At 74.0% G+C, this 57671-nt stretch carries 42 protein-coding genes and 1 pseudogene (1 of these 43 running past the window's edge); 18 read left to right on the top strand and 25 right to left on the bottom strand.

The window, feature by feature from the left end; genetic code table 11:
• Positions 1 to 789, bottom strand: partial view of an RICIN domain-containing protein gene (locus ABD223_RS37515; protein ID WP_344041951.1) — the 5' portion only. Its footprint begins 684 nt before the window's first position; 789 of the gene's 1473 nt are visible here — the first part of the coding sequence; the start codon lies at positions 787 to 789; its stop codon lies off the left edge, out of view.
• 213 nt (positions 790 to 1002) lie between these two features.
• Between ABD223_RS37515 and ABD223_RS37510 the strand changes: the two genes are divergently transcribed.
• Positions 1003 to 1389: a peptidase inhibitor family I36 protein gene (locus ABD223_RS37510; RefSeq protein WP_344041949.1), complete on the top strand. Its 387-nt coding sequence runs from the start codon at positions 1003 to 1005 to the stop codon at positions 1387 to 1389.
• Positions 1390 to 1450: 61 nt separating this feature from the next.
• Here ABD223_RS37510 and ABD223_RS37505 read toward each other — a convergent pair whose 3' ends face one another.
• The 13 genes from ABD223_RS37505 to ABD223_RS37445 all read right to left on the bottom strand — a co-directional run bounded on the left by ABD223_RS37505 (position 1451) and on the right by ABD223_RS37445 (position 23569).
• Positions 1451 to 2479, bottom strand: coding sequence for a 3-deoxy-7-phosphoheptulonate synthase (locus ABD223_RS37505; RefSeq protein ID WP_344041947.1), 1029 nt, complete (start codon positions 2477 to 2479; stop codon positions 1451 to 1453).
• Entirely contained in the window at positions 2472 to 3917 is a 1446-nt protein-coding gene (locus ABD223_RS37500; protein WP_344041945.1) for a DHA2 family efflux MFS transporter permease subunit, read from the bottom strand. Before ABD223_RS37500 ends, ABD223_RS37505 begins: the two co-directional genes overlap by 8 nt.
• A complete protein-coding gene (locus tag ABD223_RS37495) occupies positions 3914 to 14071 on the bottom strand; it encodes an amino acid adenylation domain-containing protein (RefSeq protein ID WP_344041943.1) in 10158 nt (3385 codons plus the stop codon). Before ABD223_RS37495 ends, ABD223_RS37500 begins: the two co-directional genes overlap by 4 nt.
• Before the next feature lie 18 nt (positions 14072 to 14089).
• A complete protein-coding gene (locus ABD223_RS37490; RefSeq protein WP_344041940.1) occupies positions 14090 to 14866 on the bottom strand; it encodes an ABC transporter ATP-binding protein in 777 nt (258 codons plus the stop codon).
• Positions 14863 to 15885, bottom strand: a complete 1023-nt coding sequence (locus ABD223_RS37485; RefSeq protein ID WP_344041938.1) for a FecCD family ABC transporter permease — start codon at positions 15883 to 15885, stop codon at positions 14863 to 14865. Before ABD223_RS37485 ends, ABD223_RS37490 begins: the two co-directional genes overlap by 4 nt.
• Positions 15882 to 16880, bottom strand: coding sequence for a FecCD family ABC transporter permease (locus ABD223_RS37480; protein WP_344041936.1), 999 nt, complete (start codon positions 16878 to 16880; stop codon positions 15882 to 15884). The genes ABD223_RS37485 and ABD223_RS37480 overlap by 4 nt, the downstream gene beginning before the upstream one ends.
• On the bottom strand, positions 16877 to 17881 hold the full coding sequence (locus tag ABD223_RS37475) for an ABC transporter substrate-binding protein (RefSeq protein ID WP_344041934.1): 1005 nt from the start codon (positions 17879 to 17881) through the stop codon (positions 16877 to 16879). The genes ABD223_RS37480 and ABD223_RS37475 overlap by 4 nt, the downstream gene beginning before the upstream one ends.
• 35 nt (positions 17882 to 17916) lie before the next feature.
• Positions 17917 to 18786 carry a siderophore-interacting protein gene (locus tag ABD223_RS37470; RefSeq protein ID WP_344041932.1) on the bottom strand — a complete coding sequence of 290 codons (870 nt, stop codon included), beginning with the start codon at positions 18784 to 18786 and terminating at the stop codon, positions 17917 to 17919.
• A complete protein-coding gene (locus tag ABD223_RS37465) occupies positions 18783 to 19025 on the bottom strand; it encodes a phosphopantetheine-binding protein (RefSeq protein ID WP_344041930.1) in 243 nt (80 codons plus the stop codon). The genes ABD223_RS37470 and ABD223_RS37465 overlap by 4 nt, the downstream gene beginning before the upstream one ends.
• A complete protein-coding gene (locus ABD223_RS37460; RefSeq protein ID WP_344041928.1) occupies positions 19022 to 19696 on the bottom strand; it encodes an isochorismatase family protein in 675 nt (224 codons plus the stop codon). The genes ABD223_RS37465 and ABD223_RS37460 overlap by 4 nt, the downstream gene beginning before the upstream one ends.
• 2 nt (positions 19697 to 19698) lie before the next feature.
• Positions 19699 to 21351 carry a (2,3-dihydroxybenzoyl)adenylate synthase gene (locus tag ABD223_RS37455; protein ID WP_344041926.1) on the bottom strand — a complete coding sequence of 551 codons (1653 nt, stop codon included), beginning with the start codon at positions 21349 to 21351 and terminating at the stop codon, positions 19699 to 19701.
• Entirely contained in the window at positions 21348 to 22544 is a 1197-nt protein-coding gene (locus tag ABD223_RS37450) for an isochorismate synthase (protein ID WP_344041924.1), read from the bottom strand. The genes ABD223_RS37455 and ABD223_RS37450 overlap by 4 nt, the downstream gene beginning before the upstream one ends.
• 227 nt (positions 22545 to 22771) lie before the next feature.
• Positions 22772 to 23569 carry a 2,3-dihydro-2,3-dihydroxybenzoate dehydrogenase gene (locus ABD223_RS37445; RefSeq protein ID WP_380648920.1) on the bottom strand — a complete coding sequence of 266 codons (798 nt, stop codon included), beginning with the start codon at positions 23567 to 23569 and terminating at the stop codon, positions 22772 to 22774.
• 319 nt (positions 23570 to 23888) lie between these two features.
• Here ABD223_RS37445 and ABD223_RS37440 point away from each other — a divergent pair, with 319 nt between their 5' ends.
• The 3 genes from ABD223_RS37440 to ABD223_RS37430 all read left to right on the top strand — a co-directional run bounded on the left by ABD223_RS37440 (position 23889) and on the right by ABD223_RS37430 (position 29918).
• Entirely contained in the window at positions 23889 to 25559 is a 1671-nt protein-coding gene (locus ABD223_RS37440; protein WP_344041920.1) for an RNA ligase family protein, read from the top strand.
• Positions 25559 to 28192: an RNA repair domain-containing protein gene (locus tag ABD223_RS37435; protein WP_344041918.1), complete on the top strand. Its 2634-nt coding sequence runs from the start codon at positions 25559 to 25561 to the stop codon at positions 28190 to 28192. The genes ABD223_RS37440 and ABD223_RS37435 overlap by 1 nt, the downstream gene beginning before the upstream one ends.
• A 70-nt stretch (positions 28193 to 28262) precedes the next feature.
• The gene (locus tag ABD223_RS37430; RefSeq protein ID WP_344041916.1) at positions 28263 to 29918 is read left to right on the top strand and encodes a serine/threonine-protein kinase; all 1656 of its coding nucleotides are present in this window, start codon (positions 28263 to 28265) and stop codon (positions 29916 to 29918) included.
• A 118-nt stretch (positions 29919 to 30036) separates the two neighbouring features.
• Here ABD223_RS37430 and ABD223_RS37425 read toward each other — a convergent pair whose 3' ends face one another.
• Positions 30037 to 30681 (bottom strand): TetR/AcrR family transcriptional regulator, encoded by a 645-nt coding sequence (locus tag ABD223_RS37425; RefSeq protein ID WP_344041914.1) that lies wholly within the window; start codon positions 30679 to 30681, stop codon positions 30037 to 30039.
• A 144-nt stretch (positions 30682 to 30825) separates the two neighbouring features.
• On the opposite strand from ABD223_RS37425, the gene ABD223_RS37420 reads away from it, so the two are divergent.
• Positions 30826 to 31605, top strand: coding sequence for a glucose 1-dehydrogenase (locus ABD223_RS37420; protein WP_344041912.1), 780 nt, complete (start codon positions 30826 to 30828; stop codon positions 31603 to 31605).
• Positions 31606 to 32091: 486 nt separating this feature from the next.
• Positions 32092 to 32577 (top strand): hypothetical protein, encoded by a 486-nt coding sequence (locus ABD223_RS43750; protein WP_380649063.1) that lies wholly within the window; start codon positions 32092 to 32094, stop codon positions 32575 to 32577.
• Here the strand turns inward: ABD223_RS43750 and ABD223_RS37410 are convergent.
• From ABD223_RS37410 to ABD223_RS37390, 5 genes and pseudogenes are all read right to left on the bottom strand, one after another.
• Positions 32547 to 32762: pseudogene (locus ABD223_RS37410) on the bottom strand (IS701 family transposase); the annotation flags it as partial. The gene ABD223_RS43750 and the pseudogene ABD223_RS37410 overlap by 31 nt on opposite strands.
• Positions 32763 to 32865: 103 nt before the next feature.
• Positions 32866 to 34650: an alpha/beta fold hydrolase gene (locus ABD223_RS37405; RefSeq protein ID WP_344041910.1), complete on the bottom strand. Its 1785-nt coding sequence runs from the start codon at positions 34648 to 34650 to the stop codon at positions 32866 to 32868.
• A 116-nt stretch (positions 34651 to 34766) separates the two neighbouring features.
• The gene (locus tag ABD223_RS37400; RefSeq protein ID WP_344041908.1) at positions 34767 to 35735 is read right to left on the bottom strand and encodes a helix-turn-helix transcriptional regulator; all 969 of its coding nucleotides are present in this window, start codon (positions 35733 to 35735) and stop codon (positions 34767 to 34769) included.
• Positions 35736 to 35889: 154 nt separating this feature from the next.
• Positions 35890 to 37224: an amidohydrolase family protein gene (locus ABD223_RS37395; RefSeq protein WP_344041906.1), complete on the bottom strand. Its 1335-nt coding sequence runs from the start codon at positions 37222 to 37224 to the stop codon at positions 35890 to 35892.
• Positions 37225 to 37387: 163 nt separating this feature from the next.
• Positions 37388 to 37855 (bottom strand): MarR family winged helix-turn-helix transcriptional regulator, encoded by a 468-nt coding sequence (locus tag ABD223_RS37390; RefSeq protein ID WP_344042048.1) that lies wholly within the window; start codon positions 37853 to 37855, stop codon positions 37388 to 37390.
• A 403-nt stretch (positions 37856 to 38258) separates the two neighbouring features.
• Here ABD223_RS37390 and ABD223_RS37385 point away from each other — a divergent pair, with 403 nt between their 5' ends.
• Positions 38259 to 39356 (top strand): hypothetical protein, encoded by a 1098-nt coding sequence (locus tag ABD223_RS37385; RefSeq protein ID WP_344041904.1) that lies wholly within the window; start codon positions 38259 to 38261, stop codon positions 39354 to 39356.
• On the opposite strand, the gene ABD223_RS37380 is transcribed toward ABD223_RS37385, so the two are convergent.
• Positions 39318 to 40556 (bottom strand): glycosyltransferase family 2 protein, encoded by a 1239-nt coding sequence (locus ABD223_RS37380; RefSeq protein WP_344041902.1) that lies wholly within the window; start codon positions 40554 to 40556, stop codon positions 39318 to 39320. The two genes, ABD223_RS37385 and ABD223_RS37380, sit on opposite strands and share 39 nt — an antisense overlap.
• Before the next feature lie 476 nt (positions 40557 to 41032).
• On the opposite strand from ABD223_RS37380, the gene ABD223_RS37375 reads away from it, so the two are divergent.
• From ABD223_RS37375 to ABD223_RS37365, 3 genes are all read left to right on the top strand, one after another.
• Positions 41033 to 42568 carry an RICIN domain-containing protein gene (locus tag ABD223_RS37375; RefSeq protein WP_344041900.1) on the top strand — a complete coding sequence of 512 codons (1536 nt, stop codon included), beginning with the start codon at positions 41033 to 41035 and terminating at the stop codon, positions 42566 to 42568.
• A 116-nt stretch (positions 42569 to 42684) separates the two neighbouring features.
• Positions 42685 to 44211, top strand: a complete 1527-nt coding sequence (locus ABD223_RS37370) for an RICIN domain-containing protein (protein ID WP_344041898.1) — start codon at positions 42685 to 42687, stop codon at positions 44209 to 44211.
• A 1-nt stretch (position 44212) separates the two neighbouring features.
• On the top strand, positions 44213 to 45409 hold the full coding sequence (locus ABD223_RS37365; RefSeq protein ID WP_344041896.1) for an RICIN domain-containing protein: 1197 nt from the start codon (positions 44213 to 44215) through the stop codon (positions 45407 to 45409).
• A 170-nt stretch (positions 45410 to 45579) separates the two neighbouring features.
• Here ABD223_RS37365 and ABD223_RS37360 read toward each other — a convergent pair whose 3' ends face one another.
• Positions 45580 to 46554: a serine hydrolase domain-containing protein gene (locus ABD223_RS37360; protein ID WP_344041894.1), complete on the bottom strand. Its 975-nt coding sequence runs from the start codon at positions 46552 to 46554 to the stop codon at positions 45580 to 45582.
• Positions 46555 to 47043: 489 nt separating this feature from the next.
• On the opposite strand from ABD223_RS37360, the gene ABD223_RS37355 reads away from it, so the two are divergent.
• The 5 genes from ABD223_RS37355 to ABD223_RS37335 all read left to right on the top strand — a co-directional run bounded on the left by ABD223_RS37355 (position 47044) and on the right by ABD223_RS37335 (position 52696).
• Complete coding sequence (locus ABD223_RS37355; RefSeq protein WP_344041892.1) at positions 47044 to 48348, top strand: ATP-grasp domain-containing protein; 1305 nt, start codon at positions 47044 to 47046, stop codon at positions 48346 to 48348.
• Positions 48345 to 49772, top strand: a complete 1428-nt coding sequence (locus tag ABD223_RS37350) for a pyridoxal phosphate-dependent decarboxylase family protein (protein WP_344041890.1) — start codon at positions 48345 to 48347, stop codon at positions 49770 to 49772. The genes ABD223_RS37355 and ABD223_RS37350 overlap by 4 nt, the downstream gene beginning before the upstream one ends.
• Before the next feature lie 207 nt (positions 49773 to 49979).
• Complete coding sequence (locus tag ABD223_RS37345) at positions 49980 to 50375, top strand: hypothetical protein (RefSeq protein WP_344041885.1); 396 nt, start codon at positions 49980 to 49982, stop codon at positions 50373 to 50375.
• Positions 50376 to 50472: 97 nt separating this feature from the next.
• Positions 50473 to 51465: a hypothetical protein gene (locus ABD223_RS37340; RefSeq protein WP_344041883.1), complete on the top strand. Its 993-nt coding sequence runs from the start codon at positions 50473 to 50475 to the stop codon at positions 51463 to 51465.
• Between the two features lie 715 nt (positions 51466 to 52180).
• Entirely contained in the window at positions 52181 to 52696 is a 516-nt protein-coding gene (locus tag ABD223_RS37335; RefSeq protein WP_344041881.1) for a hypothetical protein, read from the top strand.
• On the opposite strand, the gene ABD223_RS37330 is transcribed toward ABD223_RS37335, so the two are convergent.
• Together ABD223_RS37330 and ABD223_RS37325 are read right to left on the bottom strand one after the other, a co-directional pair.
• On the bottom strand, positions 52684 to 52842 hold the full coding sequence (locus ABD223_RS37330; RefSeq protein WP_344041879.1) for a hypothetical protein: 159 nt from the start codon (positions 52840 to 52842) through the stop codon (positions 52684 to 52686). The genes ABD223_RS37335 and ABD223_RS37330 overlap by 13 nt on opposite strands.
• A gap of 55 nt (positions 52843 to 52897) precedes the next feature.
• Entirely contained in the window at positions 52898 to 53491 is a 594-nt protein-coding gene (locus ABD223_RS37325; protein WP_344041877.1) for a TetR/AcrR family transcriptional regulator, read from the bottom strand.
• A 99-nt stretch (positions 53492 to 53590) separates the two neighbouring features.
• On the opposite strand from ABD223_RS37325, the gene ABD223_RS37320 reads away from it, so the two are divergent.
• Positions 53591 to 54340 carry an SDR family NAD(P)-dependent oxidoreductase gene (locus ABD223_RS37320; protein WP_344041875.1) on the top strand — a complete coding sequence of 250 codons (750 nt, stop codon included), beginning with the start codon at positions 53591 to 53593 and terminating at the stop codon, positions 54338 to 54340.
• 58 nt (positions 54341 to 54398) lie between these two features.
• The gene (locus tag ABD223_RS37315) at positions 54399 to 54560 is read left to right on the top strand and encodes a hypothetical protein (protein WP_344041873.1); all 162 of its coding nucleotides are present in this window, start codon (positions 54399 to 54401) and stop codon (positions 54558 to 54560) included.
• A gap of 282 nt (positions 54561 to 54842) precedes the next feature.
• Here the strand turns inward: ABD223_RS37315 and ABD223_RS37310 are convergent, their stop codons facing one another.
• Positions 54843 to 55295 (bottom strand): hypothetical protein, encoded by a 453-nt coding sequence (locus ABD223_RS37310; protein ID WP_344041871.1) that lies wholly within the window; start codon positions 55293 to 55295, stop codon positions 54843 to 54845.
• A gap of 380 nt (positions 55296 to 55675) precedes the next feature.
• Between ABD223_RS37310 and ABD223_RS37305 the strand changes: the two genes are divergently transcribed.
• Positions 55676 to 57577: an eCIS core domain-containing protein gene (locus ABD223_RS37305; RefSeq protein WP_344041869.1), complete on the top strand. Its 1902-nt coding sequence runs from the start codon at positions 55676 to 55678 to the stop codon at positions 57575 to 57577.
• The last annotated feature ends 94 nt before the right edge of the window (positions 57578 to 57671 follow it).

Below are 57671 nucleotides of genomic sequence, written 5' to 3'. Positions count from 1 at the left end.
CCACGAGGCGCCGTCGGGTTGGGGTCGCGGTTCCCAGTACTGGTGCCGTTCCCCGTTGCAGCCGTACTGCTGGACCAGGGCCCCGTCGTCGACGCTGCCGCCCAGCACCTCCAGGCACGCCAGCAGGCGGCCGGCGGGCCGCAGCTGCCAGTACCCGGGGTTGGTGGGGTTCCGGGCGACCACCTCCCAGGGCGTGGCGTCGGCGTCGGCGGACAGCACCGCGTAGGCCACGGACTGGTCGGGGGTCCGGTCGACGGTCAGGCGCAGGTCCCCGTCCGCGGCGAGGACGACCGCCAGCCGGGTCGGGCCGGTCACGGGCGCGGCCGGCGGGTCGCCCGGCCCCGCGGTGGACCACGCCACCACGCCCGCGGCCACGAGCAGCACCGCCACCGCGGCGACCAGCGCCCGCCGCCTTCCGCGCCCGCCACCCGGCGCGGTGACCGGCGGGGCCTCGCGGTCGGGTTCCCGCACGGGGCGCAGCAGGCGGTCCAGCGCCTCCAGCCACGGCGCCGGGTCGGCGCCCAGGGCGCCGACGAACTCCCGGACGAACAGCTCCGGGTCCCGCACCCTGGTCAGGTCCTGCCGGCACTCCAGCACCCGGTGCATGGTCGACCCGCTGAGCCGGGGCACGCCGTGCCCGTCCCGCGTCGCCCGCTCCAGGGTCTTCTTGTAGCCGGGGTTGCCCGCCTGCCGCCGCAGCCGCCGCAGCAGCTCGACGAACTCGGCGACGTCGGCCGCGGCGCGCGGGTCGGGCGGATCGGCGATCGGGGGCGGGGCGTCACCGGACATCGGCGCTCCTCGGGCACGCGGTCGGCCGGTCATCCTGTCCCATGTGCGCCGGCTGAGCTGTGTCCCACGATGTCCCATTGTCCCTACCAGCCGCAACACCTGATGGTGGGACACACCAACGACTTAGAACAGGGTCGTCCACCACGCCGGAGCCCGGTCGGAACCCCGATCGGGACACGGAACTCCGGCGGACGAACCCGAAAGGTGAACGCCATGAACCCGATCGCCCCCGCGACGAAGTCGTTGGTCGCCGCCGCCCTCCTGGCCGCCGCCGCGGCCGTGACCGCCCCGACCGCCGCCGCGTCGCCCGACACCGCGCCCCGCGCCTACAACTGTCCGAACGGGAGCTTCTGCATCTACAGCGGCTGGGACGGCGGCGGCACCCGCTGCCAGTGGTCGGACTCGTCGGTGAGCAACACCAACGACCACTGCTCGTTCATCCGGTCGGGGCACAACGTCCGTTCGGTGTGGAACAACACCAACCACCGCGTGCAGTACTTCACCGGGACGAACCACAACGACCGGGTGGGTTCGACGAACTCCCTGGCGGGCGGCAACCTCACGGGTAACTACAAGATCATGTCCTTCAAGCCCCAGTGACGCGCGCCCGCGCCTGACCGCAGGTGCCGGGCAGCGCCGCCCGGCACCCGCCGGCGCGCCGTCAACGCCGCCGCAGCGCCGCCCTGGCCAGGGTTTCCAGCAGCGGGGCGGTGCGGTCCCAGCCCAGGCACGAGTCGGTCACGCTCAGGTCCGGGCGCAGCGGTCCCGCCGTCAGGTCCTGCCTGCCGTCGGACAGGTAGGACTCGACCATCACGCCCACCAGGGCGCGGTTGCCACCCGCCACCTGCGCCGCCAGGTCCGCCACCACCGCGGGCTGGCGGTCGTGGTCCTTGCCGCTGTTGCCGTGCGAGGCGTCGACCACCACGCGCGGCGGCAGGCCGGCCGCGGACAGCGCCGCCAGGGCCGCGGCCACGTTGGCGGCGTCGTAGTTGGGCGTCGGGCCGCCGCGCAGGACCAGGTGCGCGTCGGGGTTGCCGGTGCTGCGCAGGGTGGTCAGGCGGCCGTCCGCCGAGACGCCGGGGAACGCGTGGGACAGGCCGGCCGCGCGGACCGCGTCCACCGCGGTGCCGACGTGGCCGGACACGTCGTTCTTCATGCCCACCGGCATCGGCAGCCACGACGCCAGGTGCCGGTGCGGCTGGGACGCCACCGTGCGCGCGCCGATCGCGCCCCACGAGACCAGGTCCGCCACGTAGTGGGCCACCACCGGGTCGACGAACTCGTAGGCCAGGGGCAGCCCGGTGGCCGCCGCCTCGGCCAGGAACGCGCGGCCGCGGCGGATGCCCGTCGCGATGTCGCCCTTGCCGTCCAGGGTGGGGTCCGGCAGCAGGCCGGTCCAGCCCGACACCGTGCGCGGCTTCTCCAGGTAGGCGCGCAGCACCACGACCAGGTCGTCGGAGAACCGCTCGGCCGCGCCCGCGAGGAGGCCGGCGTAGTCGAGCGCGGCCTCCGGGTCGTGGACCGAGCAGGGTCCGACGACCACGAGCAGCCGGGGGTCCCGGCGGGACAGGACTTCGGCCACCGCGTCGCGGTGCCCGGCCACGGCGTCGGCCACGCCGTGCGCGGCGATGGCACCGGCCACGCCGTGCGCGGCGGCTTCGGCCGGCGTGGGCAGGGTGTCCTCAGGCATCTGCGGGGTCCTTCTCGCTCGGTTTCCGGGACGCGCTCGCGGTGGTGGGCTCGTTCGGGAGTGCCGGGGGGCGGGGCAGCCTGGTCGCGCCCAGGACGGCGACCACGGCCAGCGCCAGCACCCACCAGAAGGTGTCGGCGAACGCCGCGGGGGCGTCGGGGCCGTGGGCCGCCAGGCGGGCCTGGAGGACGACGGCGAGGGCCGCGGTGCCCAGGGACCCGCCCAGGGTGTTGAGGAGGTTCAACGCGCTCGCGGCCCGCGGCAGGTCGGCCCGGTCGATGCGGCTGTAGACGATGTTCATCACCGGCGCGCCGATCATGGCCGCTCCCGCGCCGCGCAGGAGCAGGGACAGCGCGATGACGGCGTCCGGCAGGTCGTGGTGCAGCCGGGTGAACGGCGCGGTGCCGAGGGCGACCAGCGCGATGCCGGTCAGCACGAGGGTGCGGGGCGCCGCGGTGACGACGGCCCGGTTGATCGCGATCGCCGCGACCGCCGCGCCCACGCCCTGCGGCGCCAGCAGCAGGCCGGTCTCCCAGGCGGTCAGACCCGCCGCGCTCTGGAGGTACAGCGGCAGCAGGAACATGGTGCCGAACACCGACGCGCCCAGCAGGACCAGGGCCAGGGCCGCCACGCCGAACGGCGGGCGGGCGAACAGGCGCGGGTCGACCAGCGGGGTGCGGGTGGTGCGCAGGCCGTGGACGACGAAGCCCGCCAGCATGGCCGCGCCGACCGCGATCGCGGCGACCGGCGCCGCGACCGGTCCGCCGCCCTCCAGGCCGGTGAGGCCGTAGACCAGCACGGCCAGGCCCGGTGACAGCAGCAGCGCGCCGCGCGCGTCGAACGGGGCGCGCGCCTCGGCGGGCGGCGCGGCGGGCACCGCGCGGCGGGCCAGCAGCACCGCCACCAGGCCGATCGGCACGTTCACCGCGAACAGCCACGGCCAGTCCGCCACGCCCAGGATCGAGCCGCCGACCAGCGGCCCCAGCACGGGCGACAGCAGCGGCACCACCGAGACCACGGCCAGCACGCGGCCGATCCGCTCGCGGCCCGCCGCCCGCGCCAGCAGCGCCTGGCCGGTCGCCGGCAGCAGCCCGCCGGCCAGGCCCTGGAGCACGCGGAACGCGACCAGGCTCGGCAGCGACCAGGCCAGCGCGCACAGCACCGACGCCAGCACGAACACCACCACGGCGGTGAGCCAGGTCCGGCGACCGCCGAACCGGTCCGCCAGCCAGCCCGAGGCGGGCACGGCGGCGACCACCGCGAGCAGGTAGGCCGTGCTGACCCACTGGATGTCGGTGACCGGCGCGTCGAACCGGTCGGCCAGCACCTCGACGCCGACGGAGACGATCGTGCTGTCCAGCGTCGCCATGAAGGTGCCGAGCACCAGGACGAACGCGGTCCGCCACAGCGCCGCGTCCACGCGCGGCGCGGCGCTCACAGCCCACCGACCAGGGAAGCGGCGTCCTCGTCGAAGCGGCCCGGCAGCGCGCGCAGCACGCGGAGCAGGTCGTCGGCCAGCGCCCGCGCCTCGCCGGGCCGGAACAGCCCGGCCTGGTGGCCCAGGACGCCGGTCCAGCGGCCGTCGACCTCGGGCACGACGGTGAGCGTCACGGGGTGGTGCGTCCGCTCCCGGAAGCGCGTGCCGGTGACGGTCAGGCCGGGCGCGGGCTCGCGCAGCCGCGCCGGGTCGACCGGGTAGTTCTCGAACACCACGAGGCTGTCGAACAGCCGCCGGCGGCCGGTCAGCGCCTCCAGCTCGGCCAGGCCGACGTGGTGGTGCTCCACCATCGCCTGCTGCCGCGCCTGGAGGTCGGCCAGCGCCTGCGCCACCGTGCCGGTGAAGCGGGCGCGGACCGGCACCGCGTTGGCCAGCAGCCCGATGATCTCCTCGACGCCGTCCACCTCGGCGGTGCGGCCGGAGACCATGACGCCGAAGCAGGCGTCACGCCGGCCGGACCGCGCCGCGAGCACCGCCGCCCACGCGCCCTGCACCAGCGTGTTCGGCGTCAGCCCGCGCGTCGCGGCGGCCCTGGTCAGCTCGGCGACCACCGGCGCGGCGACCTCGAACAGCACGGGGTCGGTCGCGCCGACGGCCACCGCGCCCGCGGGGACGAGGTGGTCGCCCTCGGGCAGGTCCGCCAGCTCGGCGCGCCAGGCGCGCAGGTCGGCGGTGTGGTCGCGGGCGGCCAGCCAGCGCGGGTAGCGGGAGAACGGCACGGGCTCGGGCAGCGGCGCGTGCCCGCCGACCCGGTTGGCGTAGAGGGCGAACAGGCCGGTCAGGATGCGCGGCGCGGACCACCCGTCGGACAGCACGTGGTGGCTGGTCAGCACGAACTCGTGGCGGTCGGGGCCGCGCCGGAGCGCGGTCAGCCGCACCAGCGGCCCGGTCGCGAGGTCGAACGGCTCGGCCAGGTCCGCGGCCAGGGCGCGGTCCACGTCGGCGTCGTCGGGCGCGTCGAGCACCCGGAACGCGGGCTCCGGGTCGACGGGCACCACCTGCGCCTCGTGGGCCGGCGGGAACACCGCGCCCAGGTTCGGGTGCCGCCGCAGCAGGTCCGCGCCCGCCGCGCGCAGCGCCGCCACGTCCAGGGAGCCGGACAGCGAGAACGCGGCCTGCACGGTGTAGGGGTCCGCCGCGCCGTGCCGGCGCGACTGCGCGAGCACCAGCTCCTGCAACGGGGTCAGCGGCAGCACCTCGCCACCGGCGGGCACGTCGGCGGTGAGGTCGGTGAGCGCGCGCCGGAAGCACTCGCCCAGCTCGCGGACCTCGTCCTCGGTGAACAGCGCCGCGGGCCAGGTGAACCGGACGCCGAGCGCGTCGCCGTCGCCGGTGTCGCGGGCCAGGGCGTTGACCATCAGCGCGTGCGGCAGCGGCAGGTCGTCGCCGCCGCCCGAGCCCAGCGGGTCGGCGTCCGGCGGGGACTGCCACGCCGCCTCCTCCGCCGGCGCGGCGGGGAACCGGCCCAGGTAGTTCCAGCTGATCTCGGGCGTGCGCACCAGGTCTCCCCCGAGGAGGCCGTGGCCCAGCCCGTCGCCGGCGGCGCGCAGGTGGTCCCGGACGGATCGCAGCTGCGCGGCCGTGCCGCCGTCCGGCAGCGCGATCCGGGCGGGGTGGACCGCGGTGAACCAGCCGACGGTCTGGGACAGGTCGACCGGCCCGGAGTGGTCCGGTGCGTGCGGCGGGCGGCCGTGGCCCTCCAGTGCGACCAGGAGGTCCGGTGCGACGCCGCGCCACTCGGCCACCGCCCGCGCCAGGGCGGTGAGCAGCACGGTGTCCGGGGTGGTGCGGTAGGCGGCGGGCAGGGTGGTGAGCGCGGCCCGCGTGGTCGCCGGGTCCAGCGCGACCTGGTGGTGCGCCGCGGTGGCGGCGGTGTCCCGGGCGGGGTCGAGCGGGGTGCGCGCGAGCGGCGCGGCGGGCGCGTCGGCCACGCGCCGCCAGTGCGGCAGCTCGGCTTCCCGCCGGGGCGCGGCCGCGCGCAGCGACCGGGCCCAGCCCAGGAACGACTGCCCGTGCCGGGCGAGCGGCCCGCCGGTGGCGTGCGCGTGCGCGAGGTCGTCGAGCAGGATCCGCCAGGACACCGCGTCCACGACGAGGTGGTGCGCGACCAGGGCGAGCCTGCCGAGCCGGGTCGGGCCGGCGTCGACCCACACCGCGCGCAGCACCGGCCCGGTCCGCGGGTCCAGGCGGGCGCGGGCGTCGGCCACGTGGGCGTCGACCAGGGCCCGCAGGTCGTCGGACTCGGCCGCGCGCACGTGGGTCAGCACGTCCGCGCCGGTCACCGCGCCCGCCTCGGGGATGCGCAGCGCGTCCTCGACGAGGTGGGCGCGCAGCACGTCGTGCCGGGCGAGCACGGCGTCGAGCGCCCCGCGCCACGTGGCCGCGTCGCCGCCGGCGGGCACGCACACCTCGACCCACTGGCAGAACCCGTCCGCCGCGCCGCGCCGCAGCAGGTCCCGCATCACGGGGGTGAGCGGCGCGTCGCCGACCGCGGGCGCCTCCTCGGCCCGCTCCAGCCCGCCGCAGCGCGCGGCGATGCCGGCGACCGTGCCGCCCTCGAACACGTCGCGGGCGGTCAGGCCCAGGCCCTCGCGGCGGGCCCGGGAGACCACGCGCAGGGACACGATGCTGTCGCCGCCGACCTCCAGGAACGAGTCGTCCAGGTTGACGTCGTCGGTGCCCAGCACCTCGCGGAACACGCGCAGCAGCACGGCTTCGGCCGCCGTGGCCGGTTCCCGCGCGGGTGTGGCGGCGCGGGCCTCGGGCGCGGGCAGCGCGGCCCGGTCGAGCTTGCCGCTGGGTCCCAGCGGCAAGCGGTCGAGGGCCACCAGCGCGGTCGGCACCATGTGGTCGGGCAGCTCCGCCGCCAGGTGCTCGCGGAGCCGCGCCTGGTCGACCTCCGCGCCGTCGGTGGGGATGACGTAGCCGACGAGCCTGTTCTCGCGCACGACCACCGCGCACGCCCGCACGTCGGGGTGCCGGGTGAGCACGGTCTCGATCTCGGGCAGCTCGATGCGGAACCCGCGCAGCTTGACCTGGTGGTCGGCGCGGCCGAGGAACACCAGTTGGCCGTCCGGCCGCCACCGCACCAGGTCGCCGGTGCGGTACATGCGGTCGCCGGGGGCGCCGAACGGGTCGGCCACGAACCGGTCCGCGGTCAGGCCCGGCCGGTTGAGGTAGCCGCGGGCCAGCTTCGGCCCGGCCAGGTACAGCTCGCCGGTCACGCCGACGCCGACCGGCAGCAGGCCCGCGTCCAGCACGTAGGCCCGCACCTCCGGGTCCGGCCGGCCGATCGGCAGCGGCCCCTCGTCGTCGTGGTCGTAGTGCCAGGTGACCGAGTTGATGGTGACCTCGGTGGGGCCGTAGGCGTTGAACAGGGCCCGGCGGCCGGCGCCCCAGCGGCGGGCGAGCTCCGGGTCGAGGCGTTCCGCGCCGACGACGAAGAACACGTCCGGCGGCACGGTGCGGTCGTCGGGCATGGCGGCCAGGAACGACGGCAGCAGGTTCACGCCGGTCACCCGGTGCTCGGCGATGTAGTCCAGCAGCTCGTCGCCGGGCACCCGCACCTCCTCGGGCGCGATGACCGACGTGCCGCCGGACAGCAGGGGCAGCATGAACTGCCAGAACGCCACGTCGAAGCTGGTCGAGGCGAAGTGCAGGTAGCGCTCGCGCCCGCCGATGCCGACGACGTCCACCTGGAGGGAGATCAGGCTCGGCACGCCGCGGTGCGGCAGGGCGACGCCCTTGGGCTTGCCGGTGGTGCCGGAGGTGTAGATGACGTAGGCCAGCGAGTCCTCGGTGAGGTCGCGGCGCGCGTGGACCGGGTCGGCGTCCCACTCCGGCGGGCCGTCGGCGGTGGCCGGGTCGACCACGGGCAGGTCGACCGGGACGGCGCCGGTGGCGACCACGGCGGTCGGCGCGACGTCGTCGAGCATGAAGGCCAGCCGGTCCCGCGGGTAGGTCGGGTCCATCGGCACGTGCACCGCGCCCGCCTTGAGCACGCCGAACAGCGCCACCACCATCTCCACGTCGCGGCCCAGCAGCACCGCGACCGGGTCCTGGGGCCGCACGCCGCGGTCGAGCAGGGCGTTGGCCAGCCGGTTGGCCCGCCGGTCCAGCTCGGCGTAGCTCAGCGAGCGGTCGCGGCAGACCACGGCCTCGGCGTCCGGCGTGCGGCGCACCCACGTGCCGAACTCCTCCAGCGCGCCGCCGCGCGTCCTGGTCGGCTCGGGGCCCGTGCCCACGCGCAGGAGGTGGTCCTGCTCGTCGGCGTCGAGCGCCCGCAGCCGGGCCACCGGCCGGTCGGGGTGGTCGACGACCTCGCGCAGCAGGTTGCGCAGCCAGCGCCCGTAGGCGCGGGCGGTGTCCTCGTCGAGCACCCGCGGCTGGTAGCCCAGGCCGAGGGTGAACTCGTCGCCGGGCAGCACGATGACGGTCAGCGGGTAGTGCGTGGCGTCGGTGATGTCCACCCCGGCCAGCTCCAGGCCCGGTGCGACGGGGAAGCGCCGCCGGTCGGAGAGCGGGAAGTTCTCCATCACGAGCATGGTGTCGAACAGCTCGCCCGCGCCCGCCGCGCGCTGGATGTCGGGCAGGCCGACGTGGTGGTGCTCGCCCAGCGCCACGGCCTCGGCGTGCACGCGGTCGAGCAGGTCGGCGGCGGTGTCGGCGGCGGTGTGCCGGACCCGGACCGGGATGGTGCCGCCGAGCTGGCCGATCATGCCCTCGACGCCGTCGACCTCGGCGGGCCGGCCGGACACCGGGCAGCCGAAGACCACGTCGCGGCGGCCGGTCAGCCTGCCGAGCAGCACGCCCCAGGCGGTGGTGAACACGGCGGTCGGCGTGACGCCCCGGTCGCGGGCGAACGCGCGCAGCCGGTCGCTGAGGTCCGCGCCGAGCCCGATCACCACGCGTTCCGGCCGGTCCGCGGTCGACGCGGCGCCCGCCGGCGCGAGGTGGGTGCCCTCGACCCCGGCCAGGGCCTCGCGCCACGCGCCCAGCGCGGCGTCGTGGTCGCGGTCGGCGAGCCAGCGGTGGTACTCGGCGGGCGACGGCGCGACCGGCGCGGCCGGTCCGCCGCCCAGCTCGGCGTAGGTGGCCAGCAGGGTGCGGCCCACGACGGGCATGGACCAGCCGTCGAGCAGGGCGTGGTGGATGGTGATGGCCAGGCGGTGCTCGTCCGGGCCCGAGGCGCACAGCAGGAACCGGATCAGCGGCGGCCGGTCGGTGGGGAACGGGCGTGCCAGCTCGGCGCGGCACTCGGCGGCCACGTCCTCCTCGGACCCCGCCACCACGTGCCGCCAGTCCAGGCTCACGGCGGCGGGCACGACCTGGACCACGTCACCGGCCGGGGTGGTGTGCAGGTGGACGCGCAGCGCGGGGTGGCGGCGCAGCAGCTCCTCGGCGGCGGCGCGCATCCGGTCGGCGTCGAGCGCGCCGCGCAGCAGCGTCACCGCCTGCACCACGTAGACGTCGGCGTCGCCCTCGCCGCGCACGAGGGACTGGAACGACAGGCCGACCTGGAGCGGGGTCGCCGGGAGCACGTCCTCGACGCGGCCGGTGCGCTCCAGGGCGTCGATCGCGTCCTGGTCGAGGTCGACCAGGGGCAGGTCGGACGGGGTGAGGCCGCCGCCGTCCGGCCCGATGCGGTCGGCGTGCGCGGCGAGCGCGGCGAGCGCCTCGCCCCAGGCGCGCTGGAGGTCCGCCACGGTGTCGGGCGGCAGCACGGCTCGGGCGGCGGTCCACTCGACGGCCAGGCGCGGCGCGCCGTCCTCGCGCACGAAGCAGTTCAGCGCGAGCAGCTGCTCCAGGGCCTTGGCGGGCGGTTCCACGACCGCGAACGCCTCGTCCCCCGGCAGCCGCCACCCCTCGCCGGGCTCGGCGGTGAACCGGCCGAGGTAGTTGAGCAGCACGTCCGGCGGCGGGGTGGCCGACAGCTCCGCGCGGGTCACCGGGTCGAGGTGGCGCAGCACGCCGTAGCCGAGGCCCTGGTCGGGTGCTGCGCGCTTGGCCTCCTTGGCGGCGCGCAGCAGGCGGTCGACGTCGCCGCCGTCGAGCACGGGGGCGGGCACGCGCACCGGGTACTCGGCGGTGAACCAGCCGACCGTGCGGGACAGGTCGGCGCCGGGGTGCTCGCGGCCGTGGCCCTCCACCGTGACCGCGACGTCGCCGCGCACGCCGCGCAGCCGCAGGGCCAGCGCGAGGCCGGCCAGCAGCACCTCGTCGACGCTCGCGCGGTAGGCGGCGGGCAGGGTGGTCAGCAGCGCGGCGGTCACCTCGGGCGAGGCGACGGTGGTGGTGCGGTCGGCGGTGGCCGCCACGTCCACGGCCTGGTCGAGGGGGCGGTGGCCGAGGCGGGCGGTGGTCAGCGCGCGCCGCCAGTGGTCCAGCTCGCCGCGCCGGGCGCCGCTCTCGGCCTGCTCGGCGAGCAGCAGCGCGTGCCGCCGCCACGACGTGCCGACCGGGGCGAGCGCGTCGCCGGCGCAGGCGGCGTGCAGGTCGGGCAGCAGGACGCGCCACGACACGCCGTCGACCACCAGGTGGTGCAGCACGACGACCAGCCGGTCCGGCTCGCCGGCCGGGGTGCGCACCAGCGCCGCCCGCACCAGCTCGCCGGCCCGCGGGTCCAGCGACGCGGCCAACTGGTCGGCCACCGCGGTGACGTCGCCGGTCGCCTCGCGCACGTCCGGGGTGACCGAGCCGCGCGGGCGCACGACCAGCCCGCCGTCGGCGGTCACCAGCAGCCGCAGGGCGTCGTGGTGGTGGACGACCCGGCGCACGCCGCGCGCCAGGTCGTCGACGGGCAGGTGGTCCACGTGGAGCGCGGTCCACTGCGCGTAGCCGGCGATCGCGGCCGGGTCGGGGTGCGGGTCGAGCAGGGCGCGCGCGATCGGCGGCGCGGGCGCCGGCCCGGTCGGCTCGTCCACCGCGGTGTCGGCGGCGGCGGCCTCCCGGGCCGCGGCGGCCAGCGACGCGAGGCTGCGCCGGGCGAGCAGGTCGCGCGGGCGCAGCTCCAGGCCGTGGGCGCGCAGCCGGCTGCTGACGCTGATCGCGGTGATGCTGTCGCCGCCCAGGGCGAAGAAGTCGTCGTCCACGCCGACGTGCTCCGCGCCGGTCACCTCCGCGACGACCGCGCACAGCGCGCGTTCCCGCTCGGTGGCGGGCGCGCGTCCGCCACCGGCGGCGCGGGGTTCGGGCAGGGCGGCGCGGTCGAGCTTGCCGTTGACCGTGACCGGCAGCTCGTCCAGCACCACCACGACCGAGGGCACGAGGTGGTCGGGCACCCGGTCGGCCAGTGCCGCGCGCACCGCCTCGGGCGTGACCTCGTGGCCCGCGGCGGGCACCACGTAGCCGATGAGCCGGGCCGGGCCGGCGCCGGTGCGGACGTCGGCGGCGGCCGCGCTCACGCCGGGCAGCGCGCCCAGCGCGGCCTCGACCTCGCCGACCTCGACGCGGTGGCCGCGCACCTTGACCTGGCCGTCGTGCCGGCCCAGGTACGCCAGGCCGCGGGCGGTCCAGCGGGCCAGGTCGCCGGTGCGGTACATGCGGTCGCCGGGGGCGCCGAACGGGTCGGCCACGAACCGGTCGGCGGTCAGGCCGGGCCGGTCGAGGTAGCCGCGGGCCAGGCGCGGCCCGGCCAGGTACAGCTCGCCGCGCACGCCCGGCGGCACCGGGCGCAGCGCGTTGTCCAGCACGTAGGCCCTGGTGCCGGGCAGCGGGGAGCCGATGGTGGGCTCTCCGCCCTCGACGCGCGCGGTGGTGCCGTCCACGGCGGCCTCGGTGGGGCCGTACATGTTGCGGGCGGTCACCCCGGACGCGGCGACGCGCCGCCACAGGCCGGGCGGGGTGGCCTCGCCGCCGAGCACGAGCAGCACCGGCCGGTGCTCGCCGTGCAGCAGGCCCGCGTCGACCAGCGGCGCGGCCATCGAGGGCGTGGTGTCCACGACGTCGATGCGGTCGCGGGCGTAGGCGGCCAGCAGGGCGTCCGCGTCGCGGGTCAGGTCGGCGTCGTAGACGTGCAGCTCGTGGCCGCACAGCAGCCACAGCAGCTGGTCGAGCGCGGAGTCGAAGGCGAACGAGTAGGTGTGCGCGACGCGCAGCCGCCGTCCCGCGGCGGCCGCGGCCTCCGCGACGGTGGTGGAGCGGTGGTGGTGCACGAGGGCGGTCAGGCCGCCGACGCGGCCCAGCACGCCCTTGGGCCGGCCGGTCGACCCGGAGGTGTGGATGACGTACGCGAGGTGGTCGGGGTGCCGGTCCACATCGGACAGCGGTTCGCCGCTCAGCGAAGCCAGTTCGGCGCGCGTCCCGGGCGAGTCGAGCTGGAGCGTCCGTTGTGGACTGATGTCGGCGGTGTCTGCGACGGCCAGCACGAGCGCCGCGCCCGCGTCGGCCACGAGTTCCCGCAACCGCTCGGCGGGGTGCTCGACGTCCAGCGGCTGGAACGCGGCGCCGGCGTCCAGCACGGCCAGCAGCGCCACCACGAGGTCGGCGGAGCGGGGCAGCGCGAGCGCCACCACGTCGTCGGCGCCGATGCCGCGCGCCCGCAGCAGCCGGGCCAGCCGGTGCACCCGGTCGACCAGTTCGGCCGAGGTCAGCCGGTCCGGGCCGGACACCAGCGCGGTCGCGGCGGGGTCCAGGTCGGCCAGCAGGGCGGGCACGTCGCGCGGCGCGCCGGGCAGCGCGGCGGGCGACCAGTCCGCCAGCAGCCGGGCCCGGTCGTCGTCCGGCACCAGGTCGATCACGCCCACCGCGGGCGACGCGGGGTCGGTCAGCCCGGCGAGCAGGCGGCGCAGCGCGGTCAGCTTGCCCTCGACGCCCGCCTGGTCGTGGGTGCGCGCGTCGACCTCGAAGCCCAGCAGCAGGCCGTCGTGCGTCGGCAGGACGCTCAGCCCCATGTCCTCGGGCGGGCCGCCCGCGACGTTGCGCATGGTGCCGGTCGCGCCCGCGAAGTCGATCGCCAGGTCGAACGCCTTGAGGTTGACGCCCCGGCCGTGCAGCAGCGCGCCCGCGCCGGGCACGGCCAGGTCGCGCGGCAGGTCCTCGCCCCGGTAGCGCTGGTGGGCGCGCATCTCGCGCATCACCGCCGCCACCCGCCGGCTCAGCTCGCCCAACCGGTCGTCGCCGCGGACCTCGACCCGCAGCGGCAGCACGTTGACGGCCATCGCGGGGGTGCGCAGGGCGACACCCGTGCGGCACATCAGCGGCAGCGCGAACACCACGTCGGCGCGGCCCAGCACGCGGTGCAGGAACGCGGCGTAGCAGGCGATCAGCGCCTCGCCCCAGGTGACGCCCTCCCGTTCGGCGGCGGCGCGCAGCCGCTCGAACTCCTCGGCCCCGACGACGGCGCGGGCGGTCAGCGTGCCTGCCGCCGCTTCCCCCTCCGCAGCTCCCCCGGCGGGCGCGGGCGCGGCGGTGTCGTCCAGGTCGGGCAGCGGGGTGAACCGGTCGACCCAGTAGCGCCGGTCGCGCCCGGCCCGCTCGCCGCCCCGGTAGTCGAGGTCGGCGGCGACGAGGTCGGTGAACCGGCCGAAGGTCGACGGCGGCGGCGCCTCGCCCGCGACCAGGGCGGTGTAGCGGGCGGCGGTGCGGCGGGCGAGCATGGCCGCGGTGTAGCCGTCGAAGACCAGGTGGTGGCCCAGCTGCGTGTACCAGACCTCGCGGTCGGACAGGCGGATCACGGTGTGCGAGAACAGGTCCCGGTCCACCATGCCCCGGCACGCCTCGGCCACGCGCTCCCGCTCGGCCGCCACGAACGCGTGCGCGGCGGCCTCCGGGTCGGCCTCCCCGCCCAGGTCGACGACGGGCGGCAGCGGCACGGGGTCGTCGGACACGACCTGGCGCGGGCCGTCCGGCGTGTCGAACACCCGCAGCCGCAGGCTGTCGGCCTCCTCGGTGGTGGCGCGGATCGCCTCCGCGAGCAGCCCGGTGTCGACCGGTGCGGCGCCGGCGGGGCCGCGCACCTCGACGACGTCGCCGACCACGTAGTAGCGCGAGTCCGGTTCCAGCCGCTGGGCGTGCCAGATGCCCAGTTGCGCGCCGGTCAGGTCGAGGACCGGGTTCTCCGTGGCCGGGGCGGGGTGGACGGGTGCGGTGGTCAACTGGGCTCCTGGGGTCTTCTACAGCGCGGGCACGACCATGGGCGTGCCGGTGACGGGGTCGGGGACGACGACGCTGGGCAGGTCGAAGACCTCTTTCAGCAGCGCGGCGTCCACCACGTCGGCCGGAGCGCCCTCGGCGACGACCCGGCCCTCTTTCATGGCGACCAGGTGGTCGGCGTAGCGGCACGCCTGGTTGATGTCGTGCAGCACGGCGATGACGGTGCGGCCCTCGTCGCGCAGCCGGGCCAGCAGGGTCAGCAGCTGGTACTGGTGGGTGATGTCGAGGAACGAGGTCGGCTCGTCCAGCAGCAGGTGCGGCGTCTCCTGGGCGAGCACCATCGCCACCCAGACGCGTTGCCGCTGCCCGCCGGACAGCTCCTGCACGGGCCGGTCGGCCAGGTCCTCGACGCCCGCGAGGACCATGGCCTCGGCGACCGCGGCCTGGTCGTGCTCCGACCAGGTGGACAGCAGCGACTGGTGCGGGAAGCGGCCGCGGGCGACGAGTTGCCGCACCCGGATGTCCTCGGGCGCGACCGGGTCCTGCGGCAGGAAGCCCAGGACCCTGGCCAGCGCCTTGGTCGGGTACGCGCCGACCTCGCGGTCGTCCAGGAGCACCGCGCCCTCGGCGGGGCGCAGGAGCCGGACGAGCGACTTGAGCAGCGTGGACTTGCCGCAGGCGTTGGGACCGACGATGGCGGTGAAGGCGCCGTCGGGGATGTCGAGGGTCAGCCGCGTCGACACCACCCGGTCGCCGTAGCGCAGGGTCAGGTCCCTCGCGGTCAGGCGAGCGGTCACGTGCGCCGCACCTCCTTCGTGAGCAGCCAGATGAGGTAGCAGCCGCCGATGGCGGTGCTGACCACGCCGACGGGCAGCGGGACGGGGGCGAGCAGCGCCTGCGCGAGCAGGTCGGCGCCCTGGAGCAGCACCGCGCCGGTCAGCGCGGCGGGCAGCAGCGGGATGCCGGGCGAGCGGGCCAGCCGGCGGCCGATCTGCGGCGCGGCCAGCGCGATGAACGCGATCGGGCCCGCCACGGCGGTCACGGTGGCCGTGCAGCCGACGCCGATCAGCACCATCTGGAGGCGCAGGCGCTCCAGGCCGACGCCGGTGGTCACGGCGACCGCGTCGCCGAGCGACGCCTGGTGCACCGACTGGGCGCGGAGCACCAGCAGCGCCAGCAGCACGGCGATGATCGAGAACGGGATGCGCAGGTCGGCCCAGTCGACGCCGTTGAGGGAGCCCGCGCTCCAACCCACGGCGGCGATGGCGACCTCCAGCTCGGCGCGCAGCACGATCCACGAGTTGACGGCGGTGAGCGTGGCGTTGACCGCGATGCCGATCACCACCAGCCGCAGGCCGGACAGCCCGCCGCCGAGCGACAGCAGGTACACCGCGGCCGCGGCGACCACGCCGCCCACCACGGAGCCCGTGGTCAGCTGCGCGGACGTGCCGGACAGCACGGTGATCGCGATGAGCGCGCCGGTGTAGGCGCCCGCGTCGAGGCCGATCACGTCCGGGCTGCCCATGGGGTTGCGGGTCAGGTTCTGGAAGATCGCGCCCGCCACGCCGAGCGCCGCGCCGAACACCAGGCCCGCCAGGACGCGGGGCAGCCGCCACTCGCGGATCACCACGTTCGACCCGCCGCGCGCGCCGCCGAGCGCGTCGAACACCTTGGCGGGGCTCGCCCAGGTCGCGCCGTAGCACAGCCCGAGCAGGCCGAGGCCCGCCATCAGCAGCACCAGGACGGCCGCCAGCAGCACCGTCCGGCGCTCCACGTTCACCGAGAGCTTCCCCCGGCGCAGGACCAGGGCGCTCACAGCGGCGCCGCCCCGTACCGCCGGACCGCCCAGACCAGCACCGGTCCGCCGAGGAACGCGGTCACGATCGCGACCGGCACCTCGCCGGTGGGCAGCAGGACGCGGGACCCGATGTCGGAGACCAGCAGCAGCACCGGGCCGAGCACCGCCGCGTACGCGGTCAGCCAGGGCACCGACGCGCCGGCCATGCGCCGCGCCAGGTGCGGCACCATCAGCCCGACGAACAGGATCGGCCCGGCCACCGCGGTGGCCGCGCCGGCGAGCACGGTGATCAGCACGAGCGTCGTCAGCCGCACCCTGGTCACGTTCGCGCCCAGGGCGTGCGCCGTGGTCTCGCCGAGCGCGACGGCGTCGAGCTGCCTGCTCAGCAGCAGCGCGCCGACCAGCGCGAGGGCGATCAGCAGCAGCGGCCACCCGGTCGGCGCCTGCTCCCGGCCCGCCAGCGAGCCGACTGACCAGAAGCGGTACTCGTCGAACACGTCCGGCAGCAGCAGGCGCATCCCGAGGGACACGCCCGCCAGCACCGAGCTGAGCGCCACGCCGGTGAGCACCAGGCGCAGCGGCGAGCTGCGGCCCACCGAGTAGACCAGCAGCGTCGCCAGCACCGCGCCGAGCACCGCCACCGACAGCTCGCCCACCGCCGTGGCGGTCACGCCGAGCGCGGAGCCGACGGTGATGGCGAAGGCCGCGCCCGCGGTCACGCCGAGCACGCCCGGCTCGGCCAGCGGGTTGCGGGACAGCACCTGCACCAGCACGCCGGACACGGCGAGCGCGGCGCCCGCGCCGACGGCCAGGACGGCGCGGGGCACCCTGATGTCGCGGACCACGAGGTGGTCGCTGGACCCGTTGGGCTCCAGCAATGCCCGGACGACCTCGGTCGGTGCGATGCCGTGCGCGCCGACGCCGACGCTGACCACCGCCACCACGACCAGCAGGACGAGGGCGGCGACCAGCAGCACGACCCGCGCGCCCGACCGCCGGCGCGTGCCCCTCACTTCTTCAGGAGCGGCGCGAACGCCTCGTCCGCGGCTTCGAGCGTCTTGACGGCCGACTTGTAGGTGGCGGCCTCGGTGTAGCGCAGCGGGAACGCCTTGCCGGCCTTCACCGCGGGCAGCTCCTTCCACAGCGGCGAGTCCATGACGTACTTGACCGGCGCGGGGATCGAGCCGTCGGCGGCCACGGAGTAGGTGATCGCGTCGGCCTCGGCGAACGCGGCGGGCAGCTCCTCGATCGAGGGGTACTCGCTCACGTCCTTGGAACCGCCGCCCTTGACCTTCACCTGGCCGTAGTAGTTGGCGCCCATGTCCTGGGCGACGTTGGTGCCCCAGGAGCCGTTGAACTCGCGCTGGAAGTTGCCCTTGGCGACCTCGCCGTACGCGCCGACGTGGGCCAGCTTCAGCTGCGGCAGCACGGAGGCGTACTTGTCGGCCAGCTCCTTCGCCTTGGCGTCGTACTCGCCGCGGAGGCCGTCGAACCCGGCCAGCGCGCCCGCCGCGTCGGACTGCTTCTTCGACAGGTCGCGCCACATCGACGGCACCGACGGGCCGATGGCGACGACGGGGGCGATGGCCTCCAGCCGGCCCAGGTCGATGTCGGCCAGCACGGGCTTGGGCACGCCGATGACGATCAGGTCGGGGTCGGCCTGGGCGATGGCCTCGTAGTTGGTCTCCGCCGCCGACTCGCCCGCGACCTTGGGCAGCTCCTCGTACTTCTTGAGGTCCTCCGCGCTCATCAGCGGGACGCCCCGGTTCCAGCTGGAGATCCCGACGAGCGGCGCCTCCGCCTCCAGCAGGGCGGGCACCGCGTAACCGGTGGCCACCACCCGCTTCGGCGAGACCGGGATGGTGATGTCGCCGTTGTCGGCGGTGAACACCCGGGTCTCGGACCCCGTCTGGGCCGCGGGCGCGTCACCCCCGTCTTCGGAGCCGCAGCCGGTGGCCACGGCGAGGGCGACCGCCAGGGCGGCGGCGAGGCGGGGTGATCTGGCGATGGACATGCTCGTTCCTCGGGATTCGGTGTTCTCGTGGGTGGTCAGTGGTCGTGGTCGTCGTCGAAGTCGGCGACGCCGCGCTTCCAGTAGCCGGTGATGTCGTGGTCGGCCTTGGCCAGGCCCAGCTCGTCGCGCACCCAGCGGCGCAGCGGCTTGATCGCGCCCGCCTCGCCCGCGACCCACGCGTAGACGCGCTCGCCCTCGGGCACCCGCACCGCGCGCACGGCGTCGGCCAGCCCGGTGGTGGAGCCGGCCGGCGCGTCGCCGCGGTGCAGCCAGCGCACCTCGAAGCCTTCCGGCGCGGACAGCTCGATCTCCTCGCTCGCGTCGGCGACCTCGATGAACGCCCAGCCCGCCGCGGTGCGCGGCAGCTCCTCCAGCCACCGGGCGAGGGCGGGCAGGGCGGTGATGTCGCCGGCGAGCAGGTAGCGGTCGTAGTCGTGGGGGACGATCAGGCCGCCGGGCGGGCCGGCGACGTGGACCACGGCGCCCGGCTCGACCGCGCGGGCCCAGTCGGAGCCCAGCCCGCCGTCGTGCAGGGCGACGTCGACGTCCAGCTCGCCGGTCGCCGGGTCGTAGCGGCGCACGGTGTACTCGCGCGAGGTCGGCGACGGCTTCGGCCAGCGCAGCATCAGCCCGTCCGGCTCGGGCAGCCGCAGCGTGCCGTCCGGCTCGGGGAACAGCAGCTTCACGTGCTCGTCGGGCGAGTGCGCCTCGAAGCCCGCGGCGCCGGGTCCGCCCAGGGTCACCCGCAGCAGGGCCGACCCGACCATGGCGGTGCGCACCACCCGGACCTCGCGGACCCGGATCGGGTAGCCCACCTTCTCCGGGACCCGGCCGGCGCGGACCTCGGCGATCCGCTCCAGGTGCCGGTCGCGGTGGTCCGGGCGCGCGGCCCTGGCCTGGCTCACGCGTCCGCCCCGGCGACCAGTTCGGTCCAGCGCGCCAGGCGCGGGTCCTCGGCGAGGTCGGCGAACTCCAGGCCGGTCGCGCCCGCCGCGCGCCAGCGCTCGACCAGGCTCATGATCCGCATGGAGTCGAGGCCGAGGTCGAGCAGGTCGGCGTCGGAGTCCAGCTCGGCGGGTTCGACCCCGAGCAGGTCGGCGACGTCGGCGCGGACCCGCTCGGCGGACGGGGTGGTGGTGCTCATCGTGCTGCTCCAGCGGGGACGGGGGCGGAGGCCGACAGCGCGGCCAGCGCGTCGGCGGTGGTGGTGACGACGCCGCAGCGCTGGGCGACGTACTCGCAGGCCTGGTCGTGCCGGTCGCGGGAGAAGTCGGCGACGGCGTCGCAGACCAGGAACGGCCGGATGTCGCGCATGAACGCCTCCACGGCCGTCGCCTGGCAGCCGATGTGCGCGTAGACGCCGGTGATCAGCAGCTGGTCGCGCCCGAGCGCGGCCAGCTCCTCGGCGAACTCGCTGCGCTGGAAGGCGCTGTAGCGCCACTTGGTCAGCACGGTGTCGCCCGGCGCCGGGGCCAGGTCGTCGACGATGTCGGCGGCGCGCGGGTCGGCGTCGATGACCCCGCCGATGCCCGGACCCCAGAACTCGGTGAGCAGGCCCCGGTCGGCGCTCTCCTGCCGGCCCGGTTGCGCGGTGTAGAACACCGGCACGCCGCGCGCGCGGGCCGCGGCGATCAGCGCGGCGGTGTTCGCCGTCATCTCGGGGATCGGCGCACCCTGGTAGGGCGCCAGGAAGTAGCGCTGCGCGTCGTGCACCAGCAGCGCGGCGCGGGCCGCGTCGGGGCGCCAGTCCACCCGGCCGGGCGGCAACTCCGCCGCGGTGGGCATCGGGTAGGGCCGGATCTCCGGCAGGGACATGCTCACCCCTCCTTCGCCAGGGCGGCCAGCGCCACCCTCAGCTCGCGCTTGCTGGTCTTGCCGACACCGGTCACCGGGAACGCCTCGACCACCTGGACCAGGTCGGGCACCTTGAACGCGGCGATCCCGCGCTCCCGGACGAAGCGGCGCAGCTCGGGACCCGTCGGCGCGGCGCCCGCCACCGGCACCACGTAGGCGCAGGTGCGCTCGCCCAGGTACTGGTCGGGCACCGCGACCACGGCGGCGTCGAGCACGTCCGGGTGGGCCATCAGGTGGTTCTCCACCTCTTCGGCGGCCACCTTCTCCCCGCCCCGGTTGATCTGCTCCTTGGCGCGGCCCACGACCTCCAGGTGCCCGGACGGCGTGCGCCGCACCAGGTCGCCGGTCCGGTAGAAGCCGTCCTCGGTGAACGCCGTGGCGTTGTGCGCGGCGGCCCGGTAGTAGCCGCGGATCGTGTACGGGCCGCGGGTCAGCAGCGCGCCGACCTCGCCCGCGGGCACCTCGTCGGTCGAGGCCGCCGCGGGGTCGTCCGGGTCGACCACGCGGATCTCGTCGTCCAGGGAGATCGGCCGGCCCTGGGTGGTCAGCACGAGGTCGTCGGGGTCGTCGAGCCGGGTGTAGCAGACCAGGCCCTCGGCCATGCCGAACACCTGCTGCAACCGGCAGCCCAGCGCGGGCCCGATCCGCTCGGCCAGCTCGCGGCCGCACTTGGCGCCGCCGACCAGCAGGACCTCCAGGCTGGACAGGTCGCGGGAGGTGCGCGCGGCGGCCTGCACCCAGGCGGCGGCCAGCGGCGGCACGACACCGGTGATCGTCACGCCCTCGGACTCGATGAGCCGGAAGGCGGTGTCGGCGTCCGGGCGCGGCGCGAGCACCGTGGCCGCGCCCGCGTGCAGCGCGCCGAGCACGCCCGGCGAGCTGAGCGGGTAGTTGTGCGCGACCGGCAACGCGGCCAGGTACACGCTGTCCGGGCGCAGCGCGCAGATCCGGGCGCTCTCCCGGACGCTGTAGAGGTAGTCGTCGTGGGTGCGCGGGATCAGCTTCGGCAGGCCGGTGCTGCCGCCGGAGAGCTGGAGGAACGCCACGCCCGCGGGGTCGGGGTCGGGCAGCTCGCGCGGCGCGGTGGCGGCCAGGTCGTCGAACTCGCCGGAGCCGACGACCAGCACGTGCCGCACCGAGCGCACGTCGGCGGCGACGGCGCGCGCGGTGGCCGCGTGGTCGTGCCGCTCGTGCTCGCCGACGGTGAGGATCGCGACGGCCCCGCTCTGCTCGGCGAAGTGCCGCAGCTCGCTGTCGCGGTGCGCGGGCAGCGCGAACACCGGCCAGGCGCCGACCCGCCACAGGCCGAACACCACCGGCAGGAACTCGGGCACGTTGGGCAGCTGCACCACGACCCGGTCGCCGGCGCGGACGCCCAGCCCCACCAGGCCGGCGGCGACCCGGTGCGCCCGGTCGTCCAGTTCGGCGAACGTCCAGCGCGCCGTCTCGCCGCCCCGCTCGCCGACCACGGCGGTGCGGTCGGCGTGGGCCTCGGCCAGCGAGGTGAGCAGCGCGCCGAAGGTCTGCCCGCGCCAGTGCCCCGAGGCGCGGTAGCGGGCCGCGACCTCCGGCGGCCACGGCACGTGGTCGGGTCCCGCGGTCGAACCGGCGCTCACGCCGTGCTCTCCAGCCCGAGCGCGCGCAGCAGCGTGCGGAACTTCGCGCTGGTCTCGGCCAGCTCCGCGGCCGGGTCCGAGCCGGCGACGATGCCGGCGCCCGCGAACAGCCGCACGGTCCGGTCGCACACCTCGGCGCTGCGGATGGTGACGACCCACTCGCCGTCGCCGTTCAGGTCGGACCAGCCGACCAGGCCGGAGTAGTAGCCGCGGTCCTCGGGCTCCAGCTCGGCGATCGCGGCGCGGGCCCGGCCGACGGGCACGCCGCACACGGCGGGCGTCGGGTGCAGGGCCTCGGCCAGCGCGAGCGCCGAGGAGCCCGGGTCGGTCGGGTCGGCGAGCCGACCGGTGATCCGGGTGGACAGGTGCCACATGGTCGGCGTCCCGATCACCACCGGCTCGGCGGGCGCGTCCAGGTCGGCGCAGAACCGGCCCAGCACCTCGGCCACCTGCGCCGAGACGTGCGCGTGCTCGACCCGGTCCTTGGCGGAGGCGAGCAGGGCGGCGACGCGCCTGCGGTTCTCGGCCTCGTCCGCGACGCGCGGCAGCGACCCGGCCAGCGGGTTGGCCACCACCTCGGTGCCGCGGCGGGACACCAGCAGCTCCGGGCTCGCCCCGACCAGGGTGCGCGGCGCGGGGTCGCCCGGCGCGCTGACGTCGACGGCGAAGGCGTGCGCGGCCGGGTTGAGCCGCACCAGCCGGGACAGCAGCGCGGGCACCGGGACGGGGTGGTCCGCGGTGACCTCCAGGCACCGGGCCAGGACGACCTTGTCCAGCTCGCCCGCGTCGATCAGCTCCAGCGCGCGGCGGACGCCGGCGGCGTAGCCCTCGGGCTCGGGCCTCGGCGTGATCGACCACTTGGCGGAGCCGAGGGCGCCCGCCGGACCGCCGCCGTCCGGCGCGCCCGCCCGGCGCACCACCGCGGGCACCACCAGGCTGGCCTCGGCGTCGGGCCGGAACCCGATCGCGCCGACCACCACCGGGTCGTCCACGCCGACCACCGCCGCCGAGTCGAGGGCCTCGGCCACCGCGGCGGCCCGGGTCCCGTGCCCGGCCTTGACGGTGGCGTGGACGCCGTCGGCGAGCAGCGACCCGGTCGTCGAGGAGTAGAAGAACGACCCCGGCAGGTAGGCGGCCAGCAGGTCGGCCGCGCGGTGCACGGGCCTGGGTCGGACCACAGCAGGTGTGGACACGGCGGGGTTCCCTTTCGGAGGTCGGTGGTGTCGCGACGTTCAGGCAGCCTCGTAAAACTTAGGAGAGCCTAGCCTAATGAGTCGGTGCGCAGAACCCTGAACAGCGATCAAGGAAGGTGATCGCGCGGGGTGATCGGGTACGTGATCGGGGTCGGTGATCGCACGTGGCGACCGGTGCGGTGATCGCGTGCGGCGACTCGGGGTCGGCGATCGCGTGCGGCGCCCGGTCAGGCGACGAGGGTCGCACCGCCGTCCACGTACAGGTTCTGCATCGTGATGTGCCGCGCGCGGTCGGAGGCCAGGAACAGCACCGCCTCCGCGATGTCGGCCGGGTCCGCGATGCGGCCCAGGGGGATGCCGACCCGGTACTGCCCCAGGTCGCCCTCCAGCACGCCGCGGGGCCCCTCCTCGTCCGTCCACAGCAGACGCTGCATGTGGGTGTCGGTCGAGCCGGGCGACACGACGTTGCACCGGATGCCGCTGCCCGCCAGTTCCAGGCCCAGGCACCGGGTCAGCATGGTGATCGCCGCCTTGGACGCCGCGTAGGCAGCCATCCCCACCCGGGGCACGCCGACCGAGTTCGAGCCCACGGTCACCAGCGAGCCGCTCCCCCGCGGCGCCATCCGCCGCGCGAGCTCCCGCAGCACGGTGAACGCGCCCGTGGCGTTGACCGCGAACGTGGCGGCCCAGTCCTCGTCGGTGGTCTCGCGCACCGGCTTGTGCCGCAGGACGCCCGCGACCGACACCCCGACGCCGATCGGACCGACCTCCTCCTCGACGGCCGCCACCGCCCGCACCACCGCGGCCGGGTCGCCCACGTCCACGACGTACGGCACGACCCGCCCCCGGTTCCGCTCGGCGACCAGCGCGAGGCCCCCGGCCTCGACGTCGAGCGCGGCGACCGTCGCGCCGGCCCCGACCAGCGCCTCGACCACGGCCTCGCCGATGCCCCGGGCGGCTCCGGTCACCAGCGCCACCTTCCCCTCGACGCCCGCTTCCCCGTTCCCCGACGCGGTCACCGGCACCCCTTTCCCCGACGATGCAATTCATTAGGTTGGGCTAACCTAACTTCTCGACCGGGGTCTTGGGTTGGTCGATGTGAGTGATCTAGCTCATGGACCGCTTCGGTGCGCCGAAGCCACCCGACCGGCGCAATCCGCCCGGGTCGCGCGACGCCGCGTGACCGGCCCCGGAGGGGGTCGACCGGCGACGGGCGACCTGGTTCGGCGATCGACGGAACAGGCCGAACCACCCGCACCGTCCTCTTAGGACCCGAGGAAATCCGGTCGAGCACCCGCGCCGGGCTGTCTATGGTCCTCCCGTCGTCCGCCACCGGGAGGGACCATGCGCACCCCGTACCCGCGCACACCGCACCTCCCGTGGTCCCCGGGCGCCTCGGCGGACGACGTGCGGGTCGTCGACCTGACCGGCCTGCGCGGCCGCGAGGTGGTGGTCACCGAGAAGCCCGACGGCGAGAACACCACCCTGTACCGGGACGGGCTGCACGCCCGGTCCGTCGACTCCGCGCACCACCCGTCCCGCTCGTGGGTCAAGGCGCTGCACGGGCGGGTCGCGGCACGGCTGCCCGCCGGGTGGCGCGTCTGCGGCGAGAACGTCCACGCCCGCCACTCCCTCGCCTACACCGGCCTGGAGAGCTGGTTCTACGGCTTCTCGGTGTGGGACGGCGACCGCTGCCTCGACTGGGACGACGCCGCCCGGTTCCTGCGGGACCTGGGCGTGCCCACTCCCCCGGTGCTGTGGCGCGGGGTGTTCGACGAACGGGCGCTGCGCGCGCTGCGGGTGGACACCGCGCGGCAGGAGGGTTTCGTCGTGCGGACCGCCGAGGGGTTCGGGCGCGCCGAGTTCGGGCGTCGGGTGGCCAAGTGGGTGCGCCCCCACCACGTCCGGACGGACGCGCACTGGACGGCCGCGCCGGTGGTGCCCAACGGGCTGGGTCCGGCGTCCGCCCTGTGGGACGCGCGGTCCGGGGCGCCGGTCGACGTCGCGGCGCTGGTGGCGGCGGTCGGCGTGGAGGGCGAGGTCGCGCCCGCCCAACGGGTCGCCGCCGAGCTGGGTCGGACCGGGGACGCGCGGTTGGCGGGCGTGCTCGCGGCGGCCCTGCACCGGGTGCCGCGCGGGCGGGTGGCGACGCTGCTGGCGGGCCCGGTCGGCGTGGGCCTGGCGCGGCGGGTCGCCGACCTGGTCGGGCTGCACCGCCTGCCGCAGCGGCCGTTCCCCGACGAGCACCGCCGGGCCGGGCTGCTGCGGCTGTCGACCGCCGTGGACCTGGAGGTGCTGCACGCGGTGTCCGCCGCCGTCGCGGACGGGCCCGGCCCGCGCGACCTGGTGGCGTGGTCCGCCCTGCACGCCGAGGACGTGGGTCCGTGGGCCCCGCTGCGCGCGGGCCTGCGCGAGCGGCTGGGACGGGGCCCGGCCGCCGACCGGTGCTGGGCCGAGGCGCGGGACGCGGGCCTGCGCGCCGGGCGGGTCCTGGACCCGGACGAGGCGGTCGCCGCCACGTGGCGGTGGCGGTCCGGCGACTTCCCCGCCTTGGTGCACCTGGTGGGGTGCGCGGGCAGCGGCAAGACGACGTTCGCCGCCGGGCTGCCCGACGTGGGCGCGCGGGTGTCGCTGGACGACCTGCGCGAGGAGGCGGGCGACCGGGCCCGCCAGGAGGACGACGGCCGGGTTCTGCGCGCCGGGCTCGACCGGCTCGACGCCGCGCTGCGGGACCACCGGACCGTCGTGTGGGACGCCACCTCGCTGTCCGACCACCAGCGGGCCGCCGTCCACGCGGTCGCCCGGCGGCGCGACGCCCTGGTGACGCACGCGGTGGTGCTGGTCGACGAGCGCGAAGCGGCCCGGCGCAACGGGTCCAGGGCGCGCCCGGTGCCGCCCGCCGCCCTCGCCGCCCAGGCGCGCCGGTTCAGCCCGCCGTACCCGTGGCAGGCCCACCGCACCTGGTACGTCGGCGCGGCCGGCACCGTGGGCGACACCGACGACGGGGAGCCGTGATGCGCACCAGCGAGCAGGTCTACCACCAGGTCCGCTGGGACCCGCGGCTCGACCCGGCCCGGTTCGTGCTCGGCGTCGGGCAGCGCGACGCGCGGCCGGAGCGGGTCCCGCTGCCCGCCTTCGCGCCCGGTGGCGAGGTGCCCTGGCACCGGGTGCTGTTCGTGGAGGCGGACGGCGAACTGGTGTGGGACCGGGCGACCGGGCTGGACCGCGTCGGCGAGTCGGCGGCCGGGCGGGTGCGCGCGCCGCGCCTGCTGCGCCCGCCGGTGTTCACCGCGAGCACCCCGCACGCGTGGGACCCGGTGCGGGGCTGGGTCCCGGCCCCGCCGCCGGACGCGGGGGTCGCCGGGCTCGCGACCGGGGTCCGCGTGCTGACCTGGAACGTGCTGTGGGACCGCTTCGACCCCGACCGCATCGACACGGCCGGCCGCCGGCCGCTGCTGCTCGCCGAGCTGGCGACCGCCGACGCGGACGTCATCGCGCTCCAGGAGGTCGAACCGGACCTGCTCGCCGCGCTGCTGGCCCGGCCTTGGGTGCGGGACGGCTACGCGGTGGACGTCGACCCGACCGGCCCCGACGTGGACCGCACCGGCCTGGTGGTGCTGAGCCGGCTGCCGGTGCGGGAGGCCGGCCGGGTGCCGCTGGGCTCGCACAAGGCCGTCGCCGCCGTCGTGGTCGAGACCGCCCGGGGCCCGCTCGTCGTCGCCGCGGTCCACTTGACGAGCGACCACACCGCGAACGGCGCGGCGAAGCGGCGCGCCCAGCTGACCCGGGTCTCCGAGGCGCTGGACGGCGTGCCGGGCGACGTGGTGCTGGCCGGCGACTTCAACGACGGCGGGCGGAAGCCGGCCGCCGCGCTCGGGATGCGCGACGCCTGGCTGGAGGCGCGCGACGACGAACCGCCGACGTTCGACCCCGGCGCCAACCCGCTGGCCGCGGTGTCCTCGCCGACCGGCCGGTCCGCCCGCCTGGACCGGGTGTTCCTGCGCGGCGACCTGCGGTGCGCCGCCGCCGAGCTGCGCGGCACGACGCCCACCGCGGCCGGGCTGTTCGCCTCCGACCACTACGGCGTGCTGGCGCGGCTGACCCCGCGCGGGTCGCCCGCCGGCGTGCTCGACTCCGCGCCGACCCCGCGCACCGCGGTGGTGTGGCTGCCGGCGGCGAGGGAGGACGTGGCGGCGGTGCGGCGGGAGCACGACCACCGCGCCGACCGGTGGCCGCCGCACGTCACGGTGCTGTTCGGGTTCGTGCCGGAGTCCGACTTCGACCGCGCCGTGCCGCTGCTGGCCGAGGCGGTCGCGGAGGTCCCGGCCTTCCCCGTGCGGGTGGCCGGGGTGCGCGGGTTCCGGCGGGACGTGGTGTGGCTCGACCCGGCCGAGGCGGGCGCCGAACCGTGGTCGGCGCTGCACGACGCGGTGCGGCGGCGCTTCCCGGCGTGCGCGACGCGCGAGGGCTTCACCCCGCACCTGACCGTCGGCCGGTCCCGCGAGGCGGCCGACGGGATCGGCGCGTGGTCGGACCGCGTGGACCGGCTCGTGGTGCTGTCGCGGCGCGGCGACGGGCCGATGCTGCCCCGCGCGGCGGTCGCCCTGGGCACCGGCGAGGTGACCTGGCTCCCCGAGCCGCCGTCGCCGTGGGGGCGTTCGCTGGACGCGGTGGCCGACCGGGTCGCGGCAGCGCTGTCGGCCGTCCTGGACGAGGTCCACGTGGTGGGCTCGCGGCGGATGGGGTGCGCGCTGCCCGACGCCGACCTGGATTTGGTGGCCGTCGCGCCCGACCTCGTTTCTTCGGTGACCGCCGCCCTGCCGGACGCCACGTCGGTGCGCCCGGTGGTCGGCGCGCGGGCGCCGGGGCTGCGCCTGGAGGTGGACGGGCTCGGCGTGGACGTGGCCGGCGGGGACCTGGCGCTGAGCGCGGTGACCGACGCCGAGGCGGTGCTCGCCGCCGTGGACGGCAGGGCCGACGCCTTCACCGGCCTGGCCCGCGAGGTGAAGGCGTGGGCGCGGGCGCGCGGGCTGGACTCGGCCCCGTTCGGCGGCGTGCCCGGCCTGGGCTGGACCGTGCTCGCCGCGCGGACGGTGCTCGACCACCCCGGACCGGACCTGCTCGCCGCGTTCTTCGCCACGTGGGCGGCGTGGGACTGGCGCGTCCCGATCGCCCTCGCCGGCACCCCGGAGCCGACCGGCGCGCCGGTGACGATCACGACGCCGACCGCGCCCGTGCGCTCGTGCACCGGGCAGGTCGGCCCCGCGTTCCGCGACCTGCTGACGGCCGAGCTGTACCGGGCGTGGGAGATCGCGGAGGCCGGCGGCGACGGGCTGACGGCGCCACCGGACGCGCACCGGACGCACGCCGCGTGGGCGCTGGTGACGGCGCCGCACGACCTCGTCGGACCGGTGCGGGGCCGCGTGCTCGCGCTGCTCGCCGCCCTGGAGGCGGCGGGGTCGCCGGACGTGCGCGCGTGGCCCCGGCCGGTCGCGCGCGACGCGGGCTCGGCGCGGTTCGCCATCGGCCTGGGCGCGCAGCCCGTGACCGCCGCGGTGCTGGCCGACGTCGCCGCCACGTGGGCGACGGGGTGGCGCGGCGTCGAGGTCACCAGGGTCGGCAACGGCGAGGTGCCGACCCTGCGCTGATCAGGGCCACGCCGACCGGGGTAGCCGGTCGTGGCGACGGTCCCCCGCCGCCGGTTGCTAGCGTGACGCCGTGTCTGAGCGAGAGCACACCGGACGGGTCGTCGACGGCAGGTTCGAACTGCTGGAGAGACTGGGCAGCGGTGGCATGGGTACGGTCTGGCGCGCCCTGGACCTGGGACTGCACCGCGAGGTGGCCATCAAGGAGGTCCGCCCGGCCGACGCCGACCAGGTCGAGAGCAACCCCGCGATGGCCGCCCAGCTGCGGGAACGCGTGCTGCGCGAGTCCCGCGCGCTCGCCCGGTTGCAGCACCCGAACGTCGTGTCGATCTACCAGATCATCGAGTCGCCCGACTCGCCGTACCCGTGGATCGTCATGGAGCTGGTCCGCGGCACGTCGCTGGACGCGCGGCTGGACGACGGCGTGCTCACCCCGGTCGAGGCGGCGCGGGTCGGCCGGGACGTGCTCGCCGCGCTGCGCTCGGCCCACTCCGCGGGCGTGATGCACCGCGACGTCAAGCCGGGCAACGTGCTGCTGCGGACCGACGGCAGCGCCGTGCTCACCGACTTCGGCATCGCCGCCCTCCAGGGCTCGACCCAGCTCACCGCGACCGGCGACGTCATCGGGTCACCCGAGTACATCGCCCCGGAGCGGCTGCGCGGCGACGAGACGCACCCCGCGTCGGACTTCTGGTCCCTGGCGATGCTGCTCTACGTGGCCGTCGAGGGCCACCACCCGATGCGCCGCGCGTCCACCATGGCGACCCTCGCCGCCGTGATGACCGAACCGGTCCCGCCGCCGCGGCGCGCGGGCGCCCTCGCGCCCGCGCTCAACGCGGCCCTGCGCAACGACCCGACCGAGCGGCCGACCGGCGAGGTGCTGGACCAGCTGTTCGCCGCGGCCGAGCGCGCCCAGGGCCCGTTCTTCGGCCCTCCCACCCCGGCGGGGTTCGCCGTCCAGGGACCGCCGAGCGGCCCCCAGCCCCGGCAGCAGCACCCCCACTGGCCGTCCGGACCGACACCGGCCCCGGTCAGCGGGCCGCAACCCCACGTCTACGCGCGGTCCTACCCCACCCCGCTCCCGGGGGCGCGCAAGCGGACGGGCGCCGTGGTGTTCTCACTGGTCGGCGTGGTGCTGGTCGTCGCGGCCACGCTCCTGGCGGTCCACCTGGCCGGCAAGGACGACGCGGCGAACACCGGCACGAACACGTCCACCACGCCGGTGACCACCGGGCAGGGCGTCGACCTGCCCACCCTCCCGACCACCTCGGCGGCCGACGTGGTGGAGGACGACCTGCTCACGCCCGCCGGCGCGCGCAAGGCGGTCGGCGCGCTCAGCGAGGCAATGGGCGGCACCAAGGTGTCCGACCTGACGCTGTGGCCGGAGCGGGCGTCGGCCGTCGCCCCGACCGCGGCCGTCGCGCACGGCTTCGACAACTTCGAGTACCGGGGCGGCAAGGCGACCAGGCAGGGCCCGGACGGGGTGGACGCCGACCGCGCCGTGCTCGACCTGAACGAGGTCGACTGGGACGCGCTGCCCGCGCTGCTGGACAAGGCCGGCAAGGAACTGGGCGTCGCGCAACCGACCATGCGGTACCTGATCGTGGACACCGACATCATCGACGGCAGCCCGTCGCTGAGGGTGTACCTGATGGACGACTACGGCGCCGCGTTCCTGGAGGCGAACCTCAAGGGCGAGGTGCAGAAGACCTACCCGCGCGACAAGTGACCCCTCGCCACTCGGCTCACCCGCGCCTGGAGGAGTGCGACTTCGGGCGGAGCGACCAGCGCCGGCACATCAACGAGCAGTGGGCACGGCGGGTCGACCCGGTCGCGGTCGGCAGGGCTCACTCGTCGGCGGATGCCCCCGGTCCGGTCGTGGCGTACCGGGCGGCGATGGTGCGGACGGCCTCGTCGACCACCTGCGCGACGCGTTCGGCGCTCACCTCCCAGCCCGGCACCAGGAGTGTCGGCCAGAAGACGTAGTTGGAGATCATGCCCAGGAACTGGGTGGCCGCGAGGTCCACGTCCTCGACCCGCACCGTTCCCGCCTCGTGCTCAGCCACGAGGTAGCTGCGCACGGACTCGAAGTAGGGCATCTTCCCGTGCGCGAACTGCGCGTGGGCCAGCTCGGGGAACCGCGGCAGCTCGGCGATGACGATCCTGAACAGGTCGGTCATCCGGGCACGGCCCAGCAGCTCGGCGTAACGGCGGCCGATGGCGCCCAGCCCGGCGACGACGTCGCCCGCCGGCGGGGGGTCCTCCTCGTCAGCGGTTGACCAGGACTCGGCCACGATGGCGTCGAACAGGGCGGCTTTGCTCGGGAACTGCTTGAACAAGGTGGCCCGCGAAACGCCCGAGCGCTCTGCGATCCGCGCCAGCGACGTCCGGTCGTAGCCCAACTCCAGGAACAGCGCGGTCGCGGCCGTCACGATCAGCGCGCGCTTCTCCTGGGCGACGCGCTGGTGATACGTCGTCACGATCCTGCTCATGGGCCGAGCATACGAGGTGAGTGGCTTGACTCGCCACTGCCGCCGACCTAGCATTCGGGGAATGGTGAGTTGTCCGACTCACCACCGGCCGCCGTTCATCACCGGCGGCCCCGCTCGTCCACCCACGTACCGAAGGAACACCTGATGCCCCGCTTCGACGACCAGACCGTGCTCGTGACCGGTGGGACCGGCGGCCAGGGCTCCAGCCACGTGCGCGCCTTCCACGCGGAGGGGGCGAACGTGGTGATCGGCGACATCGACGCGGAACGCGGCGCCGCTCTCGCCGACGAGCTCGGGACCCGCGCTCGCTTCGCCCGCCTCGACGTCACCGACGAGAGCTCGTGGTCCGCCGCCGTGCTGGCCGCCGAGAGCGCCTTCGGCGCCCTGAACGTGCTCGTCAACAACGCGGGCGTGCAGAACCCGCCCGCAACGATCGAAAACACGGAGCAGGCCACGTGGTCGCGCATCCTCGACGTCAACCTCACCGGGACCTTCCTCGGCATCAAGGCCGCGGCCCCCGCCCTGCGCCGCGCAGCAGGGGGAGCCATCGTCAACATCGCCTCGACCATGGGCCTGGGCGGCACGGCTCACTACGCGCCCTACGTCGCCGGCAAGTGGGCCGTGCGAGGCCTCACCCGAACGGCAGCACTCGAACTCGGCCGCGACCACATCCGGGTGAACACCATCCACCCCGGCGTGATCGCGACCTCCTTCATCCACGAACCAGCAGCCGGCGCCACCGCGGCAATCGCCGACTTCTACTCACCCGAGCCGTTCGCCATCCCCCGACTCGGGGAGCCGACCGACGTCACCCGACTGCTCCTGTTCCTCACGTCATCGGACGCGTCGTTCATCACGGGGTCGGAGTACGTCATCGACGGTGGACTCCTCCTCGGCCCCGCCCTTCAGGCCGAGACCGCATGAGCACTCCGGACACGACCGGGTCGAACGACTCCGCGAGGGGCGCGTCTTCGTCCCACCTGCCCAACCCCATCCGACGAGCCATCGAGATCACCCCCGCCGCGGGCACCGGGGAACGGATCATCGACATCACGACGCTGGGGCGCCGCACCGGCCGAGCACACCGCATCGAGATCTTCTCCTACCGAGCCGCGGGCGCGACGTACCTGTGCAGCGGCGCCGGCGGCGCCGCCACCGACTGGCACGCGAACCTCCTCGCCAATCCCCGCTTCACCTTCCACGCCGCGGGCACCGGCCGCGGCAGGGGCGTTGGGCTGCGGCGTCCTGCCGAGGACGGCGGAGTGGTCGCCCGGCTGCCTCGGAGCGGCGGGCCCGTGAACGGCAGGCACCCGATGACCGACGAGGTGGGTGCCTGCCCTTTTCTTTCGACGGCCGGGAGGGGTCCCCGGGCGATCCGGCGACACTGCGCGACAACACGAGGAGGCCGGCGTGAACACCGAAAGGCCTGGCGCGCGACGTGCCGCGCGCCGCGCCGGGAGCCGTCGTCGCCCTGGCGCTGAGCGGGAAGATCAGCGTCAGCCGGTGTCGCGCCAGCACGTCGACGAGCGCACCGCCGACCCCTGCGCGCTGGTGCACGAGGAGGAGTTGCGCCGATTCGGCCCGACGCGGCTGTTCACCACCTGCGGCAACTTCAACCGCTGTGACGTCGTGGTCGACGTCGGCGCGAAAGCGCCGGTGGACGTCGAGATCCAGCTCATCACCCGTGCGGCGCGCGCGGTCCAGGGCCGGCAGTTCGAGGTCGTCGAGGGCGCCTGGCAGAGCGGCGAGTGCGACCGCACCGTGGTGGTGGACGGCCAGTACGCCGTCCGGGTGGCGGCGAAGCCGCAGGAGCAGAATGCGGTGAATCGGGCCCAAGCCCGCATTCGCGCCCTCGGCGAACGGGCCGTGTCACTGATCAAGGGCTGGAAATCCTGATCAAGCTGCGCTGCTGCCCACGCCGGGCCACCGCGGTTCAGCAGGCGCCGCACGCCTTCCGGACCCGTGTCACCGGCAGCCTCCGCCGGCGTCCAGCCGTTCTTCCGCTCCACTTCGGAGAGCGAGCCCCGGACGTACCACCGCATCCGGCGCCGCGACTCCACCCGCGGGAACCGGCCCGCCATGGTGGACCTCGGCGCGCGAGACGTCCACGCGGGCCGGGAGGGGTGGTGGGGCGATCGGGATCGTCCCACCACCCCGTTCATCGGCCGGCGGGCGCCGAGGCCGTCAGACCGCCGTCTCCGGCTCCAGCGCCTGCTGCGCGAGCAGGCGCTTGACCATCTTGGCCGCCCGGCGCATGTCGTCGGTGACCGTCTCGACCTTGATCGCGCCCTTCGGGCCGATCGTGCCGCCGACCTCGAAGGTCTTCGCCTCACCCGGCAGCGGCAGGGCCTGGCACGCGGTGAACCGGTCGTCCGGCATGAGCCCGACGTGGAAGTAGGCGTGCACCGGGGCGTCCACGCAGGACGTCAGGTACGGGAAGACGCCGTGCGTGCCCTCGTTGTCCACGCTGATCATCTTCGCGCCCGGCAGGTGCTTGGCCGTGTCGAGCGCGCCTTCGTACGCGGTGGCCGCGTCCATCTCGCTCTGGACCACCAGGACCTGCGGGAACGTGCGGGGGTTCGGCTTCGGCATCCGGTTGTCGGTCCGGAAGAACGCGCACGCCGGGACGTTCTGCATGAACGGCCCGATCAGCGGCGCCTCCCGCAGCAGCTTCGCGGCGGACTTCTTCCAGTAGTCGTGGCTCTGGTTCCACTGGCCGTCCTGGCAGCGGATCAGCTCGAAGGTGTAGTCGACCTCGAAGGTGCTGACGTCGGCGGTCGCGGGCAGTCGGGCGGGGCCCTTCGCGATGGCGCCCAACGCGCCCTCACGGGCCTGGAGCAGCACGCCGCGCAGGTCTGCGGCCAGGGCGGGGCGGGCGAGCTGCTCGTCCACGAACCGTCGCACCACCTGCTCGGTCGCCGGCTCCTGCCCGCTCAGCACGACGGTGTTCACCGCCGCGCCGGCGATCTCGTAGGTCGACGTGTCGTACAGCGCGGGCAGGATGAACCAGGCGAACATGATCTGACCCGTGAACGTGCGGGTGCCGCCCGCCTCCTCCCACGCCCGGCGGATCGCCATCGGGTCGGCGCCCAGGCCGTAGAAGTCGTCGCGCCGCGCCACGTAGGGCAGGAGCTGCTCCTGGAACGCCCGGTCCCGCGTGTAGGGCTGGAGGTCCCAGGTGCGCTGCAACGACTTCTCGCTGACGTCGGTGGACGAGTCGAGCAGCATCCGGTGCACCTTGCCGGGGAAGGTGGCCGCGTACCAGGTGCCCAGCCAGGTGCCGTACGAGTAGCCGATGTAGCTCGTCTTCCGCTCGCCGAGCAGGACCCGGATGAAGTCCATGTCGTACGCGGTCTGCTCGGTGGTGATGAACTCCGTGCCGGGCGTCTCCTCGCAGCCCCGCACGTACGCCTCGGTCTCCTCGTCGTAGGAGTCGACGACCTCGCTGTCGATGGTGACGGTGCACGGCACCCGCGTGCTGTCGCCGACGCCGCGCGGGTCGAAGCCGACAAAGTCGTACTGGTGCGCCAGGGCGGGCGCCATGGTGGCCATGGCCGCGCCCCAGTGGAGCCCGGCGCCACCGGGACCGCCGGGGTTGACCAGGGCGATTCCCTGACGGGCGGCGCCGGCCGTGGCGGTCTTCGACACGCGCACCTGGAACGTGTGGCCGTCGGCGGGATCGTGCCAGTCCCGCGGGACGGTGATGGTCGCGCAGGCGAGCCCCGGCACGGCCTGGAACCGGTCGTCCTGCTCTGGGGTGAGACCGGTGAACGCGCACGGTCCCCACTCGACCTGCTGGTGTCGGAGCGCGCCCGCGAGGGTGGCGGTGTCCGGTTCCGCGAGCGGGCGGGGTGAGGCCGCCGCGGGGGTGGCGGCGGTGGCGGCCAGGGTCACGGCGGCGAGCAGCGACGCTCCCAGGACCGCTGCGGATCGCCGGTCGCGGCGCGATCCGAGCAGGGGTGCAGGCATGGTCGTGTCCTTTCGAAGGAACGGTCGGGAACGCTCCCGGTGGTTCCACCCTCGCCCGGCCGCGGCTCGCGCAGCAGGGGGCGGCGGTGTCGAAAACCGGACATGACCGGGACCCGTCAGAGCCAGCCGCGCCGGGTGGCCTGCACGCCGAGCTGGAAGCGGGTGCGGGCGCCGAGCAGCTCCTGGAGCCTGCTGACGCGGCGGTGCACCGTCCGCTCGCTCACGCCGAGGTCGCGGGCGATGGCCTCGTCGGTCATGCCCGCGGTCAGCAGCACGAGCAGCCGCTGGGCCTGCGGGTCCGGTCCCGCGGGGTCGGCGGCCGCGGTGGCGGGCAGCGGCGCGGCCAGCCGCCAGAACACCTCGAAGACCTCGGACAGCACCTCCAGCAACCGCGACGGGTACACGAGCAGGGCGTCGGCGTCGCGTTCGGCCGGGCGCGGCAGCATCACCAGGCCGCGGTTGTCGTCGGCCAGCAGCAGCTTCAGCGGCACGTCGGGGAAGACCCGCGTCTCCTCGCCGGCCGCTGCGGCCTTGCCGACCGCCTCCAGCAGCACGTCGTCGTGCAACAGGCTCGCGTCGTACACCGCCCGGTAGCGCAGACCCCGGCGCATCGCGTCGAGCTGCACCTCCTCCGGCGCGGCCGGCGAGTCGTGCAGGTACGGTCCCCGGTCCAGGCCGCGCACCCGCTCGCGGGCGCCCCGCTGGAGCGTGCGGAACAGCGCACGGGCGGCGCCCCTGCCCTCGACCACCTCCACGAAGCCCGACCCCGGACCCCGGCACGCGGCGTACAACCGGGCCAGCGCGTCACCCGTCTGCCTGGCCCGCGCGGCAGCCAGCTCCCGCCGGGTGGCCCAGGTCTCCAGCGCCGTCCGGGGCGGGCGGACGTGCAGCACGCCGTCCTCGTCCCGGTGCACGAGCCCGAGCCCGACGAACTGCTCGACCCAGTGCGCCGCCCGCGGCCCGACGTCGGAGAGGAAGCCCCGCCCGGACACCGGCGCGACCGCGAGCAGCTCGCTGTACACCGCCTCGGCCTCCGGTGGCAGGTCGAACGCATCTGACGGGAACACGTCGACAAGAGCTGTCATGCGGCCACGTTAACCACGCGGTGCTAACGACAAGTAATACATCCACTACGTTCGCCGCCCCCGAGGCGCGGACTCGGCGGCCGCGGGCGGAGGTGCGCACCCGGAGCCGAGTCGGAGCGCCGCCCCGCGGTGGACGCCGGGGCAAGGCTCCGCGTCACGCCCCGGCCTGCCGGACGCCCCGTCGCCACACCTCCCTGATCGACAGGGAGTCGCCGATGTTCGTCGTCGGGTCACCGTCGACCAGCAGCAGATCCGCACGAGCCCCCTGGACGATGCGGCCCCGGTCGGGCAGGCCGAACCGACGCGCCGGCACGGAGGTCGCCGCGCGCAGCGCCGCGACAGGGCTGAGGCCGGCTTTCACCAGCAGTTGCATCTCGTGGTGAACGCTCGCGCCGTGCGCCATCCCGCCCAGTTCCGGCCACGCCACGGACACGTCGGTGCCCACCAGGATGTCCACTCCGGCGGCGTGCAACGCCCCCGCCGTCGCGAGAACCGCGTCGAAGTCGCCCTGCGGGTACTTGTCGAGGCTGCCGTTGAGGGTGTCGCGCCACTCAGGACTCAGCTTGGGGCCCACCCGTTCGTCGGCCGCGAGTTCGGCACCGGTCCGCCCCGTGATCGAAGCGTTGAGGCACAGGCAGGGCGTGACGAACACCCCGGAACGCACGATGCTCTCGACGAGTTCGGGCGTGTGCGGGCGGTCGATGAACAGGTGCGCGAGACCGCTCATGCCCGCCGCGATGGCCTGCTCGGTCGCCGCCACGGTCAACGTGTGCGCGACGGCCAACTTGCCGAGCCGCCGCGTCTCCAGCACTGCGGCCCTGATCGTCTCGTCGCTCATCACCGGCAGGTTCGGCGCACCGAGGACGTGCCCGTCCTCGATCATGATCTTGATGAAGTCCGAACCGGCCCCGATCCGCAGGCGAACGGCGGCGACGGCTTGTTCGGGAGTCGTGACCTCCGACTCGGCGGGGCCGGACCCGGACGCGCCCCCGGGCGGCCCCTCCCCGTCGCCCTCGGCCCCGGGCGGCGGGCCGTCGGGCACCAGTTCGCCGGGGTGACCCCCCGGCGCGGTCAAGCCGAACCCCGCGGATCGGACGTCGGCCAGGTCGTCGCGGTCGGCGATGGGCTCGCGCCCTCTCGCGTCGAACCCGCCCTGCATCTCCAGCTCAGTGGTGACACCGAACAGCAGCGCGTTGCGCAAGCCGTCCTCGGAGGTGTGCACGTGCGCGTCGATCAGCCCCGGCAGCAACGTGGCGCCAAGGGCGTCGACGACGTGGGCGTTCGACGGCGCGTCCCCGGTGATCCCGACCACGGACCCACCCTCGACCAGGACGGTGTGCTGATCGAGCACCCGCTCGCCGTCGAAGACCCGTGCGTTGGTGATGGCGGTCAGACCGGAGGGCGGTCGCTCCGGACCGCCGGTGGAACACGCGGTGAGCAGGGCCGACGATCCGGCCACCACCGCGGTGGCGCCGACCGACCCCAGCAAGGCGCGACGAGTGACAGGGCACATCGGGGGCAGCTCCCTTCAGGATGAGCAACGGCGATACGTATGCATGTCGCCTACATGTGCAACTTACATACATTTGCTTGCACAGCGCTCTGTTCCTGAGAGGATCCTCAGCCAACGGCCCCGGCGCGCCGAGGCGCGCTCAGCCCTTGGTCGCCTCGGCCGCCGAGTCGACGTACTTGATGATCAGTCGCGCCAGCTCCCGGCGCTCGGCCTCGGGCCAGTCGCGGGTGATGTGCTCGAACGCCTGGCGTTGTTGCGAGCGGAAGCGGTCGCGAAGGCCGAGTCCCGCCTCGGTGAGTTCGAGCACCGCCCGGCGACCGTCCACCTGCGAGGGCAAGCGGAGGACGTAACCGCGGGAGATGCAGTCGGCGACCATCCTGCTGGCCACGGAAGGGTCGATGCCCAGGACGTCCGCCACCTCCCCGACGCTGATCTCCCCCTCGGCCTCGTCGATGACGTTCAGCACGAGGTTCCGGTTCAGGTCTTTGCGCTCGACCGGCGGATCGACGGGCACCTGCGCAGTACGCCTGCGCAGCCGTGCGAACGCAGGACCGACCAGGTCCAGCAGGTCGGCGCCCGGAGCGTCGCGGGACTGGTCCTCGTTCATCACGCGTCGACCCTAGGACATCGTGGACGAAGTGCACATGCTCGACTTCACGCATACAAGTGCGGGCACAGGGGTTGAACTCGTGTTGGCGGTGGAACTGGCCCCGTGACGGTCCTTGATCGTCGCGGCACGTCGGGCGGGTGTGCGGCAGGTGGAGAAGCGGCGCCGGAACCGCCAGACGCAGGACCATGTGGCACATGAGATTCCATCGGTGGTGTGATGCGTGCGCATCCGGAGGGATTTCTACGGGTGCATGCGGTGTGCCGGTGCCGTGCCATCCCCCATGAGGTACCCGTCCACGACTCCAATGGCGTAGCAAGATGGCGATGAGTGAGCGCCCGCAGACGATACGCAGCTTGCCCGGGTCTGACGGTGTGGCCGGTTGGTCGTTACGGTGCGGAACGTGCCGTTCATCGACATCGTCCCGGTGGGTCCGGCGGGCGCGGGCAAGAGTTGCCTGTTGGCCGCGATGAACCAGGGTTTGAAGGGGTGGGAGCAGTCCCCGGCGCCCGTGCTGAAGCCGGACCCGGTGACCGCCTTGGTGCTGGAGGAGGTGTGGCAGTCGAGGCAGGTGCGCGGCACCGAGTGCCAGGCGGGTGTCCGCCACCGTGGTGTGGTCGACCTGTGGTTCGAGGCCGGGGCGGACGGCGGGGGGCCGTTGTTCGAGACTCGGCTGGCCGACTACGACGGCGGAGCCGTCGCGGTTGATCGCCATGCGGTGGGCCGGGCGTTGGCAGCCCGGGTTCGTGGAGCCGACGCGGTGCTCTGCGTCCTGGACGGGGAACGGGTCGCGGGGCTGCTCGATGGCGACCGGGACGGTTTCGACCAGGGCATGGCCGCGGTGTGGAAGCTGGTGGTCGCGCCGAGGAAGGTGGTGCGCTTCGTGGTGACCAAGTGGGATGTGCTGGAGGGCCGCGCCTCGTTGGCTCAGGTGCGAGACGCCTTGTTGGGGCATCCGGGTTTCGCGATGGTGCTGCGGCGGTTGTCGGCGTGCCCCGGCGAGGCGGGGACGGTGGCCCTGATCCCGGTCAGCGTCGCCGGTGAGGACGCCGGGCAGCAGGCGGTGGTGCCGTTGATGTCGGTGCTGTCGCAGGCGTTGCGGGCGGCTGCCGGTCGTGCCGAGCGCTCCGCGGGACGGGGCGGGGCGCTGGTCGCGGGTGTGGGGATGAACTGGTTGTCCCAGGCGGTGACGGCGGTGGCGGTGCAGCAGGTGTTGCAGCGCGTGGTGGACGCCGTGCCGGAGCGCCGTGCGGCTCGGCGTTACGTCGGGCACGCGGCGACGGGAGCGTCGATGCTGGTCGAGGCGGCGGTCAGGACGTGGTGTGAGCGCGGGGCCCGGCCTGCCGATGATCAGGCGGCACGCGCCGGGGGCAAGCCGTTGACGCGTGCGGCCGAGGCGTACGAGTGGCAGTTGCGGGAATTCCACCGCAGGTTCCCGGACGCCGACCTGACCGGCGCGGTGTCACCGCCGCCGCGGCTGCTGCGGCGCCTGCTCGGCTGAGCGCCGCCAGGACCACAGGCCGCAGAACACGCCGGTGGCCGCGGCGGCGGCCAGCACCGTCTTGCGGCGTTGGGTGACCGGGGTCAGCGCGGGTCGTCGGCCGTGCCGACCGGTCCAGGTCGTCAGGCTGCGACCCAGCACCCATTCGCGGAACAGCCACCAGGCGTTCAGCGGTCCGGTGAGGTTTTGCAGGGCGATCCAGCTGGGCAGGCACTTCACCGTCGTGCGCCATCCCAACTGGCGCACCGCGACCGCGACCGAGGCCGCGGTGACGACCACCCACAGCGGGCTCCACCAGCTGCGCAGCCCGCGCACCACGCCGTGGCGGGCCACGTAGAAGGGCAGGGTGCAGATGGCGAGGCCGCCCACGAGGGAGTCGACCACCTGGGAGGCGACGATGATGAACGCCCCGCCGTCCATCACCGGGGCGCGGTGCTTCACCATGGTCTGGGCGAACCCGGCGGTCCAGCGGTGCATCTGGGACAGCAGCTCGCGCATCGACGTGGGTTCACCGGTGTAGACGATCGCCTCGGGGGTGAAGGCGACGCGGTGGCCGAGGCGATGCAGGGTCCAGGTGAGGTTGAAGTCCTCGGTGATGTTGTCGTCGGGGTAGCCGCCGACCTCGCGCAGCACGTCGGTGCGGTGGCAGTTGGCCATGCCGCTGAGGACCAACTGCCGGTCGAACACGTCTTGCAGCGGCCGGACCCAGCCGTTCGCGATCGCGTGGTACAGCGTCCGGTACCGGCTGTAGGGCGTGTCGGTGTCGCGGGGCATCGCCGAGGGACAGGTTCCGGCGTAGCCGCGGCGCAAGGTGTCCATCATCTGCTCCACCGCGCGAGGGGAGAGGGTGGCGTCGGCGTCGAGCGCGACGACGGCGTCGCTGGTGATCCTCGGCAGGGCCATGTTCTGCGCCGAGGCCTTCGACCCGCCTTCGCCCTCGATGACGACCGCGCCCAGACCGCGGGCGATGTCGGCGGTACGGTCGGAGCAGTTGTCCGCGACCACGATGATCTGGTCAATCGGATAGGTCTGCGCACGGCAGGACCGGATGGTGCCCGCGATCGACGCCTCCTCGTTGTGCGCCGGGATCACCAGGGACACGCTGCTCGGAAAGTCCGACCACCCTCTTTTCCGTGAATGACCCGGGGCCGCCTCCCGTTCGCCTTCGACCACCCTCGGGTGCGCGTCCCCCGACCTCATTCGAGGATGCCCCCAATCCAATTCGAACCAATGCCGACACTGTCAGCAGGACCGCGCCGATGCCGGTGCTGGCCAGCAAGGACATAAACCTCCCCTGTCGAGCATCACTACACCGCATCACCTCCCCGGCCGCCGACCGGGGATAACCCGATCAGGTACGACCGCGCTTCGAAGCCGTCGTCACCGACCGTCAGAACGGAGCCGGGACCCGGCATCCGATGCCTGCTTGACACGGCGTGGAATCACCCACATGGCCGGGAGGATCGCATCCCGGGCGTGCCCTGGAGACGCTTGAGTCGTCGCCGATGCCCTGCACGGGTGGACTCCGCGACGTGTAGTCGCGGATGGCGAAGGTGCACACCTTCGGGTCATCCGGCCGGATTGTCTATTCCTTTGCGGGATCGAGGTTGTGATCCTCGATCGGAGGTCCGCAATCACGAGGCGGTCCGAAGACCGGGTTGAGGAGTCGCTGCACCATGCCCATCACCACGCCGCTGTCCCCGTCCGGTGTCGAGCTCTCGACCAACCCCGACTCATCGGACGGCCACCGGGAACAGGTGCAGGTGCGGCTGCCCGGCTCCGGGGTGGTCCCGAAGATCGACGTGTACTTCCTGACCGACAGCACCGGCAGCATGGGCGGCATCATCGGGGCGGTCGGCGCACGGGTAGAGGAAATCCTGAACAAGCTGATCACCGCCGCGAGCGCGGTCGGCGCGGACGTGCACTTCGGCGTCGGGAACTACAAGGACATGGAAGACCCGCAACCCGACCGTTTCCGCGGTCAGGTCCCACTGGGCGCCGGCGCCGCGGCGGCCGCCAACGGCATCCGGGCTTGGACCGCCACCGGTGGCGGCAGCACTGCCGCGGAAGGCCAGTTCTACGCCCTGGACCAACTCGCGCAGCCCCCCGGCGGGTCGATCGGCTGGCGGGCCGACGCCAAGCGGATCGTCGTCTGGATCGGCGACATGCCCGGTCACGACCCGATCTGCCAGGGGTTGTCCGGCCTGGGCCACGACATCACCGAGACCTCGGTCACGGCGAAGTTGCAGGCGCAGGGCATCTTCGTGCTCGCGATCAGCACCGGGCCGAGCGGGCCGAGCTCGGGCTTGAACGCGAATCCGGTGCCGCTGTCCTCCGGTGGCGGCGTGTACGAGAACTTCTGCGGCGCCTTCGGCGGTCACGCGGGCCAGGGCTCCCGCATCGCCGCCGCGACCGGTGGCACGTACGCCGAGGGGATCACCCCCGACACCGTGGTGCAGACGATCATCAACCTCGGCGCCGCGGGGATTTCCACGCTCGGCAACGTCAGCCTCGTGCCGGACTCGACGATCGCACCGTTCGTGCTCGTCCACCCCGTCGGCGGGTACGGCCCCTTCACCGGTGCGCACCCCGACACGCTGGACTTCGAGTTGGAGTTCCCCGCGGCGACACCCGCCTCCGCGACGCCGGTGACCCGGGAGATCGCCGTGGAGGGCGACGTCGACGTGGTCGTGGACGGCGTGAGGACCGGCTCGACCCGGGTGAAGATCACCGTGCCCGACCTGGCCGGCCGGTACAAGGTCCGAAGCACCCTCAGCGGCCTGTACCTCCAACTCGACGACCCCGGCTGGACCGGCGACGGCGGCAACGTCGACCAGAACACCTACACCGGCCTGGCCGCGCAGCACTGGGAGCTGGTCCCGGTCGCCGGCGGCGGCTACCGGATCAAGAACCTCGACCCCGCCCGCGACCGCTACCTGGAAGTGGTCGGCATGTCCTCCGACGACGGCGCCGAGGTCCTCACCCGGTCCGACCCCAGCGGCCCGCACAAGGAATGGCTGCTCATCCCCGCAGGCGCCTCCGGCGCCAACGGCCCGGTGTTCCGCATCCAGAACCTGCACACCCACAAGGTCCTCGACATCCAGGGCGGCAGCACCCAGCAGGACGCGCCGGTGTTCCAGTACTTCTACTGGGGCGACTACCCCGCCTACCACGAGAACCACAACCAGCACTGGCGGCTGGAACGCCTCTGACGCAGCGCTTCCGCGCACCGAACCGGTCGAGCCGGGGATCGTGACGTCCCCCACCGGTTCCACTCGTCCCCCGGGACCGCCAAGCGACACTGAGCCTGGAGAAGGAGCAACCCGCCATGCCCATCACCACACCGCCCACCCCGCTCAACGTCGAACTCTCGACCAACCCCGATTCCCCGGACAGCCACCGCGAACAGGTCCAGGTGCAGCTGCCCGCCTCCGGCGCGATCCCCAAGATCGACGTCTACTTCCTCGTCGACAGCACCGGCAGCATGACCGGCATCATCGACGCGGTCCGCGCCAGGGTGGAGGACATCCTCAACAGGCTGGTCACCGCGGCGAACCAGGTCGGCGCGGACGTCCAGTTCGGTGTGGGCAACTACCGGGACCTGGACTTCCCGGCCGCCCAGCGCTTCCACCACCAGGTCTCGCTGACCCCGCACTCGACGGCGGCGGCCAACGGCATCCAAGCCTGGGCCGTGGCCGGCGGCACCACCACCGCCGAGGGACAGTTCTTCGCCCTGGACCACCTCGCCCAGCCCCCCGGCGGCGGCACGATCGGCTGGCGCGCCGACGCCAAGCGGATCATCCTCTGGATCGGCGACGCGCCCGGGCACGACCCGATCTGCCAGGCCGTGTCCGGCCTGACCTACAACATCACCGAACAGTCGGTGATCGCCAAGTTGCAGGCCGAGGGCATCGCCGTGCTGGTGATCAGCACCCCGTCGGGGACGAGCGGACCCGGGTTGGACGTCGACCCGGTACCGCTGTCCAACGGCACCCCCTTCTCGGGGAATTGCAGCATCGGCGGCGCCGGGGGGCAGGGCAGCCGAATCGCCGCCGCCACCGGCGGCACCTACACCGACGGCATCACCCCCGCCACGATCGTCGACACGATCATCACCCTGGGCACCACGGGCATCACCACGATCGGCAGCGTCACCCTCGTACCCGACGCCGTGATCGCGCCGTTCGCACGGATCTCCCCCGCCGGCTACGGCCCCTTCCCCGGCACCCAGCCGCAGACCCTGGACTTCACGCTGGAGTTCCCCGGCGCCACTCCCGCCACGACCGCTCCGGTGACCCGGGAGGTCGCGGTGCAGGGCGCGGTCGACGTGGTTGTGGACGGCGTGAGGACCGGAGCCACCCAGGTGAAGATCACCGTGCCGGACCTGACCGGCAGCTACAAGATCCGCTGCACGCTGAGCGACCTGTACCTGCAGCTGGACGACCCGAACTGGACCGGTGACGGCGCCAACGTCGACCAGAACGTCGACAGCGGCGTCGCGGCCGTGGGGTGGCAACTGGTGCCCGTCCCCGGCGGCGGCTACCACATCAAGAACTGCGACCCCGCCCGCGACCGCTACCTAGAGGTGGTGGGCATGTCGACGGAGAACGGCGCCGAGGTGCTCACCCGGTCCGACCCCGGCGGCGCGCACAAGCAGTGGCTGTTCGTTCCCGCCGGAGCCGCCCAGGGCGGCGGGCCGGTGTTCCGGATCGAGAACCTGCACTCCGGCAAGGTCCTCGACGTCCGCAACCAGAGCCTGGACCCCGACGCACGGGTGTCCCAACAGGGCTACTGGGGCAACTACCCGACCTACCACGAGCAGCACAACCAGCACTGGGTCCTGGAGCGCATCTGAGATGACCTTCCCGCACAACGCCCACCTGGCGCTGGTCAACAGCGCCAGCGGCAAGGCCCTGACCGCCGACGGCCCGCGCATCCGCCAGACCTGGCCCGACAAGAACACCCCGGCGCAGCGCTGGAAGCTGCGCCGCACAGCGGAAGGCCGCCACACCGTCGTGGTGGAGAACACCGCGGGCGGCCTGGTGCTGTCGGTGGCCGGCGCCGCCGGGCACAACGGCGCCGAGGTGGTGCTGGAGGCGCCGCAGGAGAACGGTCGGCACCAGATGTGGCGGCTGGTGCCGCTGCGCTCGGGCGGGCACGCGCTGGCCAACCTCGCCAGCGGCAAGTACCTGGACCTGTGGAACGCCGACACCGGGCACGAACCCCGACTGGCCCAGTACGACTTCTGGCACGGACCGCAACAACGCTGGTGCCTGCGACCGGTCACGCGCCGCCGCAACAGCCGGGCCGTGGTCACCCTCGTCCGCGACGAACCGGACTTCTTCCCGATCTGGCTGGACTACTACTCCCGGTTCTTCGCACCGCAGGACATCTACGTCCTGGAGCACCAGCCCGCACCCGACCTGCCGCCCGCCGACCGGTTCGTGCGCATCCCGATCCACCACGACGAGTTCAGCAGCGACTGGCACCGCGACGTCGTCCAACAGCACCAGCACGACCTGATCGACCGCTACGACGTCGTGCTCAGCGCGGACGTCGACGAGATCGTCGCCCCCGACCCGCGCTTCTGCGACCTGGGCCGCTACATCGACCAGTTCGACCAGGACTTCGTCAACTGCACCGGCTGGGAAGTCCTGCACCTGCACGACAGCGAAGCTCCCCTCGATCCCGAGCGCGGCGTGCTGGAGCAGCGCTCCACCTGGTTCGCCAACCCCCTGTACTCCAAACCCCTGCTCGCACGGGTGCCGATGACCTGGCTGGGCGGCTTCCACGAACGCATCGACCACGCCACCAACCACGACCCCAACCTGTACCTGATCCACCTGCACCGCATGGACTACCAGCTCTGCCACCGCCGCCACCTCCTGCGCACCACCCACAAGACGGCGCAGGACGACCTCGACCACCACCGCGGCTACCAGAACCGCATCGTCGAGCCCGACCAGTTCCACGACTGGTTCTACCGGGACAGGGTCTGCGGCGAGCCGATCCACCCCGAGCCCGTGCCCGGGCACTGGCGCAGCGTCGTGTGACCGACACCCCGCGGCGCCACCGTCGAACCGCCGACCACGAGAACCGCGGACCGGCATCGGACATCAAGCCGGCCGTGGGGCGGTGAACACGAGCGGTTCCGATCCGCGGTCGGCGGCGACACCGGGCAGCACGGGTCGGCGCCGCCTCCGTGCCGGGCGACGGCGCCCGGTCAGCGGCCTTGTTCCCCGGTCAGTTGTTCGAGCAGGGCGAAGCCGTGGCGGTCCACCGAGATCGCGGTCGCGGAGAGGAGGACCACCGCGGTGCCGGCCGCGCGGTCCAGGCCCAGCCAGGTGCGGAAGCCCCCGGTGCCGCCGTTGTGCCACGTGATGGCGCGGCCGTCGCGCTGGATCGTGATCCACGCCGCGCCGACGCGCACGACCCGGCCGGTGAAGTCCTCGACGGGGTCCAGGGCGGCGGCGCCGGGGGCGGAGCCGTCGAGGAGCGCGGCGGCGAGGCGGGCCATGTCGCCGATGCGGGCGCGGATGCCCCCGGCCGGGCCCAGCGCCTCACCCGTCCACGGCTCGCGCTTCCGCCCCCACCTGGTGGTGCCGGTGAGCGCGTCCGGTCGCAGGTCGGTCGGGGTGGCGGGCGCGTAGCACACGTCCAGGCCGAGAGGGGTGGCGATCCGGTCCCGGAGCAGGCCCTGGAACGTCGTGCCGGCGGCGCTCGCCAGGGCGTGCCCCAGGAGCTGGAAGCCCAGGTTGGAGTAGCGGGGGCGGGGTGGTCCGGGGCGCACGCCGCGTGCCTGGGTGAGCACCTGGTCCAGCGTTTCGCCGTACGGGTTCGTGCCGTGCAGCCACAGCGCCAGCGACCTGCGCAGTGGCGAGGCCGCGGCGGGCAGGCTCGGCAGGCCCGAGCGGTGGGTGGTGATGGAGGTCAGCGTCACGCCCGCCACCGGGGTGCCGCCCAGCGGCAGCAGCTCCCCCAGCGTGGTCGATTGCCCGACCTCGCCGCGTTCCCGCGCGTCGGCGTGGAGCAGGCCGGTGATCCCCTTGGAGATCGAGCCGATCTCGAAGTCGGCATCGGCGGGCGCGCCCACGCTCGCCACCGAGGTCCCGGCGGACGACACCGTGGCGACGGCGGCCACCCGGTGCCGAGGCCCCAGGCGCGCGACCAACTCCTCCGCGAGCGTTGCACCCGACAAGACCCACACCCCTTGGCACGCTCCGACACGGCGACGAGCGAACCGTAGCCGGCGCGCCCGCGATCGACATACCCCCTTCGGCTACCGGTGGTGCGACTTTCGTATGAGCGGGCCTCGTGCGGGGTGCCAGAACTCTGCACTGAGCCGCCGAGCCGCAGCGATCGCGCACCCGCCGGAGCGAAGAGCACTTCACCACCAGCCCGTGCGGGATCGGCGGCGTCGACTCACACGGCTACGCGCGTGAGGATCCTTCTGTGCAAAAAATTTGCACCCCAGGCGCAATGGCGGTGTTCTACCACTCCGGCCCATGATCGGCGAAAAAACAACTCGGAAGAGTGGCAGCGGCAGCCGCTTCGTTCCGCACGGTTGCCCTTCACACTGGAATAGAATTACCGTTCCCGAATGAGCGGACGTCAACGGGTGAACGAACTACTTTCCGTAGCGTCGTGCGGCATTCCGGCGGAACGCGGCGCGAGCGCGTTGGCGGCCGTGGTCGATGAAATCGCGTGGTACGACAGATCGGCGTTCATCGCCGCGGCGTGCGACTCGACGATCCCCGGGCTGGTGTCGCGCTCCCGCCGCACCGTCGAGTGCGATGTCGACGGCGGCGGGGACCACGGCCGGCGGCGGGTCTCGGTCACCTTCGCCCCCGAGGACGACGATGTCCGGCGCCCCTGGGAGCGGGATCCGTCCGCACCGCTGCTGGCGCCGCCGCGATCGGTGGCGGACCGGGCCGGGAACAAGATCGACGCCGTGTCGATCTTCCGTGCCGCCGGGGTGCGCACGCCGCCTTCGACGGTGCTCGCGGCCGGCGCGACCGCCGTTCCCGACGAGGTGTCGACCTGGATGCGCGACGGCGCGGTGGTCGTGCAGCGGGCCGCCAACAACCTCATCGGCCGCGGCACCAGGTTGCTGCGCACGCGCGGGGAGTGGGCGGCGCTGACCGATTGGGCCGGTGAGCCGTTGAAGGTGTCGCGGTACCTGCCGGGGTTGCCGGTCACCGTGTCCGGCTGCGTCGGTCGCGACGCGACGGTGGTGTCCGGGGTCTCGCAGCAGTTGGTCGGGATCGCGGAGCTGGGGGCGGGGTGGGGCACGCACTGCGGCAACCAGCTGCTCGATGACGCCGACGTGTCGCAGGAGGTGCTGTCGCAGTGCCGGTGGGCATGCCGCGCTGTGGGCGAACACCTGCGCGGATGGGGATTCCTCGGCGTGTTCGGCATCGACGCGGTACTCGGTCGTGACGACCGCGTGTGGGTCGTGGAGATCAATCCGCGGTTCCAGACCGTCGTGTCGTTGGTGCACGCCGCCGAGGTGGAACGAGGGCTGCTGCCGTTGCTGGGGGTGCACGTCCTGGCGAACACGACGCCGTTGACCCCGTTGCTCGCCACCGACGACCGTGGATCTCCCCGCCTCCGATCCGGTCAGCTCGTCCTGCACTTCACCCGCAGCGGGCGGGTCGGCGGACTGCCGCAGACCGGCTGCTACCGGATGTCCGCTTCCGGCGTCGTCCTTCGCGTGCCGGACCGAGCGCTGTCGCGGTTGGCGCCGGACGAGGCGTTGGTGTGGGCACACGCCGCCGAGGGCGATCGGGCCGAGGCCGGCGACGAGGCGGTGCTCGTACAGTTCGGGCACCGGGTGGCCACCGTCGGACACCCACCCCGTCTCACCTCCGAGGCCCGTTCCTGGCTCGCCTGGCTGCGTTTCGCCACGCACCACCCGACACCGCATCCCGACCCCGGGCGCACCGGCCCCGGGCGCACCGCGGCACGACCGCATCGGGACCACGACCGATGACCGGCCACGACGGCGCCGGGGAACTGCGCCGGCTCGCCCACGCGGTGGCCGACCTGGTCGTGGAGCACCACCTCGGGCTGGCGGCCTCGTCACCGGGATCGCGCGCCACGCCCGAAGACCTGGCGGGGCTCGACGAACCGGCCCCGGAAACACCCACCCCTGCCGACGCGGTGCTCGCCCAGGTCACCGACCAGGTCCTGCCGTACCTGCTCAAAGCCGACCACCCCCGCAGCTTCGCGGGAGTGCCCAGTCCCGCCGACCCGGTCGCCGCCATCGCGGACGCGCTGGCCACCGGGTTGAACCTCACCACGGTCAACTGGTCGCTGGCCGCGGGCCCTTCCCAGGTCGAACTCCTCACCGCCCGGTGGCTGGCCACCGCACTGGGCATGCCCGCGGGCAGCGGCGGCGTCTTCACCTCCGGCGGCTCGACCGCCAACCTGACCGCCATCGCGGTGGCCCGCGCCCGACTCGGCGCACCGGCCCACGACCAGGTCCCGACCGTCTACCACGGGGACCAGGCCCACCCCGGCGTCGGCCGCGCCCTGCGCGTGCTGGGCTTCACGTCCGGGCAGATCCGGGTGCTGCCCTCCGACGACGACCGCCTCGACCCCGACACCGTGCGCGCCGCCGTGACCGCCGATCGCGCCGCAGGCCGACGACCGCTGGTGCTGATCGCCACCGCGGGCACCACCAACACCGGCACCGTCGACCCGCTGGCGGAGTTGGCCCGGCTGTGCCGGGAGGAACGACTCTGGTTCCACGTCGACGGCGCGTTCGGCGCCGCCGCCGCACTGGGAACACGCGGGCACACGCTCCTGCACGGTCTGTCCGAGGCGGACTCGATCACCGTCGATCCGCACAAGTGGTTGTTCCAACCCGTCGGCCTGGGCTGCCTGCTGCTCCGCGAACCCGACGCTTTGGCGGCCACCTTCCACTTGCGGTCCGATTACCTCGCGGCGATGCACGGCCGGGAGCAGTCCCGGGACCTGGGCACGAGCGGCATCGAGTTCACCCGTCCCTGCCGGGCGTTCCGGTTGTGGTTCACCATCAAGGTCCGCGGTCTGGGCGCGCTGCGCCAGGCCGTGGACCACGGCCTGGCCCTGGCCCGTCACCTGGCCGCCCGGGTGCGCGGACGAGCGGAATTCGAACTGCTCACCGGCCCCCGCCTGGCCGTGGTGTGCTTCACCCACCGCGCCGCCGGGAACGACGCGCAGGCCCACCAACGGATCAGCGACCTGCTCCTCAACCCGCCCCGGGGTTTCCTGCTGCTGCCCACCCGGGTCCGCGGCCGCCCCTGCTTCCGCGCCTGCACCATCAACCCCCGCACCACCGAACAGGACATCGACACCCTGCTCGACCGCATCGACGAACTCGCAACCGCCACACCACCACGAGAACCGACCGGAAAGGCACGGGAGACCTGACGCTTCCGCACTCGCACGAAGGACTCCCCGCTCATCGACCATTCCGAAGGGAAGACGATGTCCGTGCAGAGAAGAACGGCAGCGGTCCTGCTGGCAGGGCTGCTCTCGACGATCACACCCGGTTGGGCACCCGCGGCCTCGGCACACCCACTCCCCGCGCGGGCGCCCTCGACGCAGGCGCTCACCACCTGCGTCGGAACCAACACCGTGCACTTCGACCCCGGCCTGCGGCTGCTGCCGCGGCAGGTGGGAATCTCCGGCAACGGCGCCTACAGCTGCGCCTCAGCCGACCCCGCCACCACCTCGGCGACCTCGGTCGTCACCGGCTCCGGGTCGCTGGGCTGCCTGACCTCCGACGGCGCCACCACCGAGGTCCTCACCTGGAACACCGGCGAGCAGAGCACACTCGCCTACACCTTCTCCATCATCGTGCAACCCGGCGGCGAAGCGATCGTCGTCGTCGTGGGCACGGTCGAATCCGGCAAATTCGCGGGCAGCCTCATCGCCTCACCCGGAGCCCAGGTCACCCTCGACCCGCTGTCCTGCCTCACCGGCCCCGGCGTGGAGCTGATCACCGGCCCCTCCACCCTGTTGATCATCTGAACCCGACACGGTCCTCGTGCCCGGCGGGTCGCGCCTCCCCTTGATGACACGACCCGCCCTGCCGGCATCGACCGGCCACCCGCCGAAGGAGACAACGATGACCCGCCCGCATCCGGTACCCGCACCACTCGTGCTGCTCCCACCGGATCCGCAGGGCTGGGACTTCGGCGACTACAACTACGCACTGGAACCCTTGACCCTGCCCCATCCCCACCACCCCGGCGCACCGCCCGGCGCCCTGTCCACCGACGACGTCCAAGGCGCCTTCCTGCGGTTGGCGGAACAGAACAGCACCGGCCTGGGCGCCCTCCGAACCGCCGCGGAGGATTCACGGGAACGCCTGTTCTGGTTCCGGTGGATCACCGGCCACCACATCTCGTTCATCCTCTGGCGGCTCATCGCCGACGCCCTGGACCGGCTCGCCGCGGGCGAGGACGACCCGGAGGAGCTCACCGCGACGATCACCCACTACGTCCGCGGTTACGGCCGGGCGCTGCTCTACACCGGATCGGTCCCCCGCACCGTCTACACCACCGTCATCCGACCCGGCATGCACCGGCACCACACCGCGTTCAGCGGAACATGGGCACCCGACTACCAGCCGGTGCGACGCCTGCTGCGCGGCCACCACCGACCACATGCCACCAACGACGCAACCGCACGGCTGGAACAACAGGTCCACTCCACCCGTCGACTACACCTGGACGTCGCGTCGAAACTGGTCCCGAGCGGCCGATCGCTGCTGGCCGAGGCGACCACCGGGCGACGCCCGCCACGCCCCCGCGCACGAGGCACGATCTTCGACTGCTACTTCCTCACCGTGCGCGCCCCGGTGTCACAACCACAGATCGCGGCACAACTGCTGCGCAGGCACAAAGCACTGGCCATCGACCTGGCCACCAACCACCTCCACCCGGGGGGAACCGACGACCCGCCCGGACGACCGCGGTCCACCTCGACACCCCGACACGTCCACGAGATCACCGAACCACTGCTGCGGGCCGCCGGGCTCGCCGCCGGACTCGCGCCGGGCCGGGTCGACGAAGAACTGAACCGCCTCGGCCTCGATCCAGACCCTGACGCGCTCTGATCACGATCCGACGGATTCGACTGGGCGGCAGGTCCGTTCCCCGCCGTCGCTGCCGGGGTCGCGGGAAGTGGCGCCGGGCCTGGCGCGGGGGCGGTCTGGGCGCGTCGAGGTCGACGGACGTCATCCGGGCCGAGTTCGGAATCTCCCAACCCGCCGGCTGACGCCGGTCACCGGGGACCGGGGACGACCGCGCGGGTGTCGGATGGACGTCACTGGAAAGGCGCGCGGTTTGGTGCGGCAGGTCCCACGACGTGGTCGCGTTGACCAACGCCGGATCACCTGATCGACGCCGGTGGGCGACTCGGAGCCGGTAACACCCTGTTCCGGTTCACCTCCGGCGTCCTCGGCGACCGGCCGGCCCGTGTCACAACCGATTCGTGCTCACAGGTGGCTGCCGAACCGGTGTCGTGCCCGACTCCGCAGTCACCCGCTGCTGCCCGGTTGCCCGGATTGGGCACTTCCAGTAGTGGTTTCATCAACCCGGTGCGGCCCGCGCGGGAGGCGGGGATGCGTCGCAGCATCCCGGTACCGCTCGACGTGGTGTTGCTCGACGCCGTCCGCGAGCAGGCCGACCCTGGTTGACGACTGCGAAAAGACCACCCACGACTCGCCGGTCCTGACCCGTGCCCGGCGAGCGGTCCTGGTATCAGGCACACGGGACCGGTGGGAGCGTTCACCAGGAATATTCGAAGCGAGGACAAGGGAGTCCGCTCGAATGACCTCAACCCTGTTGTCCAGGATCGGCCGCGCCGCCGTCGTGGTGTTCGCGGCCGCCGCGAGCACCCTCACCCTCACCGGCGGCGCGAGCGCCGACCCCGCCGCGGCGGCGGTGGCGTTCAAGGCGGAGCACACCACTCGCTGCATCAGCAGCTACACCGCCGGTCAGCTGGCCTGGCGCAACACGCTGCCGGTCCCGCCGCCCCAACCCGTGACCGCGGTCAAGGTCACCGGTGAAGTGGCCCTGCGGAACACCACCCCGTGCGTCCCGCCCGCCGGCGCCGTCGCGGTGGCCGTGTTCACCGCCTACACCGGCCGCACCGTCGTCGACACCGAGCGCCAGAGCACCACCAGCGCGACCAAGTTCGAGTTCGCGCTCACCGTGCCGCTCGTCCCGACGCCGACCCCGGCGCCCATCGACCGCGTCACCGTCCAGGTCTGCCACGCCGCCCTCACCCCCATCCCCGAGCCAGGTCCTCTCACCTGTGGCGACATCTCCAGCTACCCGATCTGAGCCTTCACGGCGGGTGTGTGGTCGCGGACGTCGTCGACGGCGACGACCCGCACGGGCCGAACGCCCGGAGTGGTGGACTCCAGCCGCAGGCGGACCAGGTCCACGCCGTCGGGGCGGTCGCGACAGAACAGCGAACGAGGCAGCACACCGCCACCGGCGTGCTCGACCTGCTGCTCGCGGTGATCGTGACAGCGGCGTGCGCTACCGGGGTGGGCGCGGGAGGTGGGCCAGGGCCGTCTCCGTGATGCCCCGCAGGGTGCTCTCGTCGATCCCGGCCTTGCCGAGGGCCTCGATGCCGCGGTGCACGGTCAGCAGCAGGCCGGCGAGTTGCCGCGCATCGGCGGCGGGGTCGATGTCGCCGTTGCGCTGACAGGCCTCGACGTCGGCGGTGATGGCCTGCTGAACGCCCTCGAAGGTCTTCCGCGAGCGGGCCGAGATCAGCTCGTCGTGCTCGGCCAGCTCTGCCGTGCCCTTCGCCAGCAGGCAGCCGCGGTGGCTGGGCTCGGCGCAGGCGGTCGCGTGGTCCAGCAAGTAGGCGGTGAGCCGCTCGAACGCCCGCTCGTCGTCACCGCCGAGCCGGCGGTTCGCCGAGCGGAGCGCCGCGTCGCAGTGGTCGTCGAACACCCGGTGGAAGAGCTCGCGCTTGCCGCCGAACGCCCCGTACAGGCTGCCCTTGCCCAGGCCGGTGGCCGCCGCGATCGCATCCATGCTGGTGCCGGCGAAGCCGGTCGTCCAGAACTGGTCGCGCGCCGCGTTCAGCACGCGCTCCTCGTCGAACTCCCTCGGCCTCGGCACTCCCGCAGTCTAAGCGTTCTTGACCGCATCGTCCATAAACGGTTACGTTGTGGACGATTCGTTCCATAACGAGCGTCGACGAGGGTGAGTGATCAGGCGATGAGTGGACTCCTGGACGGCAAGGTGGCCGTGGTCACCGGCGGGACGAGCGGGATCGGGCTGGCCATCGCCCGGCGGTTCGTCGCCGAAGGTGCGCAGGTCTTCGTCACCGGCCGCCGGCAGGCCCAGATCGACGCGGCTGCCGCGGAGCTCGGGCCGCAAGCCGTCGCGGTGCGGTGCGACGTGGGGAACCTGGCCGAGCTCGACGCCCTCTACGAGGTCGTCGCACAGCGGTCAGGCCGGATCGACGTCCTGGTGGCCAACGCGGGCGGCGCGGTGCCGGCCGTCCTCGGGGACATCACCGAGGAGCAGTTCGACAGCATGTTCGCCACCAACGTGAAGGGCGCGGTGTTCGGGGTGCAGAAGGCGATGCCCCTCCTGTCCCGGGGGGCGTCGGTGATCCTCATCGGGTCGAGCACGTCCACGCGCCCCGACCGGGGCATGGAGGTCTACGGCGCGACCAAGGCGGCGCTGCGCAACTTCGCCCGCAGCTGGACGCTCAACGCGAGGGAGAACGGTTTCCGGGTCAACGTGCTGAGCCCGGGACCGGTCCGGACCCCCGGCCTGCTCGGCGTCGTCCCCGAGGACCGGCAGGACGACTTCGTCACGATGTTCGAGACCGTGCTGCCGGCGGGGCGGCTCGGCGACCCCGACGAGGTCGCGTCGGCGGCCCTGCTGCTGGCCTCGGACACCGCCACGTACGTCAACGGCGCCGAGTGGTTCATCGACGGCGGGTACACGAGCGTCTGATGAACACGACCGGGGAGGGCGCGCGGTCCGATCGCACCGGGAGTCGGACCCGAAGCCGGTGATCCGACGCCCGGCCGAGCAGCCGGGCGCGCACCCGGAGGGGTTTCGGCAGGTCGGCGCCGCGTCCAACGGCGCGGTCCACGGACCACGCCCGGTCCCCAGCGCCACGATCACCGAGCACGGCCGGCCCGGCACCACCACGTGCCGGCCCTCGCCGTGACCACGGGTGTGGCACAGGATCCGCCGCCGGCCGGTGTGCGCCTCCGGGCGCAGCCGGCTGGTGACGTCCACCGCCGACACCAGCCGCCCGTCGGCCGCACGCGGGATCGACACCGCGCTCAACGCGATCCGCGGTCTCGCGATGTCGATCCCGCCACGCCGGCGCGGCACACCCGCCCGCCGCCATGCCCTCGTCGATGCTCGCCCGCCAGCGGCAACTCCGCGATCAACAGGGGCAGATCAACAGGGGCAGGCGACCACCAGCCGGAGGTCACAACCCGAGCTAGTCGACCAGGACCCTCGCCGCGCGGTTGTCCCAGTTGTTGCCGAGGGTGCCCAGGCGCGGCCAGTCGTTCTCGACCTCCGTCGAGCGGTACCCGTTCGGGCCGACCAACACCCAGTTGCAGTGACCGGTGTCGATCTTGCGGACCGAGGACACCCACCGCTGGCCGTTGAGGAGGGGGATGTCGGTCGCGGCGTCGGCCGGGGAGAAGTCCGACTCCGGCGTGCAGTCGCCGCCGGGGCTCCAGACCTCCAGGTGGAACCCTTCGTAGTTGGGGTGCTCCCAGAGGTTGAGCACGTGGCTGGCCGCAGGCGCCATCGTCAGCATCTCCGCCTGGGTCGGCGCGCACCGGGTCGTCTCCCCGGACTGCACGAGGCAGAACAGGTCGGCGACCTCCGCCCGGGTCGACGCGGCGCCGCTCGCCGGGGCGCCGACCAACAGCGCTCCGGACACAGCCGCCACGCCCACAGCCACGCGCTTCCACATTCGGTTCATTCGCGATCCGTCCAGGTGAGGTGAACTATTAACAGAAATTTGACTAGATTCGTGAATATTAACCAAACGGCGGGCCTGCCGGCCACGGGCGCCGAGGTGTCACCCGTACGGCTGCGCGCCATTCGAGGCGGATCCGGTTGCGCGGCACCTCGTGGTTGACGCCCAGGTCGTCGGCCACGGACTCGATCGTCACCGCCCGGCCTGGACCGGCACGACGCGACCGCCCCGGCCCTGGTGCCCCTTCGGGCCGAACGCCGGCGCCGATCGTGCCCTCGCGTCCCTGGCCGGCCAGGAGTGCGCCCGCCCACGCTGCTGGGAGAGGCAGCGAAGGGGGACCCATGTCGCACACCGCGCACCAGCACGAACCGGACCGCCGCAACGCGCAGGACCCGGCACGCGCCCGGCCACCGAAGCAGGACACCGCCCCCGCGACCGGCCGGGGACCGCTCCCCGTGGACAGGATCCTGGCGATGCAGCGGGCGGTCGGCAACGCCGCCGTGGCGAGGATGCTGAGCGGGGACGGACTCGCGCCGGTCGACGTGCAGCGCTCGGCGGTGCACGAGGTGCTGCGCACGCCCGGCGAACCCCTGGACGCACCCGTGCGCGAGGACATGGAGAGCCGGCTGGGGGCGGACTTCTCCGACGTGCGCGTGCACACCGACGGCGTGGCGTCGCAGGCGGCGGAGTCCGTGCGGGCCGAGGCGTTCACGACCGGCTCGCACCTGGTGTTCGGGCAAGGGCAGTACGACCCGTCGTCGTCGGCCGGGCAGCACCGGCTCGCCCACGAGCTGACCCACGTGCTCCAACAGCGCTCCGGACCGGTGGCCGGCACCGACGCCGGGGGCGGGGTGCGGGTCAGCGACCCCTCGGACCGCTTCGAGCGGGCCGCCGAGGACAACGCCCGGCGCGCCCTGGCCGCGCAGCGCACCACCGACACCGGGGCGCACCCCGCCACCGGGGCGACCACCGACGGGCACGGCGCCGTGCAGCGCTGCGCGGACCACACCCCGGCGCAGGACGACGCGCCGCACGTCCAACGGGTGCTGGACTACTCCGCCGTCCAGCAGCCCGGGAACACGGAGGCGGCCGACGCCGAGGGGCGCGGCACGTGGCTGAGGAAGTTGGTCTACGCCGAGCTGGCCGAGACGCTCGGCATGCCGAAGTGGACCGGCGAGAACTGGAAGAACTGGAAGAAGACCAACGTGAGAGTCGCCGACCGGGTGGATCCGCTGGTCAGGAGCATCGAACCCAGTGTGGCGGCCATGGAGTTGGACAAGGAGGCCACCAGGGCCCAGATCGGCGAGTTGAACGACATCCTGCACCAGATCGAGGTGGTCGTGGACGAGCACAAGGCCGCTCCCCCGGCCATCACCGGCACGCTCATCGGCAACGAGTTCACCTTCGTGGACGACGCCCTCCGGGCAGCCGCCACCAAGGCCGAGAAGAGCAAGAGCAGCGACATCTACAAGTTGATGAAGGACCCCTACAACCAGGCCGCGCAGAGGTGGGCCGACGTCATGGGCAGGCTCGGCGGCCCCGCCCCGGAGAAGGGGGTGGACCGCAACAAGATGACCATGCTGACTTACCGGTTCACCGCGGAGGACTACGGCGTTGACTGGTCCTACCAGGTGACCGCCGACCAGGCGTGCGTGGAGGTGATCACCCACAAGGCCGCGGCGTCGGACGTGTACGCGGGAGCCGTCGGCGACCTCATGGACCAGTACGTGTTCGGCGTCGCCAAGGCGGTCGGCCTGGAGACCGACATCACCATCGGCGGCGGGCACATCAACATCGACGAGACGACCTCCGTCGGCCACCACAGCACGCAGAAGGCGGCGCGCGTGCTGGCCGGGTTCATCGACCAGGTGTACGAGGACGAGAAGTACTGGCAGGCCCGCGACCCGGACTCGGTCAACGCCCCGTTCCTCTCGGAACTCCACAACGCCCGGAAGAAGCAGGTCGACTACGAAGCGGTGATCAAGAAGTTCAACGCGGAGAACTGGACGATCCCCGTCCTGGTCAGGCACCTCATCACGGACGTGTTCAACACCAGCAACACCGACCAGTCCAACCCCGAGAAGTACCACGCCCTCAACTTCTCGGCGATGCAGGAGGGGACGCCGGAGGAGCAGCGGCGCCTGGAGTTCCGCCGCGTCCCCGCCCAACCGGACCGACAGGTCCTGCTGGAGGAGCTGACCAGGCTCGCGGGTCTGCTGAAGACCGCCCGCGAGAAGGCCTGAGCTTCCGACTTGTATGTAGGTACCGGTTGGGCTGGCTGGGTGATCACTGGTTGTAGCCTGCCGGAGGCGCTGGGCCGGGCTCGCTCGTGAGCTT

This window comes from Saccharothrix xinjiangensis (genome assembly GCF_039527585.1).
In the GTDB taxonomy this organism is placed as follows: Bacteria; Actinomycetota; Actinomycetes; order Mycobacteriales; family Pseudonocardiaceae; genus Actinosynnema; species Actinosynnema xinjiangensis.
Note: the sequence above shows the minus strand (reverse complement) of the source record. Positions and strands in the feature narration are given on the sequence as shown.

What these genes read in the sequence shown, in the direction of transcription:
- ABD223_RS37510 (WP_344041949.1), top strand. Translation starts at nt 1,003, where the DNA reads ATGAACCCGATCGCCCCCGCGACGAAGTCGTTGGTCGCCGCCGCCCTC.
- ABD223_RS37505 (WP_344041947.1), bottom strand. Translation starts at nt 2,479, where the DNA reads ATGCCTGAGGACACCCTGCCCACGCCGGCCGAAGCCGCCGCGCACGGC.
- ABD223_RS37475 (WP_344041934.1), bottom strand. Translation starts at nt 17,881, where the DNA reads ATGTCCATCGCCAGATCACCCCGCCTCGCCGCCGCCCTGGCGGTCGCC.
- ABD223_RS37465 (WP_344041930.1), bottom strand. Translation starts at nt 19,025, where the DNA reads ATGAGCACCACCACCCCGTCCGCCGAGCGGGTCCGCGCCGACGTCGCC.
- ABD223_RS37460 (WP_344041928.1), bottom strand. Translation starts at nt 19,696, where the DNA reads ATGTCCCTGCCGGAGATCCGGCCCTACCCGATGCCCACCGCGGCGGAG.
- ABD223_RS37440 (WP_344041920.1), top strand. Translation starts at nt 23,889, where the DNA reads ATGCGCACCCCGTACCCGCGCACACCGCACCTCCCGTGGTCCCCGGGC.
- ABD223_RS37435 (WP_344041918.1), top strand. Translation starts at nt 25,559, where the DNA reads ATGCGCACCAGCGAGCAGGTCTACCACCAGGTCCGCTGGGACCCGCGG.
- ABD223_RS37425 (WP_344041914.1), bottom strand. Translation starts at nt 30,681, where the DNA reads ATGAGCAGGATCGTGACGACGTATCACCAGCGCGTCGCCCAGGAGAAG.
- ABD223_RS37420 (WP_344041912.1), top strand. Translation starts at nt 30,826, where the DNA reads ATGCCCCGCTTCGACGACCAGACCGTGCTCGTGACCGGTGGGACCGGC.
- ABD223_RS37405 (WP_344041910.1), bottom strand. Translation starts at nt 34,650, where the DNA reads ATGCCTGCACCCCTGCTCGGATCGCGCCGCGACCGGCGATCCGCAGCG.
- ABD223_RS37400 (WP_344041908.1), bottom strand. Translation starts at nt 35,735, where the DNA reads ATGACAGCTCTTGTCGACGTGTTCCCGTCAGATGCGTTCGACCTGCCA.
- ABD223_RS37390 (WP_344042048.1), bottom strand. Translation starts at nt 37,855, where the DNA reads ATGAACGAGGACCAGTCCCGCGACGCTCCGGGCGCCGACCTGCTGGAC.
- ABD223_RS37380 (WP_344041902.1), bottom strand. Translation starts at nt 40,556, where the DNA reads ATGAGGTCGGGGGACGCGCACCCGAGGGTGGTCGAAGGCGAACGGGAG.
- ABD223_RS37375 (WP_344041900.1), top strand. Translation starts at nt 41,033, where the DNA reads ATGCCCATCACCACGCCGCTGTCCCCGTCCGGTGTCGAGCTCTCGACC.
- ABD223_RS37370 (WP_344041898.1), top strand. Translation starts at nt 42,685, where the DNA reads ATGCCCATCACCACACCGCCCACCCCGCTCAACGTCGAACTCTCGACC.
- ABD223_RS37365 (WP_344041896.1), top strand. Translation starts at nt 44,213, where the DNA reads ATGACCTTCCCGCACAACGCCCACCTGGCGCTGGTCAACAGCGCCAGC.
- ABD223_RS37350 (WP_344041890.1), top strand. Translation starts at nt 48,345, where the DNA reads ATGACCGGCCACGACGGCGCCGGGGAACTGCGCCGGCTCGCCCACGCG.
- ABD223_RS37340 (WP_344041883.1), top strand. Translation starts at nt 50,473, where the DNA reads ATGACCCGCCCGCATCCGGTACCCGCACCACTCGTGCTGCTCCCACCG.
- ABD223_RS37335 (WP_344041881.1), top strand. Translation starts at nt 52,181, where the DNA reads ATGACCTCAACCCTGTTGTCCAGGATCGGCCGCGCCGCCGTCGTGGTG.
- ABD223_RS37320 (WP_344041875.1), top strand. Translation starts at nt 53,591, where the DNA reads ATGAGTGGACTCCTGGACGGCAAGGTGGCCGTGGTCACCGGCGGGACG.
- ABD223_RS37305 (WP_344041869.1), top strand. Translation starts at nt 55,676, where the DNA reads ATGTCGCACACCGCGCACCAGCACGAACCGGACCGCCGCAACGCGCAG.